The sequence below is a fragment of the Massilia sp. CF038 genome (assembly GCF_900129765.1).
Classification (GTDB): domain Bacteria; phylum Pseudomonadota; class Gammaproteobacteria; order Burkholderiales; family Burkholderiaceae_D; genus Telluria_A.
On the sequence record NZ_FQWU01000001.1, the window covers coordinates 1,537,391 to 1,593,692 of the forward strand.

At 63.5% G+C, this 56,302-nt stretch carries 51 protein-coding genes (2 of these 51 cut by a window edge); 27 read left to right on the plus strand and 24 right to left on the minus strand.

What is annotated here, in order from left to right:
* Positions 1–295: the 5' portion of an arsinothricin resistance N-acetyltransferase ArsN1 family B gene (locus BUC24_RS07070; protein ID WP_073213357.1), read on the minus strand. 200 nt of this gene lie to the left of the window's left edge; only the first 295 of its 495 coding nucleotides appear in the window; the start codon lies at positions 293–295; its stop codon lies off the left edge, out of view.
* Between the two features lie 127 nt (positions 296–422).
* On the opposite strand from BUC24_RS07070, the gene BUC24_RS07075 reads away from it, so the two are divergent.
* Both BUC24_RS07075 and BUC24_RS07080 read left to right on the plus strand, forming a co-directional pair.
* Positions 423–881, plus strand: a complete 459-nt coding sequence (locus BUC24_RS07075) for a hypothetical protein (RefSeq protein WP_073213358.1) — start codon at positions 423–425, stop codon at positions 879–881.
* Entirely contained in the window at positions 878–1,369 is a 492-nt protein-coding gene (locus tag BUC24_RS07080) for a hypothetical protein (protein ID WP_073213359.1), read from the plus strand. Before BUC24_RS07075 ends, BUC24_RS07080 begins: the two co-directional genes overlap by 4 nt.
* 26 nt (positions 1,370–1,395) lie before the next feature.
* Here BUC24_RS07080 and BUC24_RS07085 read toward each other — a convergent pair whose 3' ends face one another.
* Positions 1,396–2,619: an MFS transporter gene (locus tag BUC24_RS07085; protein WP_073213360.1), complete on the minus strand. Its 1,224-nt coding sequence runs from the start codon at positions 2,617–2,619 to the stop codon at positions 1,396–1,398.
* Between the two features lie 123 nt (positions 2,620–2,742).
* Here BUC24_RS07085 and BUC24_RS07090 point away from each other — a divergent pair, with 123 nt between their 5' ends.
* The 5 genes from BUC24_RS07090 to BUC24_RS07110 all read left to right on the plus strand — a co-directional run bounded on the left by BUC24_RS07090 (position 2,743) and on the right by BUC24_RS07110 (position 6,067).
* On the plus strand, positions 2,743–3,663 hold the full coding sequence (locus tag BUC24_RS07090) for a LysR family transcriptional regulator (RefSeq protein ID WP_073213361.1): 921 nt from the start codon (positions 2,743–2,745) through the stop codon (positions 3,661–3,663).
* 91 nt (positions 3,664–3,754) lie between these two features.
* The gene (locus BUC24_RS07095; protein ID WP_073213362.1) at positions 3,755–4,273 is read left to right on the plus strand and encodes a GspH/FimT family pseudopilin; all 519 of its coding nucleotides are present in this window, start codon (positions 3,755–3,757) and stop codon (positions 4,271–4,273) included.
* Positions 4,263–4,751 (plus strand): type IV pilus modification PilV family protein, encoded by a 489-nt coding sequence (locus BUC24_RS07100; protein WP_073213363.1) that lies wholly within the window; start codon positions 4,263–4,265, stop codon positions 4,749–4,751. Before BUC24_RS07095 ends, BUC24_RS07100 begins: the two co-directional genes overlap by 11 nt.
* On the plus strand, positions 4,744–5,592 hold the full coding sequence (locus BUC24_RS07105) for a type II secretion system protein (RefSeq protein ID WP_267873474.1): 849 nt from the start codon (positions 4,744–4,746) through the stop codon (positions 5,590–5,592). The genes BUC24_RS07100 and BUC24_RS07105 overlap by 8 nt, the downstream gene beginning before the upstream one ends.
* Positions 5,582–6,067, plus strand: coding sequence for a hypothetical protein (locus BUC24_RS07110; protein ID WP_073213365.1), 486 nt, complete (start codon positions 5,582–5,584; stop codon positions 6,065–6,067). Before BUC24_RS07105 ends, BUC24_RS07110 begins: the two co-directional genes overlap by 11 nt.
* Before the next feature lie 9 nt (positions 6,068–6,076).
* Here the strand turns inward: BUC24_RS07110 and BUC24_RS07115 are convergent, their stop codons facing one another.
* From BUC24_RS07115 to BUC24_RS07125, 3 genes are all read right to left on the minus strand, one after another.
* Positions 6,077–10,186, minus strand: a complete 4,110-nt coding sequence (locus BUC24_RS07115) for a DUF6701 domain-containing protein (protein WP_083598749.1) — start codon at positions 10,184–10,186, stop codon at positions 6,077–6,079.
* A 136-nt stretch (positions 10,187–10,322) separates the two neighbouring features.
* Positions 10,323–11,267, minus strand: coding sequence for an MBL fold metallo-hydrolase (locus BUC24_RS07120; protein WP_083598750.1), 945 nt, complete (start codon positions 11,265–11,267; stop codon positions 10,323–10,325).
* A 63-nt stretch (positions 11,268–11,330) separates the two neighbouring features.
* Positions 11,331–12,383 carry an AAA family ATPase gene (locus BUC24_RS07125; protein ID WP_073213367.1) on the minus strand — a complete coding sequence of 351 codons (1,053 nt, stop codon included), beginning with the start codon at positions 12,381–12,383 and terminating at the stop codon, positions 11,331–11,333.
* A 69-nt stretch (positions 12,384–12,452) separates the two neighbouring features.
* Here BUC24_RS07125 and BUC24_RS07130 point away from each other — a divergent pair, with 69 nt between their 5' ends.
* Positions 12,453–13,259, plus strand: a complete 807-nt coding sequence (locus BUC24_RS07130) for a helix-turn-helix domain-containing protein (RefSeq protein WP_178372494.1) — start codon at positions 12,453–12,455, stop codon at positions 13,257–13,259.
* 69 nt (positions 13,260–13,328) lie between these two features.
* Complete coding sequence (locus BUC24_RS07135) at positions 13,329–13,775, plus strand: VOC family protein (RefSeq protein ID WP_073213368.1); 447 nt, start codon at positions 13,329–13,331, stop codon at positions 13,773–13,775.
* 6 nt (positions 13,776–13,781) lie between these two features.
* On the opposite strand, the gene BUC24_RS07140 is transcribed toward BUC24_RS07135, so the two are convergent.
* Both BUC24_RS07140 and BUC24_RS07145 read right to left on the minus strand, forming a co-directional pair.
* Positions 13,782–13,997, minus strand: coding sequence for a TOBE domain-containing protein (locus tag BUC24_RS07140; RefSeq protein WP_073213369.1), 216 nt, complete (start codon positions 13,995–13,997; stop codon positions 13,782–13,784).
* 21 nt (positions 13,998–14,018) lie between these two features.
* Positions 14,019–14,834, minus strand: a complete 816-nt coding sequence (locus tag BUC24_RS07145; RefSeq protein WP_073213370.1) for a class II glutamine amidotransferase — start codon at positions 14,832–14,834, stop codon at positions 14,019–14,021.
* Positions 14,835–14,983: 149 nt separating this feature from the next.
* Here BUC24_RS07145 and BUC24_RS07150 point away from each other — a divergent pair, with 149 nt between their 5' ends.
* Positions 14,984–15,853 (plus strand): EAL domain-containing protein, encoded by an 870-nt coding sequence (locus BUC24_RS07150; protein WP_073213371.1) that lies wholly within the window; start codon positions 14,984–14,986, stop codon positions 15,851–15,853.
* A gap of 42 nt (positions 15,854–15,895) precedes the next feature.
* Here BUC24_RS07150 and BUC24_RS07155 read toward each other — a convergent pair whose 3' ends face one another.
* From BUC24_RS07155 to BUC24_RS26290, 3 genes are read right to left on the minus strand one after another with little or no spacing between them, the layout of a single operon-like run.
* Entirely contained in the window at positions 15,896–16,660 is a 765-nt protein-coding gene (locus BUC24_RS07155) for a coiled-coil domain-containing protein (RefSeq protein ID WP_073213372.1), read from the minus strand.
* 47 nt (positions 16,661–16,707) lie between these two features.
* Positions 16,708–17,493 (minus strand): DUF2491 family protein, encoded by a 786-nt coding sequence (locus BUC24_RS07160; protein WP_073213373.1) that lies wholly within the window; start codon positions 17,491–17,493, stop codon positions 16,708–16,710.
* Position 17,494: 1 nt separating this feature from the next.
* Complete coding sequence (locus BUC24_RS26290) at positions 17,495–18,295, minus strand: hypothetical protein (protein WP_229448071.1); 801 nt, start codon at positions 18,293–18,295, stop codon at positions 17,495–17,497.
* 81 nt (positions 18,296–18,376) lie between these two features.
* On the opposite strand from BUC24_RS26290, the gene BUC24_RS07175 reads away from it, so the two are divergent.
* Positions 18,377–18,868 carry a phage regulatory CII family protein gene (locus BUC24_RS07175; protein ID WP_073213376.1) on the plus strand — a complete coding sequence of 164 codons (492 nt, stop codon included), beginning with the start codon at positions 18,377–18,379 and terminating at the stop codon, positions 18,866–18,868.
* On the opposite strand, the gene BUC24_RS07180 is transcribed toward BUC24_RS07175, so the two are convergent.
* Positions 18,869–19,285 carry a hypothetical protein gene (locus BUC24_RS07180; protein WP_073213377.1) on the minus strand — a complete coding sequence of 139 codons (417 nt, stop codon included), beginning with the start codon at positions 19,283–19,285 and terminating at the stop codon, positions 18,869–18,871.
* A 179-nt stretch (positions 19,286–19,464) separates the two neighbouring features.
* On the opposite strand from BUC24_RS07180, the gene BUC24_RS07185 reads away from it, so the two are divergent.
* The gene (locus tag BUC24_RS07185; RefSeq protein WP_229448073.1) at positions 19,465–20,154 is read left to right on the plus strand and encodes a DNA/RNA non-specific endonuclease; all 690 of its coding nucleotides are present in this window, start codon (positions 19,465–19,467) and stop codon (positions 20,152–20,154) included.
* A 36-nt stretch (positions 20,155–20,190) separates the two neighbouring features.
* Here BUC24_RS07185 and BUC24_RS07190 read toward each other — a convergent pair whose 3' ends face one another.
* Positions 20,191–20,847, minus strand: a complete 657-nt coding sequence (locus BUC24_RS07190; RefSeq protein ID WP_073213378.1) for a pyridoxamine 5'-phosphate oxidase family protein — start codon at positions 20,845–20,847, stop codon at positions 20,191–20,193.
* A 139-nt stretch (positions 20,848–20,986) separates the two neighbouring features.
* Here BUC24_RS07190 and BUC24_RS07195 point away from each other — a divergent pair, with 139 nt between their 5' ends.
* Together BUC24_RS07195 and BUC24_RS07200 are read left to right on the plus strand one after the other, a co-directional pair.
* A complete protein-coding gene (locus BUC24_RS07195) occupies positions 20,987–22,441 on the plus strand; it encodes a MocR-like pyridoxine biosynthesis transcription factor PdxR (RefSeq protein ID WP_073213379.1) in 1,455 nt (484 codons plus the stop codon).
* Positions 22,442–22,705: 264 nt separating this feature from the next.
* Positions 22,706–23,230, plus strand: a complete 525-nt coding sequence (locus BUC24_RS07200) for a hypothetical protein (protein ID WP_073213380.1) — start codon at positions 22,706–22,708, stop codon at positions 23,228–23,230.
* On the opposite strand, the gene BUC24_RS07205 is transcribed toward BUC24_RS07200, so the two are convergent.
* Positions 23,227–24,663: a HAMP domain-containing sensor histidine kinase gene (locus BUC24_RS07205; protein ID WP_073213381.1), complete on the minus strand. Its 1,437-nt coding sequence runs from the start codon at positions 24,661–24,663 to the stop codon at positions 23,227–23,229. The two genes, BUC24_RS07200 and BUC24_RS07205, sit on opposite strands and share 4 nt — an antisense overlap.
* A 3-nt stretch (positions 24,664–24,666) precedes the next feature.
* Positions 24,667–25,356: a response regulator transcription factor gene (locus BUC24_RS07210; protein WP_073213382.1), complete on the minus strand. Its 690-nt coding sequence runs from the start codon at positions 25,354–25,356 to the stop codon at positions 24,667–24,669.
* A 193-nt stretch (positions 25,357–25,549) separates the two neighbouring features.
* Between BUC24_RS07210 and BUC24_RS07215 the strand changes: the two genes are divergently transcribed.
* On the plus strand, positions 25,550–26,374 hold the full coding sequence (locus BUC24_RS07215; protein ID WP_073213383.1) for a dioxygenase family protein: 825 nt from the start codon (positions 25,550–25,552) through the stop codon (positions 26,372–26,374).
* 170 nt (positions 26,375–26,544) lie between these two features.
* The gene (locus tag BUC24_RS07220) at positions 26,545–29,838 is read left to right on the plus strand and encodes a response regulator (protein WP_073213384.1); all 3,294 of its coding nucleotides are present in this window, start codon (positions 26,545–26,547) and stop codon (positions 29,836–29,838) included.
* Between the two features lie 9 nt (positions 29,839–29,847).
* On the opposite strand, the gene BUC24_RS07225 is transcribed toward BUC24_RS07220, so the two are convergent.
* Both BUC24_RS07225 and BUC24_RS07230 read right to left on the minus strand, forming a co-directional pair.
* On the minus strand, positions 29,848–31,263 hold the full coding sequence (locus BUC24_RS07225; protein ID WP_073213385.1) for an aminotransferase-like domain-containing protein: 1,416 nt from the start codon (positions 31,261–31,263) through the stop codon (positions 29,848–29,850).
* Between the two features lie 2 nt (positions 31,264–31,265).
* Positions 31,266–31,472 carry a DUF2970 domain-containing protein gene (locus BUC24_RS07230; protein ID WP_073213386.1) on the minus strand — a complete coding sequence of 69 codons (207 nt, stop codon included), beginning with the start codon at positions 31,470–31,472 and terminating at the stop codon, positions 31,266–31,268.
* A gap of 188 nt (positions 31,473–31,660) precedes the next feature.
* Here BUC24_RS07230 and BUC24_RS07235 point away from each other — a divergent pair, with 188 nt between their 5' ends.
* On the plus strand, positions 31,661–32,359 hold the full coding sequence (locus BUC24_RS07235) for a c-type cytochrome (protein ID WP_073214921.1): 699 nt from the start codon (positions 31,661–31,663) through the stop codon (positions 32,357–32,359).
* Positions 32,356–33,609: a c-type cytochrome gene (locus tag BUC24_RS07240; protein WP_073213387.1), complete on the plus strand. Its 1,254-nt coding sequence runs from the start codon at positions 32,356–32,358 to the stop codon at positions 33,607–33,609. The genes BUC24_RS07235 and BUC24_RS07240 overlap by 4 nt, the downstream gene beginning before the upstream one ends.
* Here the strand turns inward: BUC24_RS07240 and BUC24_RS07245 are convergent.
* Positions 33,593–34,501: a LysR family transcriptional regulator gene (locus BUC24_RS07245; protein ID WP_073213388.1), complete on the minus strand. Its 909-nt coding sequence runs from the start codon at positions 34,499–34,501 to the stop codon at positions 33,593–33,595. The genes BUC24_RS07240 and BUC24_RS07245 overlap by 17 nt on opposite strands.
* A gap of 172 nt (positions 34,502–34,673) precedes the next feature.
* On the opposite strand from BUC24_RS07245, the gene BUC24_RS07250 reads away from it, so the two are divergent.
* From BUC24_RS07250 to BUC24_RS07260, 3 genes are read left to right on the plus strand one after another with little or no spacing between them, the layout of a single operon-like run.
* Positions 34,674–35,021 carry a hypothetical protein gene (locus tag BUC24_RS07250; protein ID WP_218606484.1) on the plus strand — a complete coding sequence of 116 codons (348 nt, stop codon included), beginning with the start codon at positions 34,674–34,676 and terminating at the stop codon, positions 35,019–35,021.
* A 57-nt stretch (positions 35,022–35,078) separates the two neighbouring features.
* On the plus strand, positions 35,079–36,026 hold the full coding sequence (locus BUC24_RS07255) for a pyridoxamine 5'-phosphate oxidase family protein (RefSeq protein WP_073213389.1): 948 nt from the start codon (positions 35,079–35,081) through the stop codon (positions 36,024–36,026).
* The gene (locus BUC24_RS07260) at positions 36,023–36,964 is read left to right on the plus strand and encodes a PDR/VanB family oxidoreductase (protein WP_073213390.1); all 942 of its coding nucleotides are present in this window, start codon (positions 36,023–36,025) and stop codon (positions 36,962–36,964) included. The genes BUC24_RS07255 and BUC24_RS07260 overlap by 4 nt, the downstream gene beginning before the upstream one ends.
* A 7-nt stretch (positions 36,965–36,971) precedes the next feature.
* Here the strand turns inward: BUC24_RS07260 and BUC24_RS07265 are convergent, their stop codons facing one another.
* Positions 36,972–37,892, minus strand: a complete 921-nt coding sequence (locus BUC24_RS07265; RefSeq protein ID WP_073213391.1) for an AraC family transcriptional regulator — start codon at positions 37,890–37,892, stop codon at positions 36,972–36,974.
* A 124-nt stretch (positions 37,893–38,016) separates the two neighbouring features.
* Between BUC24_RS07265 and BUC24_RS07270 the strand changes: the two genes are divergently transcribed.
* A complete protein-coding gene (locus tag BUC24_RS07270) occupies positions 38,017–38,553 on the plus strand; it encodes a carboxymuconolactone decarboxylase family protein (RefSeq protein WP_073213392.1) in 537 nt (178 codons plus the stop codon).
* Here BUC24_RS07270 and BUC24_RS07275 read toward each other — a convergent pair.
* Positions 38,550–39,452, minus strand: a complete 903-nt coding sequence (locus BUC24_RS07275; protein ID WP_073213393.1) for a LysR family transcriptional regulator — start codon at positions 39,450–39,452, stop codon at positions 38,550–38,552. The genes BUC24_RS07270 and BUC24_RS07275 overlap by 4 nt on opposite strands.
* A 121-nt stretch (positions 39,453–39,573) precedes the next feature.
* Here BUC24_RS07275 and BUC24_RS07280 point away from each other — a divergent pair, with 121 nt between their 5' ends.
* Complete coding sequence (locus BUC24_RS07280) at positions 39,574–40,323, plus strand: SDR family oxidoreductase (RefSeq protein ID WP_073213394.1); 750 nt, start codon at positions 39,574–39,576, stop codon at positions 40,321–40,323.
* A 6-nt stretch (positions 40,324–40,329) separates the two neighbouring features.
* Here the strand turns inward: BUC24_RS07280 and BUC24_RS07285 are convergent, their stop codons facing one another.
* Positions 40,330–42,003 (minus strand): alkaline phosphatase family protein, encoded by a 1,674-nt coding sequence (locus BUC24_RS07285; protein WP_073213395.1) that lies wholly within the window; start codon positions 42,001–42,003, stop codon positions 40,330–40,332.
* A gap of 259 nt (positions 42,004–42,262) precedes the next feature.
* On the opposite strand from BUC24_RS07285, the gene BUC24_RS07290 reads away from it, so the two are divergent.
* Positions 42,263–44,929, plus strand: a complete 2,667-nt coding sequence (locus BUC24_RS07290) for a sensor domain-containing diguanylate cyclase (RefSeq protein WP_073213396.1) — start codon at positions 42,263–42,265, stop codon at positions 44,927–44,929.
* Between the two features lie 70 nt (positions 44,930–44,999).
* The gene (locus BUC24_RS07295) at positions 45,000–45,818 is read left to right on the plus strand and encodes a dioxygenase family protein (RefSeq protein ID WP_083598753.1); all 819 of its coding nucleotides are present in this window, start codon (positions 45,000–45,002) and stop codon (positions 45,816–45,818) included.
* A 236-nt stretch (positions 45,819–46,054) separates the two neighbouring features.
* On the opposite strand, the gene BUC24_RS07300 is transcribed toward BUC24_RS07295, so the two are convergent.
* The 3 genes from BUC24_RS07300 to BUC24_RS07310 all read right to left on the minus strand — a co-directional run bounded on the left by BUC24_RS07300 (position 46,055) and on the right by BUC24_RS07310 (position 51,197).
* Entirely contained in the window at positions 46,055–46,588 is a 534-nt protein-coding gene (locus BUC24_RS07300) for a hypothetical protein (protein ID WP_083598754.1), read from the minus strand.
* 105 nt (positions 46,589–46,693) lie between these two features.
* Positions 46,694–50,281 carry a M1 family aminopeptidase gene (locus BUC24_RS07305; protein WP_073213398.1) on the minus strand — a complete coding sequence of 1,196 codons (3,588 nt, stop codon included), beginning with the start codon at positions 50,279–50,281 and terminating at the stop codon, positions 46,694–46,696.
* 10 nt (positions 50,282–50,291) lie between these two features.
* Positions 50,292–51,197 (minus strand): ABC transporter ATP-binding protein, encoded by a 906-nt coding sequence (locus BUC24_RS07310; RefSeq protein WP_073213399.1) that lies wholly within the window; start codon positions 51,195–51,197, stop codon positions 50,292–50,294.
* A gap of 195 nt (positions 51,198–51,392) precedes the next feature.
* Between BUC24_RS07310 and BUC24_RS07315 the strand changes: the two genes are divergently transcribed.
* Complete coding sequence (locus tag BUC24_RS07315) at positions 51,393–53,018, plus strand: diguanylate cyclase domain-containing protein (RefSeq protein ID WP_073213400.1); 1,626 nt, start codon at positions 51,393–51,395, stop codon at positions 53,016–53,018.
* 19 nt (positions 53,019–53,037) lie between these two features.
* Here the strand turns inward: BUC24_RS07315 and BUC24_RS07320 are convergent, their stop codons facing one another.
* On the minus strand, positions 53,038–54,621 hold the full coding sequence (locus BUC24_RS07320; RefSeq protein ID WP_073213401.1) for a GGDEF domain-containing protein: 1,584 nt from the start codon (positions 54,619–54,621) through the stop codon (positions 53,038–53,040).
* A gap of 250 nt (positions 54,622–54,871) precedes the next feature.
* Here BUC24_RS07320 and BUC24_RS07325 point away from each other — a divergent pair, with 250 nt between their 5' ends.
* Positions 54,872–56,302, plus strand: the 5' portion of a protein-coding gene (locus BUC24_RS07325; protein ID WP_073214929.1) for an amidohydrolase family protein. Its footprint extends 1,848 nt past the window's final position; the window shows 1,431 of its 3,279 coding nt (coding positions 1–1,431); its start codon is at positions 54,872–54,874; its stop codon lies off the right edge, out of view.

The following is a 56,302-nucleotide window of genomic DNA, read 5'->3' on the forward strand; positions in this document are numbered from 1 at the left end:
CCTTGCCCAGCCCGGTGCGAGCGCGGTTCTGCGCGACATATACAGAGCTTTCCACCGAAAAACGGTAGGCGGCGCGCACGCGCCATTTTGTGGCGTAGGCGTAAGCGACCAGTTCGCCATTCATGAGCGCGACCAGCCAGGGCAGTCCGGCGGCCTGGACTTCGGCGATGCGGGCTGCGATCACAGGCGCCGTGACCGGCTCTTCCTCGAAACTGATGGTGGTGTTCAGAATGTAGTGGTTATAGATGGCGGCAATGGCCGGTGCATCAGCGGCCGTGGCGTTGCGAAGTTCCAAGGTTTTCCTTCGTGTGTTCGTGGTTTGGAAAATATAGTCGATTGATCAATACACCACAAGGCCTCATACTTGGCGCACACACTCTCGCCTGACATTGAGTGAAGAAAGCTATTTCGTTTCCTGGTCCATGAAAAAGATAAACTACCTGCGCACGATGCTGTTCCTGCCCTTCATTGCAGCCCTGGCCGCCTTCGTTCTGGGGCAACTGGGGGGGCGGAGTGAAATGGGCGAATTCATCCAGGTCTCGATGGCGGTGGGTGCCATACCGTTGCTTGTCACGATTGGGATCCTGCTCTACATCAGCTGGCGCTCGACGTTCGATTCGTTTCATAAATGGTGGCTGTTCGCGCCATTCCTGATGGCGCTCGTGATCATCGTTCTCGTATTTGCCTTGTTTTCGATACGCACAGTCTTCAGCACCCATGACTGGGCTTCGCTGGTGCCTGAATTTGCCATATCGATGCTACTCGGCTTTTACTGTGTGATCGTCGGCTATGCCTATGTGTTACCCGCCGCAGGCGTCGGCTACCTGCTTGAGAAAATTGGCCTGGTTGTGGCGCCAGCGGAGGAGGCCTTTTATCTATGAAACAGATTCCGCCAGCGATGGTGCCGCTGCTGCAGAAGGCAGCCAGCGTCTTCCCGCACAAGAAATTGCCACTGACATTCTGGACGATCGACCATGGGCCGACCATTCTCGATACCTTCAGCGCGCTGGCGCCGCTGATTCTGCGTGCAGGCTTGCCTGTTGCCGATATTCCGCATGGCTACCTGCTGCTGGCGTATCTGTTCGACTGGGAAGCGCAATGCCAGTTCAATGGCTGGGGCGCTTTTGAAAACGTGAGCGACGAGCAGTTCGCTGCAATTGTCGCTGGTTTTACCGAGGTGGGGCTGGTGGCGGAAGCCGATTCCTTGCGCACACAAATGGCCGCCTTCCGCGCCTACCCGGATGACCTCGAGCATTGGTTCACTGCGGCGCAGGAAGGTCAGCATGCGTTTTCCGGCGACCTCGACCGGCTGGAATATCTCACGCAATACTTCTGCGATCATGCTGACGAACTGTTATACCTGAAGTAAGGCCGACCCGATGGGCCGGCCCGCAATTACACTGGCGTGTCTGCCTTGGCCGCAGCCGACTGTCCCGCATATTCCGTCAGCCAATAAGCAAACCCTGCCAGCGGGAAGGCCAGCCCGGTCAGCAAGGCGGCGTGCCAGCCATAGCGGGCAAACATCCAGCCGCCCAGTGCCGAGCCGATCGCGCCACCGGCAAAGAACGTAGCCAGGTAGATGCCGTTCAAGCGGCTGCGCACTTCCGGCGCCAGGGCGAAGATGGCACGCTGGCCCAGTACCAGACTCGCCGCCACACCCATGTCCAGCACGATCGATGCCACTGCCAGCATGCCCAGTGCAACGGGACCGCTGCCGGACACCGTCAGCGGCAGCACAAAGCCGCCAATTCCCAGCAGCAGCGCGACAGCCGTTGCGGGCAAGGTGTGCCCACGGTCAGCCAGGCGGCCGGCAATCGGGGAGGCCACGGCACCGGCCATGCCGACCAGGGCGAAGATGGCGATGGCAGTTTGCGACAGCTTGAATTCGGGGCCGGACAACATCATGGGCGCGACGGTCCAGAACAGGCTGAAGCAGCCAAACAGGCAGAACTGGTAGGCGGCGCGGCGGCGCAGCACTGGCGTGGTCACAATCAAGTGGCCGAGTGAGGCAATCAGACGGCCGTAAGGCGGCGGATTGTGCGGCACGCGGGTCGGCAACTTTACGCGCAGCAGCACTGCCAGCAGCAGGATCAGCACCGAGGCGCCACCAAACACCACATGCCAGCTGCTGGCGTCGGCAATCAGGCTGGCGGCAGGGCGGGCCAGCATGATGCCCAGCAGCAGGCCACTGACCACGCGCCCGACCGTCTGGCCGCGCGTGGCTTCGTGCGAGAGGTGGGCGGCGAACGGCACCAGCAGCTGCGCCGCTACCGAGCCCAGCCCGATGGCCAGGGCAGCCGCCAGAAACGCCCAGCCCGTGGTCGACAGCGCCGCTGCCATCAGGGCGGCGGAGGTGAATACCAGCGCGCCGACCACCAGGCGGCGGTTTTCCAGCAAATCGCCCAGCGGCACAAAGAACAGCAAACCCAGCGCGTAACCGATCTGGGTCAGTGTCACCACCAGACCGGCAGCCTGCGCCGACAGGCCGGTTGCCGCGCTGATGGGGCCGGCGAGGGTTTGCGCGTAATACAGATTGGCCACGATCAGGCCACAGGATGTGGCCAGCAGCAAGACCATGCTGGGCGAAATATCGGGTTCAGTGGCAGTGTGCGCGGACATATTGTTCCTTAGTAGGTAAGTGGTGATGCGTTAATGCCAGTGTATGTCAGGCCCGCGTAAAGATAATTAGTGCATAATCACCATACACTTTTCACATTATATGAACAATCGAGGAGGGGCGTCGTGGACAAGGTCAAGGCCATGCATACCTTTGTGCGCATTGTGGAAGCGAACAGCTTTTCCAAAGCGGCCGAAATTCTGCAATTGCCGCGTGCTTCGCTCACGGCCACCATCCAGAATCTGGAAGCCTATCTTGGCACTCAGCTATTGCAACGCACCACGCGCCGCTTGTCAGTCACGCCGGACGGCGCTCAGTATTACCAGCAATGCCTGGAAATTCTGGGCGCCATCGAGGCCTCGGAAATGGCGTTTCGCAGTGCCGATGCGGCTCGTCCCAGAGGCAAGCTGCGGGTGGAGTTGCCGGGGGCGCTGGGACGGCATCTGGTCATCCCGCGCCTGGCCGAATTTCATCGCCGCTGTCCGGACGTCGAGCTGGCTGTCAGCACCAGCGACCGCCTGGTGGATCTGACGCAGGAGGGGATCGATTGCGCCCTGCGTGTCGGGCAACTTGCCGATTCCAGCCTGGTGGCGCGGCGGATGGGCACGATGCGCTTTGTGGCCTGTGCGGCGCCTGCCTATCTGGCAGCGCATGGCGCGCCGCAGTCGCCGGACACCCTCGATGGCCATGTGGGCGTGGTGCATTTTTCGGGTCGGACCGGGCGCCCGTTTGAATGGGAGTGGCAGGCCGGCACGCGCAGCGGGAAATTCAGTTTGCCGGGACCGGTGGCCGTGAGCGATGCCGACGCCAATCTCAGTTGCGCGGTGCAGGGCCTGGGCCTGGCGCAACTGGCCACCTATCAGGCGCGGCCCCATCTGGCCGATGGCAGTCTGCTGCCGGTCTTGACGGCTGTGCAATTGACCGAAATGCCGGTATCGCTGCTGTACCCGAAGGGCCGTATGGCCACGCCCAAGTTGGGCGCTTTTGCAACGTGGCTGGCCGGCCTGTTCGAAAATGACCCGGATCTGCGCCTTGTAACGGGCTAGCTATTGCCAAGTAAATCGTGCTACCTGACAATAGAGACGGACCTATCGTCATCGCATCATTCAACAGGAGCGGGCAACCGCGCAGCGCCTAGTGAAGAAAATCGGCCTTGCTACCTTGCTATCGAACCGCGACCCGCAGCAGGCGGGTTTCACGATGGTCGAATTGATCGTTGTGATTTTGATCACCGGCATTCTGGCTGCCGCTGCCTATCCCCGCATGAGTTCGAATAATTTCGACGAGGCCGGTTACCGAGACCAGGTTGCGGCCACCTTGTCGTTCGCGCGCAAGGCGGCCATTGCGCAACGCCGCAATGTCCAGGTCACCCGCACAGGGAACGCGTTGAACTTCTTGATCGCCACCGACGTCCCGGAGAATATGACGGCGGGGGCCCCCTTGCCGCTCAGTGCCGCGCGGCCGTTGATTCTGCCAGGTACGAGCACGTCGCAGATTGCGCCGCGCGCAGGCAGCACCACGCTGACCGGCCCCGACACGCTGGTCTTCAGTCCGCTTGGCGTGGCGACTGCCAGCCCCAACACGTTTGTGTATACCGTCAGCGGCTCGACCACCCGCACGCTGACCGTCGATGCCTTGACTGGTTATGTGCGCTAGCACCACGCAGCGCAGGCGCGCCGGGTTCACGCTCATCGAGATGATCGTGTTCATCGTTATTGTCGCCATTGCCCTGGCGGCGGTGTTGCGCACGCTCTCCATCACCGCCGGGGCCAGTGCCGACCCGATCGCGCCCAAGCAAGCCATGCTGGTGGCCGAATCGATGCTCGAAGAAATCTTGCTCAAGCCGTTTTCGAATCCGGAGGGCGGTTACGCGGCGGTCTGTCCCGGCACTTGCGACCGGGCGCGCTTTGATAATGTGGGCGATTACGCAGGCTACACCAGCAACGGCGTCTTTGCGCTGGACGACCTGGCCACGCCTGTGGCCGGTCTGGGTGGCTATAACGTAGCGGTCAGCGTGACCTCGACCAACGTGACAGCCAAGGGCAATGGCGCGCCTTGCCTGCGCGTGACGGTGAGCGTGAGCGCCGCTGGCACCACTTACCAATTGCATGGATACAGGTTCAATGATGACTAAGGGTAAAGGATTCACTTTGCTCGAATTGGTCGTCGTGATGGTCATCATCGGCGTGCTGGCCACCGTCGCTGCCCAGTTTATTGCGGGACCGACCCAGGCGTATCTGGCGGTGGCACGGCGCGCCCAAATTTCCGATATTGCCGATGTGTCGATCCGGCGCCTGGCGCGCGAGCTGCGCCTGGCGCTGCCAAACAGCGTGCGCGTTGGTGGGGCCAATCGCTTCCTTGAATTCATCCCGACGGTGAATGGGGGACGCTACCGGACCGAATCCGGCGACCTGCTCGACTTTACCCAGGCCGACACCAGCTTCGATTATTTGGGTCCATCACTGGCGGCGGGCAGCGGCCAGTCGGTGGTGGTGTTCAATACGGGGCAGCGCTCAACGTCAGGCTGCGCGCTGGCGCCGTCGGGCGCTGATGCCTATGAAGGCTGCAACCGCAGCGCGGTAACCTCTATCACCAGCAGCACGGTAACGATGGCGGCGCGCAAGTTTCCTTTCGATTCGCCGGGGCATCGCTTTCATCTGGTCCCGGCCAGCGGGCCGGTGACGCTGGCCTGCGAAAACATTGGCACCAGCAATGGCGACGGCAGTGGCACGCTGCGCATCTACAGCAACTATGCGACCGGCAGCGGCGACTGGGGCGCCAGTGCCCCCGCCACGGCGCCCACCGGAACCAACCGCAGCAGTAATGTGCTAGCCGACAATGTGAGCGCTTGCAGTTTTTCCTATTTGCCTGGAGTGACTGCCAGTAACGGCATCGTCACGCTCAGACTGGCCATTACGCGCGGCAATGAAACCGTGACGCTACATCATCAGGTGCATATCGATAATGTCCCCTAAACCAAACCAGAGCGGCATGGCCGCCGTCGCTGCCATTTTCATTCTGGTGATTCTGGCCGGACTAGCCGCCTATGCGGTATCGATCAGCGCGACCCAGCAGACCGGCATCGCGCTTGACGTGCAAGGCAGCCGCGCCTTGCAGGTGGCGCGCTCGGGCATGGACTGGGGGATCGCGCGGGTGGTATCGGCCCCCTCGGCCTTTGGCACCGGCAATTGCCAGACCGGAAATGCCCGTGTCGATCTGAGTACCGGCGCTGGCGGCGACCTGGCTGCCTACAATGGCTTTACCGTGAGCGTGGAATGCGAGCCCACGCCGTACACCGATGGCGCGGCGCTGATCAGCTACCGGCTGATTGCCACCGCGTGCAATGAGCCCAATCTTGGGCGCTGTCCCAATACGACGTCGGCCAGTGCCGACTATGTTGAGCGCCAGCTAAGTACGCAGGTCATGTGCAATGCCAGTGGTCCTTGTTAAGCGCTGGCGCTAATAGCGTTCACGCCGGTAGATTACCCGGTTCTTTCCCTTGTAGACGCCGAAGGTGACGCGTGCGCGCGGGTCATTGGCTGCAGCGGTGGTCCAGGGGTATTCCAGCCAGGAAGGTACATTGAGCACCAGATCGACATAGCCACCGGTACCAGGTGGCACCATGCGCAAGTCCAGCACGCCGCCGGTGAAGTCGGAGCCCGCGCCGCAGCCTGTCAGCGGGCAGTTGGCGGCGCTGCTGATGCCCCCGCTCATCGCCATTGCAGGCGGTGCGAGCAGATGCGTGCCGCTGGCGCCGCCATCGGCCGTGTTGGTCACCCAGCCCTGTGACGTGTAATACTGGGTGGTGACCGGCACCGACAGCGGTAGCAAGGCCGAGCCGTACACGTTGGCGACCTGAACCCTGCCCGAATAAATCGGCGTCACGGCGGCACTTTCGAAGCCGATGGAGCTCAAACTGTCAGCGCCAGTCGTAGCGCGCAATTGCAGGGGCGCCGAACCGGCACGCGTCTCCAGCGGCAAGGTTTGGCGCGCGTTGAAAGTGTACATCACCGCGTCGGCACTCACCGTGCCATCCAGGGTGGCAACGCCATTGACAAATTTGCTCGCAGGCACAGGCGCTCCCACCACACCGCCCACGCTCAGCTTGCCCAGTGCCGCGCTTTGGTTGGCGCCGCTGTTGGCATCGGCCAGATCCACGCTGGCGGCAAAAATGCCCTTGTAGTTAGCGCTCAGCGCGCCGGACGCATTGACTGCGCTGACCGTCACGGTTTTGAACGGTTGGGCCGAATAGCTGAAGCTGCCGCTGCCCGGCACCAGCGTGGTGACGAAGTGATCCGGAATGAAGCGTCCCAATGAAAAGTTCGCCTCAGTGCCGATCCAGCAGCCATAGCGGCCGTTGCTTTTCACCGTGCTGAAACTGCTGGCGTGGCAGTCGCCGTTCTGATCGACTGCGGTGTAAGTCTGATCACGCCAGGCGCCCGCGCTCAGATAGAGGTACCCGACCTCCGTGTACAGCGCATTGCCAGTCGGCGCGGGCGAGGGGTTGGCCGTTAGCGTGGCCGGCGCCAGAGTGCCGACCGTCCCGCCCCCCTGCACCGTGGTTTGACTAGCGTCCTGCGCGCTCAGCATGCTGGTATCGAGCGTGAGCGTACCCGTGTAGTTGCTGCCGTAAGCAGTGCGGGCAAACAAGGTAAAAGCGGTGCCCGCCTTGATGGCAGGCGTGGCCGTTGCGAGCGGGCTGCCGGCGGCGGTGGCGTTGGTGGTCAGCTGGACCGCGCCTGGACGCAATGCGAAGGCGTCGGCCGAGCAGGCCGTCACCGTTGGCGTGACGCTGGTATCGGTAATGCGCGCTATCAAGCGCTGATAGGCATCGGTGTTTGACAGCGCCACCGTCACGTCGTTCTGGTAGCCGGCGTCGGTCTTGATGAAGGTGACGGGATTGACGGTGGCCACGACCGGCTTGGCGCATGCCGAACAAGTTGCCGCAGTGCTGTTGCAGGCGGTGCCGATGCTGTCGTCAATCAACTCCATCCTGACCGTCTTGGCGACGGGCCCGCCCACATACCCTGTTTCCGTGCTGCCAGCCGTCTTGAGGGCGACCACGTCGAGCTTGAAGCGGCTGCCGCTGGCGTCGGCAGCGCCGGTTGTCTCATTCCAACCAGCTAGTTTGGTATAAATTTTGTGATCTGCGGCGCTGTCGTAGCTCTTGTCCGCGTAGTAGCTGTCGACCACGGCAAAGTTGGCGGCCGCCACCGAACAGACGCTGATGACGGTGCTGCAGCTACTGGCATTGGTGCAGCTGCTGCCATTGGGGCAGCAGCGGGCGGGATTGAGCGCGGTGGGGGCGGGCAGGGCGCCCGACCCGATGGCCAGGGTAATGGTGGCGTTGCCCCCGGCTGGATAATCGAGCGTGGTATTGGCCTGGCCGATGGCATCAAAGGCGGGGGCGCTGTTGCCCAGTGTGCCGCCAGTGGTGCTCAAGCCCACGCTGCGGCCATTGACGACGGCCTGCAAATTGCCGCTGCAGGCCGTAGCGGCAGCAGGTCCGGCGCAGGCGTACACCTGAATGGCGGGCAAGGGCGTGCAGGCGCTGGCGCTGGACGGCACCACCAATTCGTAATGGTCGACGGTGGCGCCACAGGCATGGATCAGGTCGGCTACGCCTTCCACTTCCAGCGGCACCAGGGCGCGGTTGTAGATGCGTACCTCGTCCAGATAGCCGTTGGCCGAATTGGCCGTATAGGCCGTGGGCGCACCGGTGACCAGGGTGGTGCGCTGGCCGCCCAGATATAAGGTATCGAGCGCGCCGAGCGCGCCGTTGACGTTCGTGGCCGAGGTGGCGATCGGCACCTGGTCACCGTCGAGGTAGATGCTGAGGTTGTCGCCCGGCAGGTTCCAGGTGACGACGATGTGATGCCAGGTATTTGCGCCAAAGCCGTAGGCCACCGAGGTCGCGGTACTAACCACACCGGCACTGTCCTTGAGCGAAAACACCAGCCGCCCGGAGTCGTCCTTGGCCAGCATGAAGTGGCGGTCGTTGGCGGCGCTGCCGCCGTCGAGCGATGCATCCAATAAAGTCCGCGCATTGCCGTCCGCCCATGGGCTGCTGCTGGCATACCAGAACGCGATACTGCCGGCGTTGGCGCCAATGGCGTTGACGTCGATCCCGGTACTGATTTCGGAACCAGCCGCCGCGGGGTTGTTGGCGGCGCCGCAGGTACCCGGCGTGCCGGTGAGCGCTGCCCCGACCGTAGCGGGCGGATTGCCCGAGGCCCTGGTCGAGCCCAGGGCCGTGGCGGGGGTGGACGTCACCGCGCCGGTATTGGCAAAGCTGGTGGCATTGCCCGCTTCGTCCATCGGGTAGTAGGCGTAAGGCTGGGGCAGGATGACGTAGGTTTCGGTGGCCGTGTCGTTATCGGAATTGCCGTCGCCGCCGGTGCCGGACACGATGGCGCTGTTGGTAATGACGCCGCTCAGACCGGCTGCCACGCTGACGTTGATTTGCACTGGCGGGGCCGACTGGCCGGCAGCCAGTGCGCCAGTGCGGGTGCAGGTGACCACCTGGCCAATGTAGGTGCAGCTCCAGCCATTGCCGGAGTAGCCCGTGTACGTCAAGCCGGCAGGCAAGGTGTCGACAATGGCCAGCGGCCCGGGTTCGGACAGCGTGCCTTCGTTGTTGGCTGTGAGGGTATAGGTGGCGGTGCCGCCGGGCGAGAGCGGGGCGCTGCGGGTCTTGTCGAGCGTCAAGTCGCGCTGTGAGGGACGCAGGGCCATCAGGTGCGCCACGCCATTGTCGGACGAGCCGCTGTTGGTAATGGTGGCACGGGTGGCGCAGGACGTCCCGATGTTGGCCTGGGTGAAGTACGACATTTCCACCGTGGTGCCGGTGGCATTGGCGGCGGTCGGCGAGCGCACGTCCAGCACGTCGGTGATGGCCGAGGCGCCGCTGTTGGTGCAATTGGTCGAGTTGACGAAGACTGGCGTGTTGAAGCTGTCCGCCGATAGCACGCTCAGCACCGAGATCATCATGGCGTTGGCGGCATTGGTGATCACCGGCGCAGTCTGGAACGTGGTGCCTGATGCCGTGAGCACGGAGGTTGGCGTGCCTGCCAGCGGGTTGCTGCCGGTATCGATCCCCGAGAACACCATCATGCCGGCCACGGCGGTGCCGCCTTGGCGGTAACTGTTGGCAAATGTCCAGGTGTAACTGGTTGGCTCGTTCAAGCCGACAATACGGTAATACGTGCGCAGGGTCATGCCGCCGGGCGAGGTGCTGACGCCGCCGTTGGGCTGTTCGCTCGACACCGACAGCTGGGTCCAGGTGCCGCCTGCCGGCGCGGTCCAGGTCATTGCGCTGGGGCGGGCGGCAATCGAGACGATCATCACCATGCCCGGCTTGGCGGCCACCGGGCGGGTGATGGTCAGCGCGCCGGCGGTGCCATTGGTGGGCAGCCCGGTATTGATGCCGGTGGCGGAACCGCGGAACACCACGGCTGCCCCGGCTGGGGTAGTGCTCAACAGGCAAATCAGGGCGCCCAGCAGCAGCAAGGTGCCGGGAGAGTGGCCAACGCGTTTAAGTGCGGCAAAAATTGATCGAAGCGCGCTCATTGCATCCGTATCATTGAAGGAAAAGTATTGTCGTGCTGCAAGCCTTTTCTCAATGGTAGCCTATCGCTGGCGTCCCGGCGCGGCACACACCTGCTTTCCCGTGCTGCTAGGGCGAATTCACAACACCATGCCCGATTCACTCAGGTGGTGCAGGGCCCGCTGCAGGGGCAAACTGATAACGTTCGCCCCGTTTCAGGTAGACGATCTTGCCGTCCAGACCGGCAGCGTGGACTTCGTGTTCAAAGTCGGACAGGGGTGACTTGAAGACATCGTAGTCATCAAAATGGATGGGTATCGCCCGTGCCGGCGCGATAATGCGCAGCATCTGTACGCCATCCTTGCCATCCATGGTGACCTTGAGCATTTTGAGGATGCGGGTGCCGCCCAGGTGCAGCAAGGCCAGGTCGATATCGGGATACCGGTGCGGGATGAGACGGATGGCGTCATGAATCAGCGTATCGCCACTGATGTACATGCGGTAGCGCGGTTGGCCGGGCAAGGCCGCAAAGTCCAGCATCGACCCCATGACCGAGGGCAGCAGGGCATTGGCCAGGCCGGGACCATGCTGCCCGGGCATGGCGCTGACGCTCAGGCGGGCCTGGCCGCGGCGCAATTCCAGTGCTTCCCATGTTGCCAGAGAGATGGCTTTGCGAAAGCCCAGCGCCTGTAGTTTTGCCACCGCATCTTGCGTGCTGACGATGGGCACGTCACGCGGCAAGCTGGCCTGGACCACACGGTCAAAATGGTCTTCGTGTATGTGTGACAGGATCACCAGATCCAGTGGCGGCAATTGCGCCAGTTCGAGCGCCGGGTTGGTCAGGCGCTCGGCATGCAGGCCATAGCCCAGGTGGACATGGTCGCCCTTGTGCAGAAAATTGGGATCGGTCAAGATCGTGAAACCCTGGTAACGGATCAGCACGGTTGCCGTGCCGATGAATTGCACGTTGCCGCTCGTGTCAGCCGGGGCAGTGGCAGGCGGACCCAGTTCCAGAATTTGAACAGGCTGATCAGGCTGTGCGAGGGCAAGCACATGCAGCGTGCATAGGATGAGGGCAGCAAACACGGTGCGGACCTGGTGCATGGCGGTCTCCGGAGCAGCTAACTGGAGTTGGATGCGCTGCGCGCGCGACAGTTCAGTTCCTATTCAGCGTTGCAGTACGGCGCCAATCTGCGCCAGGCGCTCCGCAACGGATCCGGACAGCACTATGTAGGCAAGGCCTGCCGCGCGCAGCGTGTCCAGATGCCATGCATGCTGGCGCAGCCGGAAAGCCGGGTCTTGCCGCGTGCCATCCTGGACAAAATCGAAATCCGGGGCGCACACAAACGTATAGGCATAGGGGCGCGCAGACAGTGCCAGCAAGACCGGATCGACGCGGGCGAACATGGCCATGCTGTAGCACCGGGTAGTCAGCGGCGAGGTATCGCACACCAGCCATTCACGGGCGTGCTGGGCCATCTCATCTTCGCGTGCGATCTGAGTGCGGGCTACGCGCAGCAAATCGTCGAAGGCCAGTTCGCCTGCTTGCGCCACCCAAAGTTCGCGCCCGAATTCCGGCACCCATGTGGTGTGCAGCTGCGCCGCCAGTGCCGCAGCCAGTGTGGTCTTGCCGGTCGACTCGCCGCCCAGCAGGCAAATCCGGCGCACAAAACTGGCGTACACCAGCGGGTGCAAATCGTCACGGTGCGCGTGGGGGCAGGCCCGAATGGCGGTGCCCGAGGTGGGAATCTGCCGACGTGCCTGATCGACACACACATGTTGCACCGGGGGACGCGACATGCCGTGACGGGTAAAATAGGCGCTCAAGGCAGCCGCGAAGCCATCGCCGTAGTCTTCGCTGGAAAACACTGCATCGACGGTTTTTCCCAGTAAAGCGACGCAAATCCAGGCGACGAAATCGCGCTGCACGGCATCGGGCGCATCGTTCGGCGGGAGTACCGGTGCCGGACTGATGCCCTGTTCGGCGCACAGTTGCGCGAGCACGCCGTCGTCCAGCACCACTGCTTGCACCTGTGGGTACAAGGTACGCAGCCAGTGCAGGCGCGTCGGCGCGTCGCAATCGGCGAATGCGGGATTGGTGTAACTGAGAACGATGACTTCGTCACAGGCCGCGATCGCGCGCTCGATCACCAGCATGTGACCGCGGTGCAGGGGGCAAAACTTGCCTACCACCAGGCCGGATTGAAATGCTTTCGTCATGGAAAAATGCGGTTCGAAAAGAATCGGCAGTATAGGCGATTGCCCCGCTTTGGCTGAATGCTTGGGCGTATGACCTTGCTCCTGCCCGCGCCTGCGCTGACGCCGTTCGTCAAGCAACTCTGGTATGCCGACACGCCGGCCGATGCCCAGGTGGGCCGCGAACACATCTTGCCAACCGGGCAGATGCATCTGGTGTTTCGGCTGGCGGGCGCGCCGCTCAAGGTGTTCGACAGCGCAAACGACCAGCATGGCGCTGTTGCGCGCGAGCCGGTCGTGGGCGGCCCCAGAGCGAGTTTTTACGTCAAGGAAAGTGGCCTGGCCGTCAGTGCCATTGGTGTCCAGCTGCTGCCGGGCGCGGCCATGAGCCTGTTTGGCGTGAGCGCGGCCGAGCTGGCCGAGCGCCATACGCCCTTGTCGGAACTTTGGGGCGCGGCAGGCCGCAGCGCGCTCGACCGGATCGCCCAGGCAGGCACGCCGCTGGCGCAATTGCGGGTGCTCGAGTGCCTGCTGGCCGAGCGCTTGCCGCGCATCCGCGCCATGCATCCCGCAGTGGCGCAACTGCTGTCGCAGCCGGGCCAGCTCACCCGCATCGACACCCTGGTGCGCGACAGCCGCTACAGCCATCGCGGTTTCATTGCCCTGTTTCGCGAGGCAACCGGTATGAGCCCGAAACGCTATGCCCGGCTGATGCGTTTTCGAACCGTGCTGGCGCGTTTGCGCCAGCAGCCCGGCGTAGCGCTGGGCGCGCTGGCCCAAGACGCCGGCTATAGCGACCAGGCCCATATGCACAGGGAATTTCGTGCGTTTGCCGGCGTCACGCCGCGCCAGTATGTGCAGCTGGACCCGGTCGAGGCGAATCACCTGGTGCTACGCTAGGTCAAATTTATTCAATACGCCGGCGACGCGGCGCGCTACAGTGCAAGCTCCCTCAGCAAGGAGAATGACATGATTCATGAACTGTTTGCCTACCTGTGCGTCAACGACGCGGGCAAGGCGATTGACTACTATGGCAAGGCATTTGGCGCGACCGAAAAATTCCGCCTGGTGGAGCCGGGCGGGCGCATCGGGCATGCCGAACTTGATTTCGGGCCGGTCACGCTGATGATCTCGGACGAATTTCCTGAGTGCGGCATCCGTTCGCCGCTGGCGCTGGGCGGCACGGCGGTCAGCATCCATCTGCATGTGGATAATGCCGACGCCGTCATCGCGCGCGCTGTCGACGCAGGCGGCACCGTGGAGCGCCCGCCCCAGGATGAATTCTACGGCGAGCGCGGCGGGGTGGTGCGCGACCCCTTCGGACACCGCTGGAACATTGGCCACAGCATCGAAGTGCTGTCACCCGAAGAAATGCAGCGCCGCTACGATGCGCTGCTGGCTGGGGTCAAGCAATAGCCGCTGTCAGAGCTTGGCGATCGAGACCTCGGTGGACTTGACCAGGGCAACGACTTCGCTGCCCACTTTGAGGTCCAGGTCGTTGATTGAGCGTGTGGTGATGACGGAGGTCACGATGCCGTGCGCAGTCTCGACATCGACCTCCGACACGACCGACCCGGTGATGATTTCCTTGATGATGCCGCGGAACTGGTTGCGTACATTAATTTGCGTGATGGCCATGGTAAGTCCTTGTGTGACAGCTTAGTAGCTGATGGGTAGGCCGCTGAAAGCGGAAATCGGTTCATTGCCCAGGGTATAGGGCGCGCCGTGCACAAACATTTTCAGTTCGCCTCGCTGGAAGGCCAGCCACGCTTCGCCGGTGGTCAGCGGTGCGGTGGCGATGACGGCCATGCGGTCGTCCAGATGGTTGTGCTGGCTGAAATTGATGGCCAGATCGCAATCGATCAAGCGCGCATCGCGGAAAGGGTATTCGCGCACCACGTAGTGCAGGGCAGTGGAGCAGTGGGCGAAGAACAGCTCGCCGTCCGACAATATGAAGTTGAAGCTGCCGTAGCTGGCAATCTCGCTGGCGATGTCGGCCACGGCGGCAAACAGGTCCGAACGGGCGGGTGCGCCGCGCGGATAGCGCTGCAGCAAGGCCGACAGCAAGTGGCAAAAGGCGCGTTCGCTGTCGGTTTCGCCCAGCGCGCTGTAGTGGGGCGTGTGGACCGGGTAATACTCCTTCAGGTCGCCATTGTGCGCAAACGACCAGGTTTTGCCCCACAGCGTACGTGTGAACGGGTGGCTGTTCTCGGGCGTAGTGCGGCCCTGGGTGGCCTTGCGGATATGCGCCACCACATTGCGCGCCCGCTTGGGGGCCTGGCGGATGCTGGCGGCCAGGGGCGAGTCAGATGAAGCTTGCAAGTCGGTAATCAGGTGGCAGCCGGCCGCATCATGGAAGGCGATGCCCCAGCCGTCGGAGTGCTCGGCCGTGCGGCCGCCGCGCTCGGCAAAGCCGGCGAAGCTGAAGCCCAGTCCCGCTGGCTTGCTGCTGTTCATTCCCAAAAGCTGGCACATGATGACTCCTTTCAATCTGGAATCGATCATAGAAGCGTCCGCCAGCGCCGTGAACGAATGTTTTCGAGAATGGATATAGCAAATGCTTCCTTGGGCGCGGCGCGAAGCTCGCATAGACTGGCCGCAGTCCATTGCCCACGAGGTGTGTTGTGTCTTATCCCGCTTTGATCGCCTACCTGGCACGCTTGTCCGATCCGACAGGCGCGCCGTCCACCCTGTGGTTGAACCCGCAAGGCCAGGCCGAAGGCCGCTTCTTTAATTGCACGCTGACCAGTGCCTTCCAGCCCGTGCGCGATGTGGCCAGCGGCGAGTTGCGCGCCTACGAGGCCGTCGCCCGCAACGCCGAACCGGCCGACGAGAGCCCCTCGCTGTGGCGCCAGCTGGACCATGCCGCCAGCGATGATGAGTCGGTCGAACTGGACCGCCTGTGCCGGATGCTGCACGCCATCAATTTCTTCCGTCAGGCCGACGGCAAGCAAACTGATTTGTACCTGAGCGTGCATGACCGTTTGCTCAGTGCGGTGAGCATCAATCACGGCCACGCGTTTCGCCGCATCCTTGATGCGCTGGGCTTGCCTGCTGACCGTGTGGTGCTGCAATTGCCAGCGGTCAGTCCCAACCAGCGCTGGCTGCTCAATTACGTCACGGACAATTACAAGCGCAATGGTTTCCGTATGGCGCTCAACCTGACTGCGCCCGAGCGCGCCACCGAATTGCTGACGCAGGTGCAGCCCGCCGCCTTGCGCATCGATGCCGACAAGGTCAGCGATGACGACACCCTGGCGCGCCTGATCACGCTGGCGCACAAGCATGAGGTGAACCTGATCGTGCGCAAAGTGCAAACGCTGGAAACCATCGGCCAGCTGGTGAGGATCTCGGGCGCGCTGGGTTTGCCCGTGCAAGCTCAGGGTTACGCGATTGCGCCGCCGCGCGAAAGCATCATCGGCGACGCGCTGCTGCAAAAAAACACGCCACCGGACCTGGAGGTGCGGTGGCGTGCGACAAGCAGTGATGCCTGAAAAGTCAGGGGCCCGGCACTTGCATGCCAGGCCCGCTTTCCTTTAAGCGGTTTTGGCGGCGGACAGGCGCTTCAGGCGTTCCAGCGCGGTTTCGCCAGCCTTGTCGTCCTGAGCGACCGACTTGCGGATCGCGTCCAGTTCGGCCTTCTGGTCGAGCGGCTTCTGGCCGATGTCGGCCACGATGCGCAGTCCCTCGGCTTCGCTGCTGACCTTCTGGGCCCGGCGGGTCAGGGCGTTCAGGGCAGTCGAGTTGCCTTTCATGCCGGACAGGCCGGACAGCTGGGCTTGACGCTCCATGCGCATTTCCTGCAGGTCTTTCTGGGCCTTGGCAGCAGCCAGTTGCTGCATTGCCTTTTTGGCTTGCGCATCGAACTCGGACAGCTGCTGGCTCAGCGCATCGATGATTTTTTGCAGTTCATCCATGTACGCCTTGGCATCGGCTTCTTCCTGGATTTCCTGCGGCAGGCGGCTCTTGTTCGCTTCCAGTTCGTCGCAGAACATGGTCACGGTCGCTTCCGAAATGCTGCCGGCAGCCAGACGCTCGGCCAGTTTTTCGGTGGCTTTCTCGTCGTTCTCGATCAGATTGCGCAGATTGACCACGTCCTGATGTTCTTTTTCAAAGGACGAACGGGCCGAGGCCAGCACTTGCGCGGTTTCGCGCAGGGTATCAGCCAGGCGGTCGCGGTCGGCTTCGGTCGCCGTTTCAGGGTCGAAGTTGGCGATGGTTTCCGAAATACGGTCACCCAGCACGCCGAAATGCTTCGAAATCAGTCGTGCGGTCAGTCCCCATCCACTTGCGTTGCTCATTTTAGAATCCCTTTCAATTATTAGAAAACTGCCTTCACTCGTATCGTTTATTGCAAAACGATGCGTTCTTGCTCCATCGGTATCCCGATCACAAAATCGACATGGATACCGCGTTTCGACGTATCACCGTTGACGCTGTCGATGATTTCCGTCGTGATAATCAGGTATTCGCGTCCGCCGCCGGCCAGTTCCCGCACATACGGCATGTAATACATTTCCTGCTTCAAGCCTTGCATGCCGCCGGCGTCATCAATCCGCGTTTCCTTGCCAAAGAAGGGGGGCACAAAGTCCGCGTCGGTGTTGCCAGCATCGCGCATGTAATCGATGCGGTCGCTGTCGCCAAATACTGCGCTCAGTTCCGCTTCGCTCAGCGTATCGGCCAGCTGCTCGCGCCACAGGGTGTAGGACCGGTCGCCCAGGCCGGCACCGCCGACACCGGTGTACGCATCCTGGTCTTCCGCCGTTTCCGGCACCACCCGCGCCAGCTGGGTGCAGTACATGATCTCGGCAATATCGCCGTCGGGTTCGGCATACACTTGCAAAAACTTTTCGTCGGCATTCTGGTCGCCTGTGGCCAAATAGAAACGGAACAAGGCGCCATCGAGGTTCAGCTTGATCTGCGAAACCGCCAGCACGCGGTTGTCGCCATCGGCCGGCATGGCGATCAGGGAACCGTTGGTCTGTGCGCGGATCACCGAGCCTTTTTGCATTTGCACCACGCTGCCGATGCGGGCGCCCATCGGCAAACCTTCATCTTCGCGGCGCGCCTTGCCATCCATGCCGTGCTTGCCGGCCATGCCGCGCATATAACTGAATACATTCTTCCAAGCCATCTCAATTCCGATCAAAGGTGTAATTTGCCGAGCTCGGTGCGCTGCCCCGACGCAGGAATTTCCAGCCGAAGTAGAGCGCCCAACCCACCACCGCAATAATCATCAGCCAGGCGAAGGTGCGCAGCACGGACATGAAGAAGGAGCCGCCACCGGGGGGCGCGGCCACGGCGCCACTGCCATTGCCGTTGCCTGGGTAACCATTGGCTTGCGCATGCGACGGGCTCATGGCGCGGCCGAGCAGGAAACCAGTGAGAATATTGCCGAAACCGCCGCCGCCATTGCCGTTGTTAATGATGATCGGCGCGGACGTCGGACCGTAGCCTGGCTGCGCGCCGCCATTGCCGCCATTGCCGCCGTATGAAGGCGAGGGCACAGGCGCGGGTGGCGGCGCGTTGCGGGCTTGCTCGGCGGCCTTGCGTTCATCCAGGGTGCGCAGGGCGTTGGCTTGCGAGTCGCCCTTGCTCAAGCCTTGCGACAAGGCCGAGTTCGACTTTTGCGGTGCGGCGCTGCTGTCCTGGCGCGGGGCGGTGCTGCCGAAGGACCCGAAGCCGCCGCTGCGGGAAGGTGCCGGTGCTGCCGACGGCGCGCTCGGTGGTGGCGCCGGCGTGCTGCTGCGGCCGCCAAACGAGCCAAAACTGCGGCTCGGCGACGACGGACTGCGACTGGGACTTGCGGACGAGGATTTTCCAGAGGAAAATCCGCTCTTGAACGAGCTCGAGTTAGAAGGCCGCGCCACCGCAACGTCGGTGACGACGGGCAGCATCAAAGCGAGCAACAGCGCAATCTTGAAGGACTTCATCATTTTGGAGCCGTTAGTAAAGGTTGAAATAAGAATAACTGCATAAATGGTGCCATGCACCGGTAAAAAAAGGCAAGATCTACCATGACGCGACGTTACCTCGACATGAACCAGCATGATGCGCTTTACACCGTGGCGCGCCGCTATCCTGGCGGGCTGGAAGTGCTCGCCAAAGACATTGGCATCTCAGTCAATGTACTGCGCAACAAACTTTCCCCTACTATTGCTTCGCACTATCCCTCGTTTGAAGAAGTGTCGATCATCGTTGAACACTGCCACAAGGCTGGCGTTGCTGATTCGCATATGCCGCTGCATGCGATGCTGGCCCGCCACGGCCTGGCTGCCTTCGTCATTCCCAAACCCGAACTGGCCGCCCGCGACGACTTGTCGCAAACGGTGTGCCGCGTCATGAGCGAAGTGGGCGCTGTGGCTGAAGCGGTGTCCACGGCCTTGCTCGACGGCGTGGTCACCGTTGCCGAGGCCGACCTGATCGAGCGTGAATTCCACTCGGCCCTGTCGGCCCTGGGCGAATGGCGCGCCCGCCTGCGCCTGAAAGCTGGCGTGGACCCGATCTGATCAGCGCGACGGCGTGCTGCGCTGTGGCGCAGGGCGCAGCGATTTCAGGAACAGGCCCAGGCCGCCAAAGGCCAGCGTGACGATGCAAATCAGTTCGAAAGCGGACATGGTGCGCAAATTCATGCTGACCGACGAGATCACGCCAAACACCAGGGCGCCGAACGAGCCAATTGCCACCAGCCAGCCCAGGTAGTTTTTGGCGTTGTAAAACACCATGGCGATGCCGATGATGAGTGGAATCATGATCATGCCGCCAGTGACGCCGTAGCCGCCGCCAATGCCGAACAGGCGCGAGCTCAGTCCGAAATTGGAACTGACGACGATCCCGTTGAGCAGCAGGTAAAAGCCGCCGCACATCATGATCAGGCCGAGGAAAAATTGACCGCTACCGCCGCTGGTTCCGCCTGCTCCGTTCATTGGAAAATCCCTTTTCTGGTTCGTTAGTGCCGACATTTTAGCAAAAAATATTATTAGTAATGCATCATTTGATGCAGCAGACGAAGAGTAAAGCTTTGATCAATTCAGTACCACGGTTATTTTCTGGGCGCATTACCGCGCTTGTGTTCATTTTAATAAGTGGGGCCGCGCAGGCGAAATTGCTGCCGACGCTGCCGCCAGCCGACTTCACCCAGTGTAAGCAGTTTTTCGCCGGGGGCAAGGTACCGGTGTTCCAGGCGCGCAGTCCGGCCAAGGCGCGCCCGCTCTGTTACGACGCGTTTGCGGTGCTCCATTCAGGTACCACCAGAACGCCCCTGTATGTGGCAGAACGCATCAACAAGTCGACGCTGCAGGACGCCGCTGGCGAAAAGCGCAGTAATCGTTTTTTTGCCGATGCGCGCCTGCCGGCCTCGGAGCGGGCCGCACTCGACGACTACAAGGGTAGCGGGTACGCCCGCGGGCATATGGCGCCGGCGGCGAACATGGCCAACCCGGAAGCGATGGCGCAGAGTTTTTCGCTGGCGAACATGGTGCCGCAGGCGCCGCGCAATAACTCCGGCCCCTGGGCCGGGATCGAAAAAGCCACCCGCAAGTACGCCATGCGTGCCAGTGGCGACGTGTATGTCATCACCGGACCGGTGTTTGACGAATCGGCTGAAGTGATTGGGCCAAATCGGGTGCGGGTGCCCCGTTATCTGTTCAAGCTGGTGTACGACCCGGTGGCGCAGCGGGCATGGGCGCATTGGCTGGAAAATACCGAGCAGGCGCGCATCGGGCGCCCGATTGAGTATGCGGAGCTGGTGCGGCGCACCGGCATCGAGTTTTTGCCGGGGCTGACGATACGATAAGGAGTGCGGTTGCCGCGCCCGCCCACGGCGGCAAGATCAGGCAGCCGCGCTCACCCAGTTCGCAACATAGTGGGGCGCGGCGATATCGCACTGGGCGTCGCGCACCGGCGCCAGACGCTGTACCCTGAACGGCAGAATGCCCGCCCACGCCGCCACGCCCATCTCTTCCGGTTCATCGTGCGGTCCGTCGTTGCGCACCTTGCAGGCCGCTTCATCGAGCGCGATGCGCAGGATCGTGGTGGCGGCAAACTCCTTGTCATTGCCACGGCGCGCCTCATGCTGGCGGCCGGGGGCGATCTTGTCCATGAACACATCCATCGTCGCGCGCCGGTGCGCCTCATCCTCGACCTTTTCGAAGCTGCCATAGATCATGGCCGAGCGGTAGTTCATGGTGTGGTTGAACGCGGTGCGGGCCAGCACCAGCGCATCGAGGTGGGTGATCGTCACGCATGCCTGCGTGCCCTTGACCAGCAGCTTGACCAGCCTGCCGCCGTTGGAGCCATGGATATACAAATGTTCGCCTTCGCGCCAGCATGCAGTGGGAATGCAGTGGGTGCCGCTGCTGTCGGCGAAGGCGACGTGACACAGATAGGCGTCGTCGATAATGGCGTGCAGGGTGGTGCGCTCATAGCTGGCGTTGTCGGCCACGCGGCGGATGCGGGTGCGGTCGGATGGGGGCAGGGCTGCGGTCATGGGGTTCCGTTCTTTGATTGAAGACGTTTCATCTTGGGCGATGTCGGCGTTGGCGCACAATGCGCTGACAGGACGTAATATAATCGCCATCATGGTTCCAGCATAAGGTCCATTGTCATCATAAATTTTAGGGCCACGAATGGACTACGCATTGCTGCTTCAACTGTACGCCGACAAGCACGCGGTACGCGCCTGGCCGCGCCAGCGCCTGCTGCATGAATGTTTGCGCGACGCGATCCGCAGCGGCACGCTGGGCGCTGGCACACGCCTGCATGCGACGCGCGCGCTGGCGCAGGAGCTTGGCGTGGCGCGCAATACCGTGCTGTATGCCTACGATCAGCTGGCAACCGAAGGCTTCATCCGGCCTGACCGGCGTGGCACGGTGGTGGCGCCGCTGCGCGCAGCACCAGCTGCCGTGCAGGCGCCACCAGCGGCTGCCCTGTCGCGCCGGGCTGCCGCGCTGCATGGCATGCGCGCCCCCGAACTGCATACCGGCGGCTTCGCGCCTGGGGTGCCGTCGCTGGACGAATTTCCCTTGGCGCTGTGGCGGCGCCTGCTGGACCGGGCCGCGCGCGATGCTGGTGCGGGCGGTCTTGGCTACGGCGATCCCGCAGGCGAACCGGCATTGCGCGAAGCAATCGCAGGGCACCTGCGTGCGGCGCGCGGGGCCGACTGCGCGGCTGACCAGATATTCATTACGGGTGGCACGCAAGCGAGCCTGGACCTGTGCGCGCGCGCGTTTGCCGACGCGGGCGACAAGGTGTGGATTGAAAATCCCGGCTACAGCGGTGCTTACGCCGCCTTCAAGGGCGCGCAGCTCAAGCCGATCGGCATTCCAACCGACGACCAGGGCATTCATCCGTCGACAGCCGACTGGCGGCGCCAGCGCCCGCGCCTGATCTACACCACGCCGTCGCACCAGTATCCCACCGGCAGTGTGCTCAGCCTGGAGCGGCGCCTGGCACTGATTGCCAACGCCCGTGCGTGTGGCGCCTTGATCATCGAAGACGATTACGACAGCGAGTTCCGCCACGACGGACCACCGCTGCCCGCGATGCAGGGCCTGGAGCCCGATACCCCGGTGGTGTATCTGGGCACCTTCAGCAAGACCATGTTTCCGTCGCTGCGCATCGGCTTCATGCTGGTGCCGCGCGCGCTGGCCGCGCCGCTGCATGCATTGTTGTCGCGCTCCGCCCATGCCGGCCGCAGCGCCGAACAGCTGGCGCTCGCCCATTTTCTGCGCGATGGCCAGTTCGCCCTGCATTTGCGGCGTATGCGCCGCCTGTACCGCCAGCGCCGCGATGCACTGGTCGATGCACTGCAAATGCAGATGGGGGATCTGGGCAGTGTCCACGGTGGGTCGGCCGGCATGCATTTGGCCTTTCGCCTGCATGACGCGACGCTCGATGACAAGCGCCTGTCGGCACAGGCGCAAGCGGCAGGCATTGTGGCGCCGGCGCTGAGCGCGCACGCCATCGGGACCCGCGTCAATGGCTGGAACGGTTTTTTGCTTGGTTATGCGCAGGTACCAGTGACGCAGATGGCGACGCTGGTCAAATCGCTTGCCGCGGCGTGCGCTGAGCCGAGCAGCTGAGGCCGTTGGTTCCACGCGACGTCGTTCGTACTTTCTCCGCTAACAGGTGTCAGGCCGGGAAAGTGTTGATATAATTTAAATATTGCGACGATTTCAGTACCATCCTTTTGCAGCAGACGCGCGCCCGACCGATGTCATCGCGGCCGCATTTCAATCCAGCCAACGCCTTCGCTGCGCTTTGCGATATTCAATTGGCAATCAGTAGAGCGGCATCCGGCATGCGTGCCAGAGGCCCGGGCCCGTGCGGCCATCACAGGAAATTACATGCTGAACCGATTCAAACAATTGATCAATCTGTCCCTGACCGACGAGCCGCTGCAGCCGCTCGATCATCCCATTCTTGGCAGGCTGGCCCCGCAGGACGGCGACTCTACTGCGCTGGTGGGCCAGGTCGCTTGCGGTGCGCGCACGGTCGCGGTACGCGTCAGTGCGGACGACAGCGAGTTGCTGGCCGCGCTGGAGCTGGCCGCGCAGGCAGCGCAGTCAATACTGGTTCTGGACCTGAAAAGCCGCAAGCTGGTCGCCGACGCCAGTTTGAAACACTACAATGAACAATGGCGCTTCGGTACCTCGATGATGGCCGACGGTTCTGCACGCGCATTCGAAGCGCCGCTCCTGTCCGAAGCTGATTTTTGCGACAAGCTGCAGCTCGATACCATCGAGACCAGCGGCGCCTCGTGTCTGACGCTTTGGTACAGCAACGCCGGCCTGTTCCTGGGGCGCAGCCACAATGTGTCCTCATTCGACGGTCTGGCCATGAACGACGTCCACGTCTCCACGTTCGGCTAGGGCGCCGCACTGCAGGGCAGGACGATGGTCACACACAAGCCGCCCTTCGTGCTGTTGCTTGCCCTGATGGTGCCGCCATGCGCCGCAATCACACGCCGCGCAATTGCCAGTCCCAGACCATGGCCGTCGATATTGTTGGCGCTTGGGTTGGAGCGGTAGAAGGGCTGGAAGATGGCGTCCAGGTCTGCCGGCGCCACGCCGGGTCCCTGGTCAAGCACCTGCACCAGTACCTTGTCGGCGGCCACTTCCAGCACGATTTCCACCGCGCCGCGGTCCGGGCTATGCTTGACTGCATTGCGCACCACGTTTTCGAGCGCGCGCCAGAGCAGGTCGGGTGAACCCTGCACCATCACCGGTGCGACCCCGCTGACGGCCACATCGCCACCGCGCGCAGCCGCCTCGAAACGGGCATCGGCGGCGATTTCATCGACCAGGTCCGTGATGGCAATGGCTTCGCTTTGCGCCAGAGAGGCCGTGGCGTCAAGGCGCGACAAGGTCAGTAGTTCGCCCACCAGTTTATCCATGCGCACGCTCTCGCGTTCGATGCGCTCGAGCGCGGCCGCCATATTGGCTGGCTGCTGGTGCGCCAGGCCGATGGCAGCCTGCAGACGTGCCAGCGGCGAGCGCAGTTCGTGCGAAACGTCGTGCAGCAGGCGGCGCTGGTTGTCCATCAGCGCGCGCAGCTGGGTGCTCATGCGGTCGAAGTCGCGTCCCAGGGCCACCAGTTCGTCGCCGCGGCCCTGGGGCGCTTTGTCAAAGCGCGGCGCCAGGTCGCCCGAGGACGCCGCCTGGAACGCCGTCTGCAGGGCGCGGATCGGACGCAGGAAGCGCCATGCCAGCAGGGCGGCGAACATCAGACTGGCCAGTACCCCGACAATCAGGCTGATGTAAGGCAGGCGCGGCCCTGGGCGGCCGCCCGCGCCGGGCGGCTGGTCCGGCCGCGGTCCCCCTGCGCGGGTGCCGAAGCCGGGCGGCACAGCGCGAAAGTGCTCGCGTCCCGCGCCCGCGCCGTCGTTGTCGGGGCGGCGCACAAACACGGTGAAATGGCGGCCGTCGGCTGCGATCAGGCGGCGTACCGCATTGTTCCCGCCATCGCTTGACAGCAGCGGCCGCGCTGCCGCGCGTACCTCCTCGGTGACAATGCGCCCCAGCAGCTCGTGGCCGTCAGCGTCGATAATGAAGATGCTGCTTGAAGTGGCACGCGCGGCCAGCTCGCGCAGGGCAGGTACACCGCCGTACTTCAGCGCCACCTCGGCCGCGTCAACGATGGTCACGGCTGACGGGCGCGTGTCGATCAGGGCGCGCGGGACGTTGTCGGCGTGGGCCAGTTCGCGCGCCTGGCCCCAGACCCAGAAGGTGGCGCCAACACCAATGGTGGCGGCAACCTGGGCCAGCAGGATGGCAAGGAAAAACTTCCAGAACAGGCGGCCCATGGCTTATTCGCTCACCAGCTGGTAGCCCAGGCGGTACACCGTCTGCAAACATGAACGGCCATCGGCAAAGGTGCCGAGCTTTTGGCGCAGACTGCTCATATGGACATCGATATTGCGGTCAAAGCGGGCCATGGGCCGGCCCAGGCCTTGTTCCGACAATTCGTTCTTGCTCACTGGCCGGCCAGCGTGGCGCGCCAGAATTTCAAGCAGATTGAATTCGGTGCTGGTCAGGGCCAGCGGCGCGCCGTCCCAGCTGGCGCGCCGCTGCGCCGGTGCGATGGAGAGGCGGCCAACGGTGATCGGGGCGGTATTGATATTATCGTCCGGCGGTGGATTGGTACGCCGCAAAATGGCGCGGATGCGCGCTGTCAGTTCGCGCGGCGTGCAAGGCTTGGTGACATAGTCATCGGCGCCCAGTTCCAGGCCGAGAATGCGGTCGGTATCGTCGCCGCGGCCAGTCAGCATCAGCACTGGCAAACGGCTTTTTTCGCGGATGCGGCGCAGCGCCTCGATCCCGTTCATGCGCGGCATCATGACGTCGAGGATGGCGATGGCATACTGGCCGCCGAGCGCTTCGCGCACGCCGCTTTGGCCATCGTGGGCACAGGCCACGGTAAAGCCTTCCTGCTCCAGGTATTCCCGGAACATGGCGAGCAGTTCGATATCGTCGTCAATGAGCAGCACCTGGTTCATGCGGCCATCATAACAAAGCGGGCGCCTGCAGATTGCGCTCTGTGGCCTTCTTTACCTGCTTTTACATGCCCCTGACCGCGCTTTACATCAGCCTCGCTGATGATGGCGGCTTCCGGCCTGGAACCGACACGAACGCTAAAGCAGCACGCGGACTGTGACGGCCGGGCCGACCATCGCGTGAAAGGAAAACAGCATGCACGACCACACTCATTGCCTCGCCCAGGACATTGCCACCATGCTCGACATGCGCGCCAGCCGCCGTCAATCGCTGCGCTGGCTGTTTGCCGGTGCTGCCGCCGCGCCGTTGGCGGGTTGCGGCGCCGGCGTCAGCGATCTCGCTGGCGACAGCGGCGCAAGCGCCGGCAGCACCACTTGTGTCGTCATACCGGAAGAAACGGCAGGCCCCTATCCGGGCGACGGCACCAACAGCAGCGTAAACGGCGTTGCCAACGCCCTGATCCTGGCGGGGATCGTGCGCAGCGACATCCGCAGCAGCATTGCCGGCGCCACGGGGGTGGCGGCCGGCGTACCGCTGACCATCAGGCTGCAGCTGGTGAACGTGAAAGCCAGTTGCGCTAGCCTGGCCGGTGCCACGGTCTACCTCTGGCATTGCGACCGCGACGGCAACTACTCGATGTATTCAAGCGCCGTCAGCGCCGAAAACTACCTGCGCGGGGTGCAGGAGGCCGACAGCACCGGGCTGGTCACATTCAGCACCATCTTCCCAGGATGCTACGCCGGGCGGATGCCACATGTGCACTTCGAAATCTATCCGGACCTCACCAAGGCCAGCCTGGCATCGAACCGGGTCAGGACATCGCAATTCGGTTTCCCGACTGCCACCTTGAGCGAAGCCTACAGCGCCACTGGCTACGCCACTAGTGTGCGCAACCTGGCCAGCATGAGTTACGCGACTGACAACGTCTTCAGCGATGGCACGGCTTTGCAAATCGCCAACATGAGCGGCAGCGCCGCGCTCGGCTACACCGCCACCCTGACGGTCGGTGTCGCGCTGTGACCGCCGGGACCGAGCCTGACTGCGGTTTTCTCTGAGCCAGACCTGCCCTTGACGCAGTGTTTCTGGAAAATGCGGTGGGATCTAAGTGGCGGGAGGCGGACAAAAATTACTGTGTGGAAGGGGGCGAAAGCAGCGATAATGGGTAACACTTTCTAGTTCCCATGCAGTCCATGACGCTCGTTTCGCCTGCCCGATCGACTAGTGTCGCGACCAAACTCGGTGCCGCGGTGGTGCTGGTGTTGGCGGCCGTTACCTTGTTTGTTGCCTACAGCGTGGTCCATAGCCGGCAGCGCTATATCGACGCGGCCGACAGTGAAGCGCGCAATCTCTCCTTTGCGCTCGATAACGCGCTCCAGTCCCATTTTCAGGAAGTCGATCTGGCGCTGCGCCGCGCGCGCCAGGAATTTAGCGACATGCATGGCCAGGCGCGCTTTACGCCTGAGCGTTTCAGTACCTACCTGCGCTCGCTCAAGGAGCGCATGCCGCAGGCCGCTGCGGTGCGCGGGGCCGATGCCGATGGCATGGTGGTGTATGGCGACGAGGTTGACCCGGCCAAACCGGTCGATCTGAAGGTGCGCGAGTTTTACCAGCGCATGCGTGCCGAACCCGGTCTGGTGTTTGGCATCCCGGTACGGTCGCGCATCAGCGGGCAGATGGTATTCCCCCTGATTATGTCCTTGCATCGCCCCGATGGCAGCTTTGGCGGCAGTGCGTATGTCAACATGAACAGTTCCCATATCAGCGCCCTGACGACGTCCTTGTCGATCGGGCCGCACGGCGCCATCACCCTGGTGGACCGCGAGCGTCGACTGCTGCATCGCTTCCCCGAGCTCGCCAGCACGGTGCCGGGCAAAGTGCTGGCCGTGTCGGCACAGGCTGTGGCGCTGATGGACCAAGGCGGCAAACACGCCAGCTACACGGCCGCCAGCCCGCTGGACGGTGAGACGCGCCGCTTCAGCGTGCGCCGCGTGGGCGAGTACCCCGTCTACGTTGTGGTGGGCCTGGCCGAGCGTGATGTGCTTGCACCCTGGTACGACGAAACGCGCAACGCGGTGGCCTTTTTGCTGGTGCTGTACCTGCTTAGCGCCGCTTTGCTTGGCGGCGTATTCCTCGCGTTGCGGCGCCAGCTGCAGGCCGTGCAGGCGCTGTCGGCGTCGGAAACGCGCTTTCGCTCGCTCACGGAAGGGCTGCCCCAGATGGTGTGGACCAGCCCGGACGCACGCCAGGTCGATTTTCTGAGTCATCACTGGAGCGCGTACAGTGGCGTGAGCGCGGCCGAACTGACCCGCCCTGGCGCGATCGGTAAATTGATTCATGCGCATGATCGCCCCCGCGTGCGCGCTGCCTGGCAGGCCGCCATTGACAGCGGCGACGCGTTTCGCTGCGATTGCCGCCTGCGCCGCCACGACGGCGCCTGGCGCGTGTTCGATAACCATGCGCTGCCCCAGCGCGCCGGCGGCGCGATCGTCGGCTGGGTTGGCAGCAGCACCGACATCACCGAGCAGCGCGAAGCGCATGAAGCGCTTGAACTGGCCAAGGACCAGGCGCTGGCAGCCGGACGCGCCAAGTCGGAGTTTTTGGCCAATATGAGTCATGAAATCCGCTCGCCCATGAACGCGGTGCTGGGCATGCTGCAGCTGCTGCAGCGCACCCCGCTCGACACGGTCCAGCGCGATTACGCCGGCAAGGCCGGCACCTCGGCCACGGCGCTGCTCGGCATCCTGAACGATATCCTCGACTTTTCCAAGGTGGAGGAGGGCAAGCTGACGCTCGACGTGCAGCCGTTCAGCTTTGACAAGCTGCTGCGCGAACTGGCAGTGATCCTGTCGGCCAACGCCAGCGGTAAAGGCATCGAGGTGCTGTTCAACGTCAGCGCCAACGTGCCGGCCTGGGTACAGGGCGATGAATTGCGCCTGCAGCAGGTGCTGCTCAATCTGGCCGGCAATGCCATCAAGTTTACCGAAACGGGCGAGGTCGTGCTCAGCGTCGAGCCAGTGACGCTGAGCGACGACAGTATCGACCTGCATTTCAGTGTGCGCGATACCGGCATCGGCATCGAGTCCGAACACCTGGCCCATATTTTTGACGGCTTCTCGCAAGCCGAGGCATCGACGGCACGGCGCTTCGGGGGCACCGGACTTGGCCTGGCGATCAGCCAGCGTCTGGTGCAGCTGATGGGCGGAACCTTGAGTGTCACCAGCGTGGCAGGCCAGGGCAGCACGTTCGAGTTCACCATCCCCATGCCGCGTACGGACCAGCAGCACGTGCGTGAAATCAGCCATGCACTGCAGTATTTGCGCTGCCTGGTGGTCGACGACAGCCCGACCGGGCGCGAGGTGCTGGCCGCGATCGTGCGCTCGTTTGGCTGGCGCGCCGATGCTGTCGCCACCGGCGAACTGGCCTTGCAGGCGGTGGCAGCCCGGCCGTATGACCTGGTGCTGGTCGACTGGCGCATGCCCGGTCTGGATGGGTGGGCCATGAGCGAGCAGCTGCGGCGCCAGGTGCCGTCGGCGCTGGCGCCGCTGGTGATCATGGTGACCGCGCATGACCGCGAGCTGATTGCCCTGACCCAGGGCCGGCTGCAGCCGGTACTGGATGCGATGTTGTCCAAGCCGGTCACGGCGTCAGTGCTGTTCGACACGGTCACCGAGTTGCGCCTTGCTACCCGGCGCCAGGTGGAAGGCACGCCGCTGGCAGCGATTCTGGCCGCCCCGGTCGCGGTGGACGCGCGTCTGGCCGGGCTGCGGCTGCTGGTGGTGGACGACAATCCGGTCAACCAGCAGGTGGCGCGCGAATTGCTGGCCGCCTGCGGCGCCGAAATTGCGGTCGCCAGTGGCGGCCGGGCTGCTGTTGCTGCCATGTGCGATGAGGGGCGCGTGTTCGACCTGGTCCTGATGGACATCCAGATGCCCGACATGGACGGCTACGCCGCCACCGCAGCCATTCATGCGCGCATTGGCCACGCCGCGCCACCGATTGTGGCCATGACGGCCAATGCCTTGTCATCCGACCGCGATGCCGCGCATGCTGCCGGCATGGCGGCCCATGTCGGCAAGCCGTTCGAGTTGGAGCGCTTGGTCGACGTGATTTTGCGCCACGCACGGCGCCCCTCGGTGCTGCAGCCTTGCCTGAATGTGGCGGCAGCGCTCAAGCGCCTTGGCGGCAGCCTGACGGTGTATCAAATGGCGCTGCGCGGCTTTGAGGGCGAGATCGACAAACTGACCGAGCAGCTGTCAAACGCGATGGAAGGCGACCATGCCGACCTGGGCGCCGCGGCGCTGCATGTGATGCGCAGCCTGGCCGGGATGGTCGGTGCCGACCATCTGGCGGCGCTGGCGCAGGAGGCAGAGCATCTGTTGAAACTGGTGCCGCCGGTGGAAGGACGCTGGGCCGCCGTGCCGGCCGTGATGGCGGAGGCCGAGGTGGCCGTGCGCGCCGCCGCCGAACAGATGCAGGGCAGCTGACTGGCGCTGTCAGGCTGCCGCGATCAGCCGCCCCAGCGTGGCCATGGCCGCGTCCAGGCGCGCATCCCAGGGGTGACCGTAATTGAGGCGGATAAAATTGCCAAACGAACGGCGCGCCGAAAACATGGGGCCGGGCGCAACGCTGATCCCCAGCGACAGGGCGCGCCGGTGCACCTCCAGCGCATCCACCCCGGGCGCCAGCTCGATCCACAAAAAATAGCCGCCGTCGGGGCGCGTGGCGCGCGTCCCCTTGGGGAAGTGGCGAATGACCGCTTCCAGCATGGCGCCTTGCTGGGCCGAGAGCGCATGGCGCAGCTGGCGTAAATGTTTGTCGTAGCCGCCTTTGGCCAGATAGTCGGCCAGGGCTGCCTGGGCCGGTGCGCTGGCCGACAGGGTGCGCGTCATTTTGAGCCTGGCCACGTCGCGCGTGTAGCGCCCGGCCACGGTCCAGCCCACCCGGTAGCCTGGTGCCAGGCACTTGGAAAACGAGGATGAATGCAGTACCAGGCCATGCTTGTCCCAGGCCTTGGCCGGCAACGGCCGGCGGCTGCCGAAATACAGTTCGCCGTAGACGTCGTCCTCGATCAGGGGCACGCCGTGCGCGGCCAGCAGTTCGACCAGTGCCTGCTTGTTCTGGTCCGGCATCAGGCTGCCGACCGGGTTCTGGAAGTTCGTCATCAGCCAGCAAGCCTTGGGCTGGTGCCGCTCCAGTGCCGTGGCCAGGGCGCCCAGATCGATGCCTTCGCGCGCGTGTACCGGTACTTCAATGGCGCGCAGGCCATGGCTCTCGAGTGCCTGCAAGGCGCCGTAAAACGCGGGCGACTCAACGATGACGGCGTCGCCGGGCCGCGTGACCGCATGCAGGCACAGGTTCAGTCCTTCCAGGGCGCCATTGGTAATGACGATGTCGTCGGTGTGCACGTGCATGCCGTCGGCCAGATAGCGCAAGGCGATCTGACGCCGCAGACTGGCATTGCCGGGCGAGATATCATCGACCGAACTCCATGGATCCATGCTTTGCACGCTGGACGCCATGGAGCGGGCCAGGCGCTGCAGGGGAAACAGCAGCGGACTGGGAAAGGCCGAGCCAAACGGCACCACGTCACGCGCCTTGGCTGATTCGAGAATGTCGAACACCAGGGCGCTGACGTCAACCGGGCCCGATTCTTCGCTGGGCGCCTGTTCGCCGCGGCCGGGCTCGGGCAGCTGGCTTTTCGCGCCAGCGGCGACAAAGTAGCCGGAGCGCTCGCGCGCCCGAATCAGGCCGCGCGCTTCAAGCAGGTAGTACGCTTCGAACACGGTCGACGGGCTCACGCCGCGGCTGGCACTGGCCTGGCGCACCGATGGCAGCCGGTCGCCCAGTTTCATGACGCCAGCCCGGATCGACTGGGCGATTTCTTCGGCGTAGGCTTCGTACAGTTTCATCGTCAGGCGGACAGGGCAAAGCGCACAGCCAGCAGCAGCACGCCAATCAACATGGCGGTACCGACCAGCGCGGCGATGATCACGTACAGCGGATTCATGGCGCCGGCGGCGTCGGTATCGAAGTCGCGTTTGCGGCGCAGGCCGATGAACGACCAGGCAACCGCGATCATGGTGGCGCCGAACGAACGTTTGGGGGGCAGCTGTGTCATGTTTCGGGTCCTTGTATGCGAGTGGCAAACAGATTGTCGCCCGTTCGCTGCGAAAAGAACAGATGCAGTTCGGCTTGAAAACAGCGTATCAGATGTTCATCTGATCTGCAAAAATCCGTGCCGACTGATTCTGTACCGGAGCACGCTGGCGCGCGAGAATGATGTGGCCAAATCACGAATGGAACATCATGAACCCGTATCTCGAGCGCCTTCTATTTAGCTGCCTGCTCGGTGCCAGCGCAGCCGCAGCCAATGCAGCCGAGCTGCCCGCGCCGCGCATGGCCGAGCGCAGTGCCGCCTGCGTCGCTTGCCACGGCAAGCAGGGGCAGGCCAGCAGCGATGGCCTGTTCCCGCGCATTGCGGGCAAGCCGCAAGCCTATCTTTACCAGCAGTTGCTGTCGTTTCGCGATGGACGGCGTGTGCACGCGCAGATGTCCTATCTGCTGGCGCCCCTGTCGGACGCCTACCTGAATGACATGGCAAGCTGGTTCGCCGACCAGCATGTGCCATACCCGGCACCAGCGCCTGTCAAGGTCACGCCCCAGGTGCTGGCGCATGGCCGCCAGCTGGTCATGCAGGGCGACCCGTCGCGCCAGATCCCTGCCTGCGTGGCTTGTCACGGCCAGCAATTGAGCGGCGTGCTGCCTGGTACGCCCGGTTTGCTTGGGCTGCCACGCGATTATCTGAATCTGCAGTTTGGTGCATGGCGCACCGGCGTGCGCCGGGCGGCTGCACCCGATTGCATGGCGCAGGTGGCAAGCCGGCTCACCCCGGACGAGGTGACGGCGGTGGCTGCATGGCTGGCCAGCCAGCCGGTGCCTGCTGCCTATGCGCCGGCAAGCGCGCACCTTGCGCCCCTGCCGCTCGAATGCGGGAGTGCGAAATGAAGCGCATTCTGACAGCCCTGATGGCCTGCGCCCTTGCGGTTCTGGGCGCGGTGTACCTGTTCCAGCGCATGCATGACGCGGGCAGCGCTCTGCCGGCAGTGGCGGTGGCAGACCGCGCAGCCCAGATCACGCGCGGTGCGTACCTGGCCAAGGCGGGCAACTGCATGGGCTGCCATACGGCCAACGGCGGCCAGCCTTACGCCGGCGGTCGCGCGCTGGAAACGCCGTTCGGCGTGATGTACGCGCCGAATCTGACTGCCGATGCGGCCACCGGGATCGGCAGCTGGAGCGCGGATGACTTCTGGCGCGCACTTCACAACGGCAAATCGAAAGACGGGCGCTTTTTGTATCCGGCCTTCCCCTATCCGAACTACACCAAGGTCACGCGGGCCGACGCCGACGCCATGTTTGCCTGGTTCGGTACAGTGCCCGCCGTGCGCCAGCCCAATCGCGCGCACGCCCTGCGGTTTCCATACAATCAGCGCGCTTTGCTGGCGTTCTGGCGGGCGCTGTATTTCACGCCGGGCGAATTCGTTCCCGAGCCAGGGCAGAGCGTGCTGTGGAACCGCGGCGCGTATCTGGTGCAGGGACTGGGGCATTGCAGTGCATGCCATGCGCCGCGCAATGCTCTCGGCGCCAGTGTGGGCGAATTGCGGCTCGGTGGCGGGACGCTGGGCGAACCGGAATGGCACGCTCCCGCATTGGGCGGGGTGGGCGATACGATGGAACTGGCGGAGCTGCTGCAAACCGGCGTATCCGGTCAGCGCGCCCTGTCCGGGCCGATGGCGCAGGTGGCCGGCGCCAGTCTGCAGCATTTGAAGCCTGATGATGTCAGCGCCATGGCCAGCTATCTGGTGACCCTGCCTGCCGCCGTGCCGCAGCCAGCCAGGGCTCTGCCGGAAGGCAGTGCAACGGTGTTGCGCCATGGCGCCAGGCTCTATGAACAGCATTGCGCCAGCTGCCACGGCGAACAAGGAGAAGGCGAAGCGCGCGTCTATCCGCGTCTGGCCGGAAGGGGCGCGCACGCCAACGGTTTGCCTGGGAATGCGATCCGGATGGTACTCGACGGTGGTTATGGGCCCAGCACGCAAGACAATCCGCGCCCATTCGGCATGCCGCCGTTCAGCGCCACACTGTCCGACGCCGACGTGGCAGCGGTGCTGTCGCATGTGCGTACCAGCTGGGGGAATCAGGGGTCGGTCGTGCTGCCGCAGGAGGTTGGCCGCCTGCGTGCTACGCCAGGGCGTTAAGGCCGCCGTCGGCGCGCAGGCTGGCGCTGAGCATGTCGATAAATGCACGTACCTTGGCCGAGCCGTACTTGCTTTCGCGGTGGAGCACATGCACAGGCCAGGGTTCTTCCTCGTACGGTGCCAGTACCACGCTGATGGCGCCGGCCGCCACCTGCGCCGCCACCTGGTAGGACAGCAGACGTGCGATCCCCAGGCCCTGCATGACCGCTTCAATGGCGGCGTCGTTGCTGCTCACGGTCAGGCGCGGCTGCATGCGCAGGGCGCTGGGTTCGGCGCCACCGCCGAACTTCCATTCCACCCGAGGCGACACGCCGCTGGCAGCGATGATGGTGTGCTGCGCCAGCTCGGCCGGGCTGCGCGGTACGCCATGCCGCGCCAGGTAGGCAGGCGATGCGCACAGTACCCGGCGCACGCTGCCCACCCGCAGCGCCTTGAGACTGGAGTCGGGCAAATGTCCGATGCGCACCGCGACGTCCATGCCCTCGTCGACCAGATTGACGCTGCGGTCGACAAAAAAAGCCGAGATATCCACCGCGGGGTAGCGCTGCAGGAAGGCGACCACGGTCGGCATCACATACAGTTTGCCGAACAAGACCGGTGCGGTGACCGCCAGCTGCCCCCGCGGCGAGGCATTGATGCCGCTGGCTGCTTCGTCGGCTTCGGCGATTCTGGCCATGATGTCGCGCGCATCGGCCAGATAGCGTGCGCCGGCCTCGGTCAGGCGCACGCTGCGCGTGGTGCGCTGGAAGAGCTTTACGCCGAGCTGCGTTTCAAGACTGACGACGGCGCGCGTGATGGCCGCGGGCGACAGATTGAGCTTGCGCGAGGCAGCAGCAAAGCTCTGGTCCTCGCCCACGGCGATCAGCACGGTCATCAAGTGCATCCGGTCCATTGTTTCACTCCTTGCCAATAAATATTGAATATTCCCGCATATTCGCAGTTTACCCCTTCGCGCAGCGAAATAGTCAATTGCGGTTTGCAGCCTTCTGGAAATTTGCCAGCTGCGTAGACTGGGTTTCAACGGCAGCCCGCTTCGGGCGCCGCCCCACCCAAGGAGAAGCACCATGAAAGCAGCAATCGTTATCCTTTCCGACCCAAAAAACGGCGGCGAAGAGGCCCTGGGCCGCGCCTTCAATGGCCTGGCTAGCGCCTATGACTTTCAGCAGCGCGGGATCGACAGCGCGATCTACTTCCAGGGCACCGGCACGCGCTGGCCTGGCGTGCTGGCCGACGCGCAGCATCCGCTGCATGCGCTGTTCAACGCCGTGCAGGGCAGTGTGGCAGGCGTTTCGTGCGGCTGCGCCGACGTGTTTGGCGCTGCCGAAGATGCAATCAAAAAAAAAGCGGCTTCGACCTGGTGGTCGATAACAAGGTGCCCGGCACCTCGGGCTTGCCCAGCCTGGGCAAGATGACGGCCGACGGCTATACGGTATTCACGTTTTAAACAAAAACCAGCCACGGAGGCCACCATGCATGCAGCGAGCGTATTTCACGAAGGCGAACGCGCAGTTCAGGCGCGCGCAGGGGAGGCAGTCATCGCCGACCACAATGGCACGGTGCTCTCGACCCAGGTGATCCCCGGGGCGCGCGCCTTCATCAGCAAGCAGTTCATGGCCGCCGTGGCCAGCGTCGACCAGCAGGGGCGGGTCTGGTCGTCGGTCCTGTTCGGGCAGCCGGGTTTTTTGCACACCGCCGACGGCACCACGATTCTGGTGGACGTGGCGCGCGCCGAACGTGATGCCAGCGACCCGTTCTGGGCAAATATCGGCACCAAAGCGCAGGTAGGCATGCTGTTCATCGAGATCGGTTCGCGCCGGCGCTACCGCGTCAATGGCGCCCTGCTTGCCGAGCATGAGGGCGGCATCGAAATCGGGATTCGTGAAGCCTATCCGAACTGCCCCAAATTCATCCAGCGCCGCAAGCTGGTCGACATGGGGCAGGGCGTGGGCGTCGATGCTGGCGCCCTGTCGGGCACCAGCATCGACGCTGCACTGGCCACGCTGATCGCGCATGCCGACACCCTGTTCGTGGCCAGCGTGCACGCCGAGCGCGGGGCCGACGCGTCGCATCGCGGTGGCGCGCCCGGCTTTGTTACCTTGCTCGATGCCCACACCTTGCGCATCCCCGACTACCAGGGCAACAGCATGTTCAACACGCTGGGCAACTTCAGCGTCGATCCCCATGCCGGCATCTGCATTCCCGACTTTGCCGGCAACCGCCTGCTGCAATTGACGGGGCGGGTCACGCTGCGCTGGGACGAACCCGATCCGCGGGGACTGACCGGTGGCACCGGCCGCTTTTGGGATGTGGCAGTCGACAGCTGGCATTTGCGCGCCATTCCACAGCGGCTGGAATGGGAATATTTGGATGCCTCACCCTTTAATCCGCCGGTGGGCGCGCAGGAGTCACTGTCATGAAGCTGATCGTTCGCCAGATCGTTGCCCACGGCGAGGCTGTGCGCGAATTACGGCTGCAGCGCGCCGACGGCGCAGCGCTGCCCGCATGGAGCGCGGGCGCCCACATCAAACTGGCGCTGCCGCTTGCGGCGCAAGGTCCGGTCGAGCGGCGCTATTCGCTGGTGGGCGCGCCTGGCGACACCAGCACCTATCGTATCGCGGTGCTGCGCGAACCGCTGGGCAAGGGCTCTGCCTGGCTGCACGAGAATGTCAGTGAAGGCGATGCCATCGAGGTCGATGGTCCTTACACCAGTTTTTCACCCAGGGCCGGGGCCGGGCGCGCGCTTCTGATTGCAGGCGGAATTGGCGTTACCCCACTGGTGTCGATTGCCCATGCGCTTGCAAGCCAGGGCGTGCCTTGCCGCTGTCACTACCTGGTTTCTGAGCGCGCGCGCGCTGTGCTGCTGGCAGAACTGGAGACGATTGGTGCAGTCGATGTGAATTTGCATGTCAGCGGGGAGCAGGGCGGACGCGCCGATCTGGGCGCCATACTGGGCCCTTACAGCGCCGGCGACGTGGTGTACGCATGCGGGCCGGCGCCCATGCTCGCTGCCCTGCGCGCCAGCGCCGCTGCACTTGGGTGGCCGGCCGCATCAGTGGTAATCGAGAGCTTCGGCGCACGCAGCAACGCGCAGGACGAAGCGCTGACCGTGCACCTGGCGCAGTCGGAGCTGACCCTGTCGGTGGCGCCCGGCACCACCATTCTCGATGCGCTGATCGCGGCGGACGTATTCGTGGCGTGGGATTGCAAGCGTGGCGAGTGCGGCAACTGCTTCACCCAGGTCAGCGAAGGCATTCCGATCCACCGCGATGTGTGCCTGACGCCGGTCCAGCAACAGGTCGGCATGTGCACCTGTGTTTCGTGGGCCGGGGGCGGGCGCCTGGTGCTGGACCTGTAGGGCCTGATCAGGCGCTGGCCCTGGCCTGGCGCCGGTACTGCCCCGGTCCCATCCCGTAGCGCTTCTTGAATACCCGGTTGAAGGCGGCCTCGGACTGATAACCGACTGTTTCGCCAATGTCGGCCACGGCCCGTCCGCTGCTGGCCAGCGCATGGGCCGCATGGGCCATGCGCGTTTCCATCAGCATCGCTGCGGGGGTGGTGCCTGCCACCTGCTGGAACAGGCGCGCGAAGGTGGCGCGCGACATATGGCTCGCTTCGGCCATGCTGTCGAGCGTCCATGCCTGGCCCGGTGTCTCCAGCATGCATTGCAGCGTGGGTTGCAGGCGCGCTTCGGCCAGCAAGGCAAACAAGCCTTGCGTGGCTGCGGCCTGCTCCAGCCATGCCCGCACCAGCAGCGAAAACAGCGCCGACGATAAATGCGACAGCACGGCCTCTGTCCCCGGGCGCACGCTGTGCGCCTCGCTCTGGAGCATGCCGATCAAGGCGCGTAAGCCTGCGCAGTCGGCGCGCTGCGCGGTGCGCACCACCATTCGAGGGGGCAGCGATGCCAGCAGCGCGTTCATGGCGCCATCCTGAAAATAGAAGTGCCCGCACAGCAGTTCGGTGGGGGCGCCATCGCCGCCATTACCTACTTCAAGCAGAGGGGCAGCCATGCCGAGATGGCGCAGCGGTTTGCCCGAACCCGGCTCGCCCACGTGCAGCCGGTGGGCGCTCGCGTGCGGGAACACGATCACGTCGCCCGTTTCGAGGGCGACGCGTCCACCCTCGTGGTCGGCCAGTGCAGTACCTGCCACCACCATGTGATAGGGGGCCGTACCTTTTTCTGCAGCCGGGTAGTCCAGAACCCAGGGCGCGCCGACCTGGCAATGGATTTCGAGCGCGGTACGCATCGGATACAGCTTGAGCAGACGGCTTAATGCGTCCATGGGTCACTCCTGAGACGATTGAGCAAATTATAGGGGATTTCGAGCATTCAAAGATCGCGCCGCCGCTTCCATACTGCTTCTCATGCCGGCACGACGCCGGTCACTCAACCCTCAGGAGAACACCATGTCCCGTCTGCATACCATCCCTGCCGCACAAGCCACCGGCGCTGCCGCCACCCTGTTTGCCGCCATCAAAGGCAAGATCGGCATGGTGCCGAACGCTTATGCCGTGATCGGCAATAACAGTCCACTGGCGCTGGAAGCTGCCCTGGCGCTGGACGGTGCACTGGCAAAAAGCAGTCTGTCAGCCAGGGAAATTGAAGTGGTCAAACTGGTGGTCAGCGAAGGCGCCGCTTGTGATTACTGCCTGGCCGCGCACACGCTGATCGGCAAGAAGGCAGGCTTGTCGAAGGCAGCCATTCTGGCCCTGCGCCATGGCACGCCATCGGCAGATGAACGGGCCGACGCGCTGGCCACGTTTGTACGCGAGGTCGGCGCCAGCAAGGGCACGGTGGCAGCGCCCGTCCTTGCCGCTGTCAAGTCGGCTGGCTACACCGACGCCCAAGTGGTCGATGCGCTGCTGGTCATTGCCAGCATCACCTTCACCAACCTGGTCAACCGGGTCAACGACACGGCGCTCGATTTCCCCGCCGCCGATTAAGCGGCCAGCGCCGGAAAGCGCTCAGCCAGCCAGTCAATGAACACGCGCAGGCGCTGGCTCAGGTGGCGGTTGGGCGGGTACACGACGTTGAACACATAAGGGGCGGGCTGCCAGTCGGGCAGCACCGCCACCAGAGCGCCGGCCGCAAGGTGGGCCCGGACGGCATACGAGAACGTCTGGATCAAGCCCATTCCCGCCAGCGCTGCCGATACATGGGCAGTACTTTCGTTGACCCCGATGCTGCGTGTGCCCGTCACTTCAATGCGCTGTTCGCCCAGGATAAAGCGCAGCGGAATGGCGCGCCCGCTGTGCGCGGACAGGTAGTTGACCGTCCGGTGGCTGCGCTCAAGTTCATCCGGATGCTGTGGTGTGCCGTGCTGCGCCAGGTACGCTGGCGAGGCGCAGGTGACCCACGAGGTGGTGCCAATGGGCCGTCCCACCAGACCCAGATCGGTAATGACGCCACCCCGGATGGCGCAATCAACGCTGTCGCCAATCATGTCGACCTGGCGGTCGCTCACGCCCAGGTCGATGCGAATGTCCGGGTAACGCGCAAAAAACTCGGGCAGGGCGGGAATCAGCGCCGCGCTGGCCGTGGTGCTGCCGATGTCGACCCGCAGCACCCCACGCGGGCGTACCTGGGCCGCCGTGAAGCTGGTGTCGATATCGTCCAGATCCTTGAGCAGACGGGTGGTTTTTTCGTAATAGGCGGCCCCCTCGGCGGTGACCGACACTTTGCGCGTGGTGCGCGTGAGCAGCTTGACGCGCAGATGCGCTTCCAGTTGCTGTACCAGTTTGGTCAGGGTGGCATTGGGCAGGCCGAGCGAATCGGCTGCCTTGGTAAAGGTGCCCGCTTCCACCACGCGGGCAAAGGCACGCATGGCCATCAATTGGTCCAAGACAGACTCCGATTATTCATGGATGGGAATAAAGCATTCGATATTGCCTACTTTATCGAATAATCGGCCAGCTGTAAAGTTACCTCATCGCAATACCGCGACCGACATAAGGAAACGTACCATGAGCAAGAAACTCGCAGGGAAAGTCGCACTCATTACCGGTGGCAGCACTGGTATTGGCCTGGCCACAGCGGCCGAATTCGTGGCCCAGGGCGCCACCGTGTTCATCACGGGACGCCGTCAAAAGGAACTCGATACCGCACTGGCGCAGCTGGGCGCGGGCGTGACTGGCATTCGCAGCGATGTGGCCAGCATGGCCGATCTGGACCGCGTGTTTGCCACCATCAAGGAGCACGCCGGCCATCTGGACATTCTGTTTGCCAACGCAGGTGGCGGCGACATGCTGCCGCTGGGCGCGATCACCGAAGAGCAGGTTGACCGTACCTTCGCCACCAACGTCAAGGGCACGCTGTTTACCGTGCAAAAAGCGCTGGCGCTGCTGAAAGATGGTTCTTCGATCATCCTGACCGGTTCGACCGCCGGCGCCAAGGGCACGCCCAACTTCAGCGTCTACAGTGCCAGCAAGGCAGCGGTGCGTAACTTTGCGCGCAGCTGGCTGCTGGACCTGAAGCCACGCCAGATTCGCGTCAATGTGATCAGCCCCGGCCCGGTGGGTACGCCTGGCCTGGCCGGGCTGGTGGCGCCCGAGCAGCAGCAGGCACTGCTGGCGCACATGGCCAATGAAGTGCCGATTGGCCGGGTGGGTGATCCGTCCGAGGTGGCGAAGGCCGTCACCTTCCTGGCCTCGGACGACAGCAGCTTCATTAACGGGGCCGAGCTGTTCGTCGATGGCGGCACGGCCCAGATCTGATCGGGCTTAGCGCAGGGCCTCGGTCAGTACGCGTCCCTCGGCGCCTGCGGGCGGACGCACGCGCAGCACATGGCCGAGGGTCGGCACGATGTCGACCACTTCGGCGTACTGGCCGTAGGCGCCTGGCTTGATCCAGCGCTTGCCCATGATGATCAGGGGGACGTTGGTGTCATACGCGTAAGGCGAGCCGTGGGTGGTGCCGGTTTTCTCGGTACTGAAGATCCAGAATGGCTTGGCCACCACCATCAGGTCGCCCGACATCTGGCGGTTCCAGCCGCGCCGCATCAACTTGGCGGTGCGGGTGCCGACCACGCCGTTTTCCATCTGGGTGCGGGTGAAGACTTCGGCCACGCCCGGCTGCAGCAGCAGGAAGCGGGCCGCGGCGTCTTCCAGGTCGGTGCGGCGGATGTTGGCCTTGGCTGCTGCGTCGTAGTCGAGGTAGTAGTTCGGAATGCTCGATTTTTTCACCAGCTTTGGCACCGACAGGGTGGCGGCCAGGTGCTTTTCCAGGTCGACTGCCAGTTTGTCGCCGTCCAGACGCTGAGCATCGATGTGGCGCGTCTGCGAGAACTCGGGGACGTTGGCAAAGCCATGATCGGCGGTCAGTACCACCATCACATTGTCCATGCCGACCCGCTTGTCAAGGTAGCTGAAGAAGTTGGCGAGCATGCGGTCCAGGCGCTGCAGATGGTCGTGCGACATTTTGCTCTCTGGCCCGTAAGTGTGGTTCACATAGTCGTGGGCCGACATGCTCACGCCCAGTACATCCGTCACGCCAGCCGGGTTGCGGCCCAGGTTTTCACCTTCCACGGCGGCCTGTGCAAATTCGAGCGTCAGTTCGTCCAGTGCGGGCGAGGTTTTCAGGCGCTTGTAATAGTCGGCGTCGGGCTTGCCGCTTTCGCTGTAATACGAGAACGGGAAGCGGGCGTGGGTGCCGGACTTGAGCGGAACGATGTCTTCATCGGCGTCGCCCGCATAGGCGGCGGCGTCAAGCAGTGGGCTCCAGGTTTTGCCATAGTAGCGGTCGGCCGGCTTTTTGGCGTTGAAGCCGGTGGCCCAGGCCGGGTGCTGCTGCATGTAGAACGTGCTGCTGGCGAAATTGCCTGTCTTTTCCATGTACATATAGGCAGTGCCGGTTTTGCCGCCCAGCAGAATGGCGCCGCGGTCCTTGCCGGACACGGTCACGACTTTTGACTGGCTGCCGTTCGAGTAGCGCAGTTCGTCGCCCAGGGTGCTCACGCGCAGGCGACGCGGCGAGGTGCCGTCGTCCGGCTTGGTTTCTTCGCCAATGTACATGCTGCTGGTGTCGTCGGTGCAGTAGACCCATTCGCCAGTGGCCTGGTCGATCCAGTTATTGCCGATGATGCCATGCTGATAAGGATAGGCGCCGGTCAGGATGGCGGCATGGCCAATGGCAGTGACGGTGATACCGTGCGCCTGGTGCGCATCGCCATACCAGGCGCCATCGTCGAGCAGGCGGCGGAAACCGCCCTGGCCAAATTGGGCGCGGTAGCGCTGCACTTGTTCATTGGGCAAGCCGTCAAGCACCAGCACGACCACAAGTTTCGGGGCGGCAGGGGCGGCAGGGGCCGGCGTGGCGGCGTGGGCGGCCGCGGCCAGGCAGGTGGTCAGCAGCAGGGCCAGCAGGCGCTGGGCAGGACGGGACGGGTAGGAAGTCATGGGTGCTCGAAATGAAAGGAACAAGAGCAGAATGATATGCGCTTTTCGTGACGGTAATAATACGTTCTGTCAGATTTGGACTATTTCGAATAAATTTCTTGAAAGTACTACCTGTTTTGATTAGCATGGCGTCATGACAGCCTGATTTCAGGCCAGCGCGGTCCCGCCCCAACCCAGCTGCGGACCGTTTCCACTGCCTTTCGCACTGCCTCGGCCCTAGCGCTGCCGACTCCCATCCTGTACTTGAAGGAAGAGTCATATGCAATCTGATCCCTCCGTCGAAGCGGCCCGGCTGCGTTCCCTGCGCGCGCTGTCGCTTCTTGATACCTTGCCAGAAGAACGCTTTGACCGGCTCACGCGTCTGGCCAGCCGCACCTTCGCGGTGCCGATTGCCCTGGTGACGCTGGTCGACAGCGAGCGCCAGTGGTTCAAGTCGCGCGTCGGCCTGGCGGCATCGGAAACCCCGCGCCCGGTGGCGTTTTGCAGTCATGCCGTGGAAAAGCGCGCGTTACTGGTGGTGTCCGATACCTTGCAAGACCCGCTATTTCGCGACAACCCGCTGGTCACGGACGGCCCGGCCATCCGTTTTTACGCCGGCCAGCCGATTTTTACCTGCGATGGCGCCGCTGTCGGCACGCTGTGCATCATCGATATCAAGCCGCGCCAGTTCAGCGAGGAAGAACGCAGCCACCTGGAAGACCTGGCGACCCTGGTGCAGGATGAATTGAACAAGCACGCGCTGCTGGACGCAAAAATGGCCGCCGAACGCGCCTTGTACGAATTGAACGGTCAGCTGGAAAAGCGCATCGACGAGCGCACCCGCGCCATGCGCGAGACCAATGAGGCGCTCAAGCGCGAAATTCGCCAGCGTGAAAGCGTGGAGGCGACCTTGCGCCGCAGCGAGGAGCGCATACGCACCCTGATCGCGTCCTCATTCAGCGCCTTTGTCGGCATCGACGCACAAGGTGCCATCGTCGATTGGAATGCGTCGGCCGAACGCACCTTCGGCTGGCAGCGCGGCGACGTGATGGGACGGGCGCTGGCCGAGATCATTTTCCGGGCCAGCAGCCGCGACGTCCAGCGCGCCGGGATGCAGCGCTTTCTCGACGCGGGAGACGATAGCGCGGTCGAGCAGCGCATGCAGGTGCCGGCCATCACGCGTCAGGGGCTGGACATCACGGTCGAGATGACCATCAGCGCCTATGGGTCGGACGAAGGCTTGTTCTTCGGGCTGTTCCTGCACGATATTTCGTCGCGCCAGCGCGCCGAACACGTGCTGCAGCAGAAAAATGAATTGATCAACGCCGTACTCGAGACGATCGATGTGGGCGTGGTGGCCTGTTCGGCCGAGGGCGAGCTGACATTGTTCAACCGCGCTGCACGCGAGTTCCACGGCCTGTCAATCGAAGCAGTCGACCCGCACCAGTGGTCGGCCCACTACAGCCTGTTCGAAGCCGACGGCAAGACCGAGCTCGGTCACCAGAACGTGCCGCTGTTTCGGGCGCTACAGGGCGAGACCATCAAGGACTACGGCATGGTCGTGGCGCCGACGGGCATGCGTCCGCGCATGCTGCTGGCCAGCGGGCGTGGGCTGACCGGCATTGCCGGCGAGCGCCTGGGAGCGGTGGTGGCCATGAAGGACATCACGGAAGTGAACGACTCGCAGCGGCGGCTGCGTCAGAACGAGCACCGTTTGCGCTCGATCACCGAAAATCTGCCGGCATTGATCGGGCAGGTCGACAAGCAGTGCCGGTTCGTGTTCCTCAATTCCCAGGCTGCGCATTTTTACGGCAGGCCGCTTGAACAGCTGCTCGGAAAGCCGGTCCAAAGCGCGTATTCAAAAAACGACTTTGCCAAGATCGAAGCCTACATCGCTCGCGCCATGGCGGGCGAACGGGTGTCGTTTGAAGAAGAGATCGTCGTTGGCGGAAGGCGTTCGTATTATTCGGCCACTTATATTCCCGACCTGGATGCGCAGGGGGCAGTCCAGGGCTTTTACGCAATGGCGTTCGATATCACTTTCCGCAAGAACAGCGAATTGGCGCAGCACGACAGCGAGGAGCGGCTGCGCACCATTACCGACAATTTGCCGGTGCTGATCAGCTACAAGGATCGCGACATGCGCTTCCAGTTTGCCAACTCCCTTTATCGGCAGTGGTACGGCGCCGCCGCCGACAATATGATTGGCCGCACGGCGCTCGAAATCTACGGGGCCGAGTGGCATCTGGAGCGCTCGGCCCATTTTGCCCGCTGCCTGCAGGGCGAGACGGTCACCTTCGAGCTGCCTGCCACGCATGGCGACCGTACCCGCACCGTGCGCACAGTGCTGGTACCGCATTGGCGCGAGGGCGTGGTGCAGGGCGCCTACGCGCTGTCGACGGATGTCACGGAAGCGCGCCACCACGAGGCGCAGCTCAAACAGCTGGCCGACACGGATTCGCTGACTGGTCTGCCCAACCGGCGCAGTTATGAAGCGGCGCTTGCCGGGGCGGTGGCGCGGGCAGCGAGGGCGCGCGAACCGATTGCACTGATCTATCTCGATGTTGACCACTTCAAGACCATCAACGATTCGCTTGGCCACGCTGCAGGTGACGAAGTACTCAAGACGTTCGCGGCGCGCCTGCGCAAAGCGGTGCGCAAGAGCGATTTCGTGTCGCGCCTGGCGGGCGACGAATTCACGATCGTGCTCGAAGGTGTGCATTCGCCAGCGCAGTGCGAACGGGTGGCGGGCAAGATCATCGCGGCCATGCACCCGCGCTTCACTATCGCGGGGCAGTCGCTGTCGGTGACGGTGAGTATCGGGATTGCCTGGGACGTGGAAGGAACAGTCGATGACGTCGCGCTTGGCCATTGGGCCGACGCGGCCCTTTATCAGGCCAAGGACGGCGGCCGCAACCGCCATGCGCTGGTCCACGCCACAGCCTGAGATTTACCCGGTTTTACACATTGGCGACAGCATTTTTCGGCGTAACGTCCGATAATGCGTCATGACGACAATGGCAACAATCTCAACGGTGCGCGATGGCGACGGCCTGGCACACGACGCGGCGGCACTGGGCGCGCTCGTCAGCCGCCGACGCGCGCTGCGCTGGCTGGCTGTGGGTGCGGCTGCCTGCCCGCTGACCGCCTGCGAACGGGCTTTCGGCACGGCGCCCCCCGCTGGTACCGGCTGCCCCGCGATTCCCGACGAGACAGCCGGGCCGTTTCCGGCCGACGGCAGTAACCGCGGGCCGAAGGGCGTCCTCAATGCACTGGCGCTGGCCGGCATCGAGCGCGCCGACATCCGCGCTGGCGTTGCCGGGGGCAAGTCGGCGCCAGGCGTGCCGCTCACGCTGCGGCTGCAGGTCGTCGACGTGAGCGATGGCTGCAAGCCGCTCGCTGGCGCTGCAGTCTACGTGTGGCACTGCGACCGCGAGGGCCGCTATTCCTTGTACGCGCCGGGCCTGGAAGATGAATCCTACCTGCGCGGACTGCAGCAGACCGATGACAATGGCATCGTCACCTTTCAAACTGTTTTCCCTGGCTGCTACCCCGGCCGGATGCCGCATGTGCACCTGGAGGTGTTTGCCAGCGTGGCGCAGGCGCTGGCGGGCACGGGGCGCCTGAAGACCAGCCAGTTCGCGTTCCCCATGAGTGCAGTGCATGAAGCGTACAAGGACCCGGGTTACCAGGGCAGCGCCGTGCACGTGGCCGGCCAGAGCCTGGAGCACGATATGGTATTTCGCGACGTGCGTGCCGGATCGCAGATTGCCACTGTGGACGGCACGCTGGGGCAAGGGTTCGATGCCAGCCTGACGCTGGGCGTGGCGGGGTGATCACTGCGTGTAAGGGGGCGCCGCTGCGTAACCATTACATCGTCCTCGCGAAGGCGGGGACCCATGCCATATCTGCTTTTACCTCAAGCGCATGCGTGGTATGGGTCCCCGCCTTCGCGAGGACGATGTTGTGGTGGGCGACTAGCCGGCGTCGCACCGCCGCCTTCGCGAGGACGATGTTGTGGTGTGCGGTTAGCCCGGCTCTGAAACATCTGTCCGATTTCGGGAGTGTGCTGCTACCCGCCGCGGCGGCCTCTGCCGCCCTGGCCTGGCCCGTGTTCACCTGGCGGGCGCTCACCCGTGCTTCGCTCACTGTGGGCCGGCGCATCCACCCGATCGAGCTGCGAAATCAGAAATTCGGCCGCAGTCGCGCGCTGCGCGTCGGTCAGCGCATCGCACAGTGTCAGCCATAATTCGCGCAGCTCGCGCTCTTCGGCCGCGCTGGCCGTCGCTTCCTGTTCGATACCGCCGGCCAGCTCGCGCAATTCCTGGCGCGGGTCGGCCAGACGCGCCTTCAGCTCCGCCTGCAGCCGTTCACGCCGGCTTTGACGTGCGCGCAGGATGGTCAGCGATTTTGCGTTCACCTGCTGATACAGCGTTTGCTGGTTCGGCGTGAGCTTGAGCGAATCGCGCATGAATCCTGCTGCGCGAATGAGCTGATCGGCCTCCAGCTCCATGACTCTGGTAGCGCTGGCCGGCGCCGCGGTGAACAGGGTGGCGACGGCCAGCGTCAGGGCGGGCAGGGTGGCGCGTTGCAGGCGAAATCTCATGACGGCGTCCAGTAGGATGGGAAGCGCAAATATAGGCTTGCACCGCGTTTGCCGCCACCGACTTTACATAACTTTACCGCCCTGATACCGCGCCCTGCCGGCCGCCTACTCGATGCTCACCTCCTTGCGGTTGTCGTTGGAAACGCGGTCGATCATCTTGTTGTACGGGTCGACGCCGACCTCGAAAGGCTTCGCATCAACGGTCACGGTCACGCTGGGCGTGGCACCATCGAAGCGGCGCTTGGCCGCATACAGCACCCGCTCATCCTGCTCCTTGGCGCCAGGTGCGCGCGCAAAGATAGCGATGTCGACCGGCTCGTCGTACAGGCGTGCGCTTTCCTTGCCCTTGCCGTCGAACTCCAGCTTGGCCAGATGCAGCTGGAACGTCACGTCCCACTTGCCGTCGGCACGCTTGACAGCCTTGGCCTCGGTCACGCGGTTATCGTAGAACACGATCTTTTCAAACAGGTCGGTGATCAAGGCTTGCTTGTCGGCCGGGGCCTCGGCGCGAATGTAAGTGAGCAGCTCGGCCGAGGTTGGATACGGTCCATCCTTGAAGCGCTTGTCTTCCAGGAAGCGCTTGAGGGCGCGGTTGAGCGCTGCTTCGCCGATTTCGTCGCGCAGGCGGTAGAACACCAGGCTGCCCTTGGCGTAGTGGACGTATTCCTGGTTTTCGACCCGGTACAAAGGCTGCTCGTCAAGCAGTTCGCCGCCGCGCCCTTGCAGGTAGCGGTCCAGCTCATACTTGAGGAAGCGGCGCAGCTTGTCGCGCCCGTATTCCTTTTCCATGACCATCAGGGCCGAATACTGGGCCAGCGATTCCACCAGCATGGTGCCACCCTGCACGTTGGCACCGACCACCTGGTGCGCCCACCACTGGTGCGCCATTTCGTGCGCCGTGACGTAGAACACGTAATCGATGGCGTCCGCCTTGCGCATGTCGGCAATGAAGCCAATCGATTCGGAATACGGAATCGTGTTGGCAAAGGCCTGGGCAAAGCGCTGGTAGTTGGGGAACTCCATGATGCGCACCTGCTTGTGCTGGTAGGGCGTGAAGTTGGCCGTCATGTAGTCGAGCGATTTTTTGGTCGCACCAATCATGCGCTCCACGTTGTAGGGATGCTTGCGGTCATAGTAGATCTCGATCGGTATGCCATGCCACTCGCCTTTTTTGACTTCCCAGCGCGCCGACAGGTAGGCAAAGAATGGCATCATTTTCTGATCCATCTTGTACTGGAAGTAGCGGCGGCCATCGCGTACCCAGCTTTTTTGCAGGTAGCCTGGCGCCAGCGCGATCTGGTCGGCGGCGGTCGAGACGGTGGTTTCGAAGTTGATCCAGTCCGCTTCGGCGCCGAGCTGGTGATTGGCGCGCGCGGCCTGGTCTTCGAGCTTGGGCACGCGTTCCGGTTCGCCCAGGCCGCGCTTGCGGCGCTCGTTGCGGTCGGTCAGCTCCAGACCGCTCTGGTAGCCCAGGTGCGGGAACACTTCCATGTTGTTGAAGAAGGTGCCGTTCAGGTTGTAGACATCGGGCTGACCGCTGCTGGTAAAGCCGCGCCGCTGCACATCGAGGGTGAAATCAAGACGCAGGCTGGCGCCCGGCGCGATCGGCGTGGCCAGTTTGAGGATGCTGAAACGGGCGGTCTGATCGTCGAGCAGAACCTGGTGCGGCGGCAGATTGGTCCAGCGCACCGTGACGTCCGGATTGGTCTGAAAGCGCAGGGTGTCGATTGGCGCTGTGGTCTTGTTCTGCACCTGGTAGCTGGCGCGCACCTTGAGCTGGCGCTGGTCCGGGTAGATGTCGACATCAGCCTTGACATCCGTGATCTTCGGCTGCGGCAAGCCCTTGTACTTGCGATATAGCTTTTCGTAACGGGCTTGCAGATCGAAGCCTTCGTCCTTCGCTTCGTAACGATTGAGCTGATTGGTGTTATGGAAAATCCAGGCGCCGCTGGCCGCAAAGCCGACGACGCAGGCTGCCAGTGCCATGCCGGCAGGGCCGCGCAGATGCCGTTGCGCTGCTTGCAGGCGCGCGCGCCATGCCCCGGCCAGGCCGCGTACCCAGAAGGCGCGGGCGACGATCAGCAGGCCAAGCACGAACAAGCTCCAGTACGCGGCAAACCAGCTCCACCCTTCGACAAAGTGGCCATAGCCGTTCATGTCCGAGTAGCGGATGGCCGGCAAGCCGCCGATCAGGTACAGATTGTGCTCCAGATCGAGCGCACTCATGACCATCTGGGCGCAGACAAACACGATCGCCAGCAGGTAGCCAATGAATTTGCTGTTCGAGAGCACTTGCAGGGCCAGGAAGATCATCCCCATCAGGAAGTAGTTGGTCAGGGTGAGCAGGCTGCCTTTGGCGTACAGCAGTACCTCCACCGGGGCGCCGCCCTTGAGCAGCTGGATCACGATTGACGTCAGCACGCCCACCAGCAGGAAGCCGGCGATCACCGCCAGCATGGCGCCGCATTTGGCGACCAGCGGCGCCCAGTCAGGCACCGGCATGGCGTCGCCCACGTCGGCCACCCGTGCCTGGCGCTCCTTGAAAATCAATTCGCCCGCATAGAAAATGACGATGATGATCAACATGAAGTTGAAGGTGCTGTTCATCTGGGTGAGCATCAGGTGCGTCATCGGATAGACCGGCGTGCCGAACATGGTGGACATGTCGATCGAGCTGCCAACCAGATTAAGAACGGCAAACAGCAGCATGATCAGGAATGGCACGCTCTTGATCACGGCCAGCGTATCGAACTGGAAGATATGCCAGCACTGGAGCGGGCCCGTGGCAGCACCAAAGCGCGGTGCGCGTGGCGGGTGCAGGCGCACTGGCGCCGCCTGGGCTGGCGGCGGCACGTGCACTGCGCGCTGTTTGCCGAACAGGCGCTTGCCGGTGCCGCTGCGCTGTGGCTTGAACAAGATCACCGTGGCGGCAAACATGGCCAGCGCAATGCTGGTCCACAGAGCCCGGTTGGCCAGCAGGTAGGAGCCAAACGGCGGCAGCGCGGTATTGGCTTCGGCAGTGGAGAAGTAGCGCGTCATGCGCTCGAGCGCGCGCATGCCGAAGGGGTCGAGCAGTACGGCCGGCCAGACGCTGTTGATGTCGCGCGTGAAGGCGCCGCCCACGATCCACAGCACGATGAAGCCCAGCACGCCCACGTAGACCATCATCATGGAGCGGGTGGTCGCTGCCAGCAGCATCAGGAGCGCGCCGATGAACAGCAGATTGGGCAGAATCAGTACGGTCAGCGTCCACAGATAGGCGGCGGCCGGGAAGGGGCCGACGCGGGCAGTCTCCACCCACGGCATCAGGGGGCCGGCCATGATCCCCACCATGACCACCAGGAAGATGATGACGCATGCGACCAGGCCGGCGGCAAAGCGTCCGAACAGATAGTCGATCTTGCGCATCGGGGTGGCAAACAGCATGTCCGAGATGCCGACTTCATGGTCGCGCAGCACGGCGCCTGCGATAAACATGGTCACCACCAGCATCGACAGCACGCTGAAGGCACCCAGCAAGCGGGCCACCACCAGCGGTGCGTTGCGGTTGATATTGCCAATCGCGCCGCCCACCTGCACGGCATCGCTGGTCGAGGCGCCAAACGCCATCAGCGCCATGACCAGCGCGCATACCCACAGCAGGGGCTGGCGCAGCTGGAAGGCCAGGTCAAACTTGAAAAATTCACGCCACATGGCAGGCTCCTTATGCTGCCACGGCCGCGCGGGCCGTGATCATCTTGCCGCCGGCCTGGCGCAGCTGCAGGAAGTACACGTCTTCCAGATCCGCTTCGTGACGGGTGAAGCCGCTGTCGGGCTGGGCCTCGGCATACACCCGGATCTGCGGTTTGCCAGCCACCAGGCGGGTGGTCAGCACATTGAAGTGGTCCTGGTAGTGCTGCAGCGCGTCCGGTTCGACGCTGCGGCGCCAGATGCGCTGGTGCAGGGTATCGATCGCTTCCTGCGGGCGGCCCTGCAGCAGCACTTGGCCTCTGGCAATGATGGCCATGCGCGGACACAGGTCCGTGACATCTTCCACAATGTGGGTGGACAGAATGACCACCACGTTTTCGCCGATCTTGGCCAGCAGGTTGAGAAAGCGGTTGCGCTCGTCCGGATCGAGACCGGCGGTGGGCTCGTCAACAATCACCAGACGGGGCGCGCCCAGCAAGGCCTGGGCAATCCCGAAGCGCTGGCGCATGCCGCCCGAAAAGCCGCCCAGTGCCCGCTTGCGTGCTTCCCAAAGATTGGTTTGGTGTAACAGCGCTTCGACTGCCTCCTTGCGCTCGCCCCGTGCAGTGATTCCTTTGAGAACGGCGAAGTGGTTCAGCAATTTTTCGGCGCTGACTTTGGGATAGACACCGAAGTCCTGGGGCAGATAGCCCAGCTGGCGGCGCAAGCCTTCTTTGTCGGACGCGACGTCCTGACCGCGGAAGGTGATGCTGCCGCTGTCTGCATCTTGCAAAGTGGCAATAGTACGCATGAGCGAAGACTTGCCAGCGCCATTTGGCCCCAGCAAACCGAACATGCCGTTGGGGATGTCCAGACTGACGTCATTGATGGCTTTGACGCCGTTCGCATAGGTCTTGTTCAAATTTTTAATGGATAACATGCGCATCTCCGTGCTGTTGGTATGGAAGTGCGCTCACTGTAAAGTTATTGGAATTGAAATCGCAGCAAATGCGACGATCTGCAGGAATCGGGGAATGAAGCGTATATGCATGAAAAGTGCCGCGCGCGCTTTTTGCGGCAGAGCTGGCGCAGTTTCCGGTGTATTCTTCCATCCAAGGCGCACACAGGAGAGGCAATGCCGTTGACCTTCCACCCCCGTACTCTCAAGTTTCGCATCACCGTGACGGTGGCCGTACTGGTGCTGGCGGCGGCATCGCTGGTGGCGTTCGTGGCGCTGGCCGCTGCCGGGCGCGAAATGCGCGCCGTGGTGGGCGCGCAGCAGTTTGCCTTGCTCTCGAGTGCGGCCGCGCATATCGATGCCGACCTCAGTACCAGCCGCGCGCTGGTCGGCCATTTGCGCGAAGAGCTGGCGGCGGCCGGGCCGCCAGCGGCCGTGCAGATGCAAGGTTTTCTGGAATCGCATCCGGGTTTGCGCGACGCCTTCTTTAACGTGCTGGTGTACAACAGCGACGGCAAGGTGGTGGCCAACCTGAACGACCGGCGCGCCGTGCAGACCCAGGATTTCAGTACCCGTCCGTACTTCATCGATACCGCGCGCTTTCGCGAAGGCGTCATTTCGGCACCGTTCAAAAGTACGCTGTCAGGGCGCCAGGTGGTGCTGGTGACCGAGCCCCTGTTCGATGCCCAGGGCAAGATGCAGTACATGATAGGCGCGGCCATCGATTTGCAGCGGCCGCGTTTTTTTGGCCAGCTCGAATCACTCAAATTTGGCCGCAGCGGTTACCTGTTCATGATGACCGGCGACGGCACCATCCTCCATCATCCCGACCGCGATCGCCTGTTGCGCAATGTGCGCAGCGAGGCCGGTGCCGCCGTGCCGGCCACGCTGGCCGCCCTGTCCGGGTTTGAAGGCTGGACCGAAGGGCAGAGCAAACGGGGCGTGCCTGCCTTGCTGACCTATAAGCGCTTGCAGCAGACCGACTGGATCATGGGCGCCGTCTACCCGCTCGACGAAGCGCTGACACCCATGATCGCGATGCAGCGCAAAGCGCTGCTGGGCGCGGCAGCGGTGGCGCTGGTGGCTGGGCTGCTGGGCTGGCTGGCCATTCTGTATCTGCTGCGTCCACTGGGCGCCTTGCGCAACCATGTGGCCCGGATTGCGCACGGCAGCGACGATATCGAGGTCTTCAATGTGGACCGGCCCGATGAATTTGGTGAACTGAGCCGGGCCTTTTACCGGCTCTCGCAGCAGCGCCAGGACGCCGAGCGCGACATCGCTGCGCAAGCGCGCACCGATCCACTGACCGGGATCGCCAACCGCCGCATGTTTGAAGAAGTGTTTGCCCTGTCGCTGGCGCGCGCTGCGCGTTTGCACCACTGGGTGGGACTGGCCTACCTTGATATTGACCGCTTCAAGCTCATCAACGACAGTTACGGGCACGCCGCTGGCGACGCCGTGCTGGTGGAATTTGCCACCCGCCTGCGTGACGCCGTGCGCGCGACCGACACCGTGGCGCGCCTGGCAGGCGACGAATTCGTCGTCCTGTTCGACTGCATGGACCATGCGGCCGCGCCGCAAGCGCTGGCGGCCAAGATCCTGGCCTGCATGCGTGCCCCGTTTGTCCTAGAGGGGCGCACCCTGGCCGTCACGGCCAGCATTGGCGTGGCGCTGGCCAAGGGCGGCGCCGGTTCCATGGATGCCTTGCTCGGTGCGGCCGACCAGGCACTGTACGAGGCCAAAGGCAAGGGGCGCGATACCTGGTCACTGCGGCAACTGGCAGCGCCGGCCGTAATCAGCTAGCACGGCGGCGCGGCCGTGCTTATTTATTGACCACCAGCGAAAACCGCTTGCTCGAACCGGGCGGCATGCTGCCTTCGGCGCGCACGCGGTTACGCCCGCTTGTCTTGGCCAGATACAGCGCGCGGTCGGCCGCGTCCACCAGGTCGGACGGCGCCATGTTCAGGGTCGGCACCACCGAGTGCACACCGCAGCTGACGGTGACGCTGTGTGGCTTGCCGCTGATATGGTCCATGGTGCGGGCGGCAACGGTCTTGCGGATCGATTCGGCCACGGCGATGGCGCCGCGCAGGTCGGTATCGGGCAGCAGGATGGCGAATTCCTCGCCCCCCATGCGCGCGGCCAGGTCCTGGCTGCGGCGGCGCCCGTTGTTGATGCAGCCAGCCACCGACTTGAGGCATTCGTCGCCGGCAGGGTGGCCATGCTGGTCGTTATACTTCTTGAAGTAGTCGACGTCGAGGATCACCAGCGACAGCGGACGGCCATCGGTGGCGGCGCGGTTGAATTCGCGCAGCAGGCGGGTGTCGAACTGGCGCCGGTTGGCAATCCCGGTCAGGGCATCCTTGAGCGCCTGGCGGCGCAGCGAGCGGCTCTTCTTGACCAGCAGCTTTTGCAGGCTGCGGCGTTCCTTTTCCAGGCGGTCGCGCAGGGCCACCTGGCCATACAGGCGAATCCCCAGCCACAGTTGAATCAGCATCAGCAGCGACACGCCGGCCGTCGACAGATAGGCGCTGTCCCACCAGTCCGACAGAATGGCGTCGCTCGGCATGCTCATGACCACCACCAGGGGATAGGCCTTGACGCCGCGGTAAGAGTACAAATGCTCGACTTCGTGGCCCAGCGAACCGGTGCTGCGGAACTGGGAACCGGTCTCGCCCTTGCGGGCGAGCTGGAAGGCGGTATTGGCGCGCAAGTCCATGCCGGTGCGCGTGCCCTTGTCGGGCTTGGCCAGCACCAGCTGGCCCGAGTTCAGGGCCAGCATCAAAGTGCCGCTATTGTCAAAGGTCAGATCGTTGTAGATCGATTGCAGCACCTTGATGCGCAGGTGGGCCAGCACCATGCCGCCGAAGGCGCCGTCGCGCGTGATCAGGCGGCGCGACAGTGGCAAGACCCATTCATCACTGCCAGGACGGCGCACGGGCGCACTGATGTGCAGGCGGCTGACCGGGTCGAACTTCTGGATGCGCAGCTGGGCGGCTGCATCGGGCGGAGCGCCCAGCGATGCCGACGCGCCCAGGGTGCGCACGCCGTCGGCGTCGTACACGGCCAGGTCGCTCAAGATGGCACCGCGCGCGACGCGCTCGCCCATGTAGCGCTGCAGGCGCAACTGGTCCGATTCGCTGCCCACGCGCTCGACCATTTCCAGCAGCAGACTGTCGGCCTGGGTCAGGGTGTTGGCCGTGTGTTCCGCCACGGTCTGGGTCAGGTTGGCAGTGGCAATCTGGGTCTGCTTCAATTGAACCGCACGGGCCCGGTACACGCTCCAGGCCTGCATCCCGCCCAGCGACAGACAGGCCAGCGTGAAGAACACGATGGCCACCCGGGTCACCGGGCGTTTCTGGTGGTCAAGCTGAGAAAGTGAGGCGAGAATCTGGTCGGGTTTCATGCAGCTGCTTTACGTGATGCATCCCGATATTGTTGTCAGGAATAACATATTGCTAGAGTGAACCCCTATATTATCAGAAACGCAATCACGAAAGGTTGTTTATACCCAACTAATGCGAAATGGGTAGACGCGCTGCATATTTGCCCACGAGCCATAATCTACGCGTAAAATTCCCGGTAAGGTGCATTCGGCCATATGTTCGATGCCACGCCGGGTAATGCCCAATACAATCGAGAAAAAGGGGACTTTGATGCAAACAATGCGAGCTGCCGCCCTGGCGGCCATGATCGCTGCCGCCGCTGGTGCTACCGCGCAAGAGAGTGCGGCCGACAAGAAGAAGTGGGACGTCAACCATCCGCCTGGCGCGGCGCGGCAAGTGAACATTGACACGCGCACCGGCACCTGGATGAGCATTGATGTCAGCCCCGACGGCAAGCAGATCGTGTTTGACCTGCTGGGCGACCTGTATTTGCTGCCCATTGGCGGCGGCGAAGCGAAGGCGCTGACCCATTCGGTGGCCTGGGAAATGCAGGCGCGCTTTTCGCCGGACGGCAAGCAGCTGGCCTATATGTCGGATGCGGCCGGCGGCGACAATATCTGGGTGATGAATGTGGACGGCAGCGGCGCCCGTGAAATCAGCAAGGAAAAATTCCGTTTGTTGAACAATCCGGTCTGGCATCCGAACGGCCAGTTCATTGCCGCACGCAAGCATTACTCTGGGACGCGCTCGCTGGGGTCGGGCGAATTGTGGATGTACCACGCGCAAGGCGGTGGCGGCGTGCAGCTCAATGAAAAGCCGAACTGGCAAAAGGATCTGGGCGAGCCGGCGTTTTCACCGGACGGTCGCTACATCTATTATTCGCAGGACACAACCGATGGCACGTCCTTCGAATACAACAAGGATTCGAACGGTCAGATCTACACGATCTTCCGGCGCGATCTGCAGGACCAGAAGGTCAAGCCCTTCGTCAACGGGCAGGGTGGGGCAGTGCGCCCCGTGCCTTCGCCGGACGGCAAGTATCTGGCCTTTGTGCGGCGCGTGCGCAACCAGTCCACCCTGTTCATCAAGGACTTGAGCAGCGGGCGCGAAACACCGGCCTGGGATGGACTCGAGCGCGACCTGCAGGAAGCCTGGGCCATCCATGGCGTGTACCCGGCCTTCAGCTGGATGCCGGGCAGTAAGGAAATCGTGGTCTGGGCCAAGGGCAAGATCTGGCGGGTTGATCCGTTTGCGCAGAAAGCCAGCGAGATCGCCTTCCATGTGAAAGACACGCGCGAGGTGCGCGAGGCGCTGCGCTTTAGCCACGCGGTGGCCCCGGAAACGTTTGATGTGCGCCAGTTGCGCTGGGTGAATGTGGCGCCGCAAGGCAACAAGGTGGTGTATTCCGCGCTGGGACACCTGTATGTGCGTGCCTTGCCGGACGGGGTGCCGACGCGGCTGACGCGCCAGGATGACCATTTTGAATACTTCCCCAAGTTTTCGCGCGATGGGCAGCACGTCGTGTTTGCCACCTGGGATGACGCCAAGCTCGGTTCGGTGCGCAGCATTGATCTGCGCAGCGGCAAGGAAACCGTGCTCACCAGCGCACCCGGCAAGTATCTGGATCCGGCCTTCTCGCCCGATGGCAAGGAAGTGGTGTACGTCAAGAGCCAGGGCCGCGCCCTGACCACACCGTGGCAC

Excerpts from the sequence above, each read along its gene's own strand:
- BUC24_RS07285 (WP_073213395.1), bottom strand. The coding sequence starts at position 42,003 with ATGACTTCCTACCCGTCCCGTCCTGCCCAGCGCCTGCTGGCCCTGCTG.
- BUC24_RS07105 (WP_267873474.1), top strand. The coding sequence starts at position 4,744 with ATGACTAAGGGTAAAGGATTCACTTTGCTCGAATTGGTCGTCGTGATG.
- BUC24_RS07300 (WP_083598754.1), bottom strand. The coding sequence starts at position 46,588 with ATGAGATTTCGCCTGCAACGCGCCACCCTGCCCGCCCTGACGCTGGCC.
- BUC24_RS07140 (WP_073213369.1), bottom strand. The coding sequence starts at position 13,997 with ATGGCCATCACGCAAATTAATGTACGCAACCAGTTCCGCGGCATCATC.
- BUC24_RS07115 (WP_083598749.1), bottom strand. The coding sequence starts at position 10,186 with ATGAGCGCGCTTCGATCAATTTTTGCCGCACTTAAACGCGTTGGCCAC.
- BUC24_RS07245 (WP_073213388.1), bottom strand. The coding sequence starts at position 34,501 with ATGGACCGGATGCACTTGATGACCGTGCTGATCGCCGTGGGCGAGGAC.
- BUC24_RS07080 (WP_073213359.1), top strand. The coding sequence starts at position 878 with ATGAAACAGATTCCGCCAGCGATGGTGCCGCTGCTGCAGAAGGCAGCC.
- BUC24_RS07225 (WP_073213385.1), bottom strand. The coding sequence starts at position 31,263 with ATGAAACTGTACGAAGCCTACGCCGAAGAAATCGCCCAGTCGATCCGG.
- BUC24_RS07200 (WP_073213380.1), top strand. The coding sequence starts at position 22,706 with ATGCTGAACCGATTCAAACAATTGATCAATCTGTCCCTGACCGACGAG.
- BUC24_RS07305 (WP_073213398.1), bottom strand. The coding sequence starts at position 50,281 with ATGTGGCGTGAATTTTTCAAGTTTGACCTGGCCTTCCAGCTGCGCCAG.
- BUC24_RS07135 (WP_073213368.1), top strand. The coding sequence starts at position 13,329 with ATGATTCATGAACTGTTTGCCTACCTGTGCGTCAACGACGCGGGCAAG.
- BUC24_RS07110 (WP_073213365.1), top strand. The coding sequence starts at position 5,582 with ATGTCCCCTAAACCAAACCAGAGCGGCATGGCCGCCGTCGCTGCCATT.
- BUC24_RS07290 (WP_073213396.1), top strand. The coding sequence starts at position 42,263 with ATGCAATCTGATCCCTCCGTCGAAGCGGCCCGGCTGCGTTCCCTGCGC.
- BUC24_RS07265 (WP_073213391.1), bottom strand. The coding sequence starts at position 37,892 with ATGGACGCATTAAGCCGTCTGCTCAAGCTGTATCCGATGCGTACCGCG.
- BUC24_RS07155 (WP_073213372.1), bottom strand. The coding sequence starts at position 16,660 with ATGAGCAACGCAAGTGGATGGGGACTGACCGCACGACTGATTTCGAAG.
- BUC24_RS07235 (WP_073214921.1), top strand. The coding sequence starts at position 31,661 with ATGAACCCGTATCTCGAGCGCCTTCTATTTAGCTGCCTGCTCGGTGCC.
- BUC24_RS07240 (WP_073213387.1), top strand. The coding sequence starts at position 32,356 with ATGAAGCGCATTCTGACAGCCCTGATGGCCTGCGCCCTTGCGGTTCTG.
- BUC24_RS07195 (WP_073213379.1), top strand. The coding sequence starts at position 20,987 with ATGGACTACGCATTGCTGCTTCAACTGTACGCCGACAAGCACGCGGTA.
- BUC24_RS07180 (WP_073213377.1), bottom strand. The coding sequence starts at position 19,285 with ATGAACGGAGCAGGCGGAACCAGCGGCGGTAGCGGTCAATTTTTCCTC.
- BUC24_RS07130 (WP_178372494.1), top strand. The coding sequence starts at position 12,453 with ATGACCTTGCTCCTGCCCGCGCCTGCGCTGACGCCGTTCGTCAAGCAA.
- BUC24_RS07145 (WP_073213370.1), bottom strand. The coding sequence starts at position 14,834 with ATGTGCCAGCTTTTGGGAATGAACAGCAGCAAGCCAGCGGGACTGGGC.
- BUC24_RS07125 (WP_073213367.1), bottom strand. The coding sequence starts at position 12,383 with ATGACGAAAGCATTTCAATCCGGCCTGGTGGTAGGCAAGTTTTGCCCC.
- BUC24_RS07175 (WP_073213376.1), top strand. The coding sequence starts at position 18,377 with ATGACGCGACGTTACCTCGACATGAACCAGCATGATGCGCTTTACACC.
- BUC24_RS07295 (WP_083598753.1), top strand. The coding sequence starts at position 45,000 with ATGGCAACAATCTCAACGGTGCGCGATGGCGACGGCCTGGCACACGAC.
- BUC24_RS07260 (WP_073213390.1), top strand. The coding sequence starts at position 36,023 with ATGAAGCTGATCGTTCGCCAGATCGTTGCCCACGGCGAGGCTGTGCGC.
- BUC24_RS07210 (WP_073213382.1), bottom strand. The coding sequence starts at position 25,356 with ATGAACCAGGTGCTGCTCATTGACGACGATATCGAACTGCTCGCCATG.
- BUC24_RS07190 (WP_073213378.1), bottom strand. The coding sequence starts at position 20,847 with ATGACCGCAGCCCTGCCCCCATCCGACCGCACCCGCATCCGCCGCGTG.
- BUC24_RS07250 (WP_218606484.1), top strand. The coding sequence starts at position 34,674 with ATGAAAGCAGCAATCGTTATCCTTTCCGACCCAAAAAACGGCGGCGAA.
- BUC24_RS07160 (WP_073213373.1), bottom strand. The coding sequence starts at position 17,493 with ATGGCTTGGAAGAATGTATTCAGTTATATGCGCGGCATGGCCGGCAAG.
- BUC24_RS07075 (WP_073213358.1), top strand. The coding sequence starts at position 423 with ATGAAAAAGATAAACTACCTGCGCACGATGCTGTTCCTGCCCTTCATT.
- BUC24_RS07280 (WP_073213394.1), top strand. The coding sequence starts at position 39,574 with ATGAGCAAGAAACTCGCAGGGAAAGTCGCACTCATTACCGGTGGCAGC.
- BUC24_RS07100 (WP_073213363.1), top strand. The coding sequence starts at position 4,263 with ATGTGCGCTAGCACCACGCAGCGCAGGCGCGCCGGGTTCACGCTCATC.
- BUC24_RS07205 (WP_073213381.1), bottom strand. The coding sequence starts at position 24,663 with ATGGGCCGCCTGTTCTGGAAGTTTTTCCTTGCCATCCTGCTGGCCCAG.
- BUC24_RS07310 (WP_073213399.1), bottom strand. The coding sequence starts at position 51,197 with ATGTTATCCATTAAAAATTTGAACAAGACCTATGCGAACGGCGTCAAA.
- BUC24_RS07320 (WP_073213401.1), bottom strand. The coding sequence starts at position 54,621 with ATGAAACCCGACCAGATTCTCGCCTCACTTTCTCAGCTTGACCACCAG.
- BUC24_RS07215 (WP_073213383.1), top strand. The coding sequence starts at position 25,550 with ATGCACGACCACACTCATTGCCTCGCCCAGGACATTGCCACCATGCTC.
- BUC24_RS07270 (WP_073213392.1), top strand. The coding sequence starts at position 38,017 with ATGTCCCGTCTGCATACCATCCCTGCCGCACAAGCCACCGGCGCTGCC.
- BUC24_RS07315 (WP_073213400.1), top strand. The coding sequence starts at position 51,393 with ATGCCGTTGACCTTCCACCCCCGTACTCTCAAGTTTCGCATCACCGTG.
- BUC24_RS07120 (WP_083598750.1), bottom strand. The coding sequence starts at position 11,267 with ATGCACCAGGTCCGCACCGTGTTTGCTGCCCTCATCCTATGCACGCTG.
- BUC24_RS07085 (WP_073213360.1), bottom strand. The coding sequence starts at position 2,619 with ATGTCCGCGCACACTGCCACTGAACCCGATATTTCGCCCAGCATGGTC.
- BUC24_RS07255 (WP_073213389.1), top strand. The coding sequence starts at position 35,079 with ATGCATGCAGCGAGCGTATTTCACGAAGGCGAACGCGCAGTTCAGGCG.
- BUC24_RS07230 (WP_073213386.1), bottom strand. The coding sequence starts at position 31,472 with ATGACACAGCTGCCCCCCAAACGTTCGTTCGGCGCCACCATGATCGCG.
- BUC24_RS26290 (WP_229448071.1), bottom strand. The coding sequence starts at position 18,295 with ATGATGAAGTCCTTCAAGATTGCGCTGTTGCTCGCTTTGATGCTGCCC.
- BUC24_RS07220 (WP_073213384.1), top strand. The coding sequence starts at position 26,545 with ATGACGCTCGTTTCGCCTGCCCGATCGACTAGTGTCGCGACCAAACTC.